This is a genomic window from Streptomyces sp. NPDC059850 (assembly GCF_042731515.1).
Taxonomy (GTDB): Bacteria; Actinomycetota; Actinomycetes; order Streptomycetales; family Streptomycetaceae; genus Streptomyces.
The window spans coordinates 1-55,690 of the sequence record NZ_JBHWJI010000017.1 but is presented as its reverse complement, the minus strand read 5'-3'; the positions used below and the strand labels follow the sequence as shown (position 1 = coordinate 55,690).

At 69.1% G+C, this 55,690-nt stretch carries 57 protein-coding genes, 4 tRNA genes and 1 pseudogene (1 of these 62 cut by a window edge); 48 read left to right on the top strand and 14 right to left on the bottom strand.

The annotated features are described in order from the left end of the window. Positions 1-1,013: the 5' portion of a multiprotein-bridging factor 1 family protein gene (locus ACFV9T_RS16425; protein ID WP_385440635.1), read on the bottom strand. Its footprint begins 130 nt before the window's first position; only the first 1,013 of its 1,143 coding nucleotides appear in the window; the start codon lies at positions 1,011-1,013; its stop codon lies off the left edge, out of view. Between the two features lie 130 nt (positions 1,014-1,143). Beyond that, positions 1,144-1,632 (bottom strand): YajQ family cyclic di-GMP-binding protein, encoded by a 489-nt coding sequence (locus tag ACFV9T_RS16420; protein ID WP_385440632.1) that lies wholly within the window; start codon positions 1,630-1,632, stop codon positions 1,144-1,146. Between the two features lie 189 nt (positions 1,633-1,821). Between ACFV9T_RS16420 and ACFV9T_RS16415 the strand changes: the two genes are divergently transcribed. From ACFV9T_RS16415 to ACFV9T_RS16405, 3 genes and pseudogenes are all read left to right on the top strand, one after another. Then, positions 1,822-1,903, top strand: a tRNA-Tyr gene (locus ACFV9T_RS16415). Positions 1,904-2,023: 120 nt separating this feature from the next. After that, positions 2,024-2,614 (top strand): annotated as a pseudogene (locus ACFV9T_RS16410) (UTRA domain-containing protein); the annotation flags it as partial. A gap of 2 nt (positions 2,615-2,616) precedes the next feature. Further along, on the top strand, positions 2,617-3,375 hold the full coding sequence (locus ACFV9T_RS16405) for a glycosyltransferase family 2 protein (RefSeq protein WP_385440630.1): 759 nt from the start codon (positions 2,617-2,619) through the stop codon (positions 3,373-3,375). 9 nt (positions 3,376-3,384) lie between these two features. Here ACFV9T_RS16405 and ACFV9T_RS16400 read toward each other — a convergent pair whose 3' ends face one another. The 5 genes from ACFV9T_RS16400 to ACFV9T_RS16380 form a co-directional block, all read right to left on the bottom strand. Then, on the bottom strand, positions 3,385-4,305 hold the full coding sequence (locus ACFV9T_RS16400) for an FkbM family methyltransferase (protein WP_385440874.1): 921 nt from the start codon (positions 4,303-4,305) through the stop codon (positions 3,385-3,387). Between the two features lie 225 nt (positions 4,306-4,530). Further along, positions 4,531-8,562, bottom strand: a complete 4,032-nt coding sequence (locus ACFV9T_RS16395) for an AAA family ATPase (RefSeq protein WP_385440627.1) — start codon at positions 8,560-8,562, stop codon at positions 4,531-4,533. Between the two features lie 365 nt (positions 8,563-8,927). Further along, positions 8,928-10,181: an amidohydrolase family protein gene (locus ACFV9T_RS16390; RefSeq protein ID WP_385440624.1), complete on the bottom strand. Its 1,254-nt coding sequence runs from the start codon at positions 10,179-10,181 to the stop codon at positions 8,928-8,930. Positions 10,182-10,327: 146 nt separating this feature from the next. Beyond that, positions 10,328-10,993: an SDR family oxidoreductase gene (locus tag ACFV9T_RS16385; protein ID WP_385440621.1), complete on the bottom strand. Its 666-nt coding sequence runs from the start codon at positions 10,991-10,993 to the stop codon at positions 10,328-10,330. A gap of 24 nt (positions 10,994-11,017) precedes the next feature. Continuing rightward, a complete protein-coding gene (locus ACFV9T_RS16380; RefSeq protein ID WP_385440619.1) occupies positions 11,018-12,319 on the bottom strand; it encodes a hydrolase in 1,302 nt (433 codons plus the stop codon). Positions 12,320-12,506: 187 nt separating this feature from the next. Between ACFV9T_RS16380 and ACFV9T_RS16375 the strand changes: the two genes are divergently transcribed. The 6 genes from ACFV9T_RS16375 to ACFV9T_RS16350 all read left to right on the top strand — a co-directional run bounded on the left by ACFV9T_RS16375 (position 12,507) and on the right by ACFV9T_RS16350 (position 15,059). Further along, positions 12,507-12,579, top strand: a tRNA-Thr gene (locus ACFV9T_RS16375). 56 nt (positions 12,580-12,635) lie between these two features. After that, a tRNA-Met gene (locus tag ACFV9T_RS16370) sits at positions 12,636-12,708 on the top strand. Between the two features lie 90 nt (positions 12,709-12,798). Then, a complete protein-coding gene (gene rpmG / locus ACFV9T_RS16365) occupies positions 12,799-12,963 on the top strand; it encodes a 50S ribosomal protein L33 (protein WP_009715907.1) in 165 nt (54 codons plus the stop codon). Positions 12,964-13,046: 83 nt separating this feature from the next. Then, positions 13,047-13,511 (top strand): MaoC family dehydratase N-terminal domain-containing protein, encoded by a 465-nt coding sequence (locus ACFV9T_RS16360; protein WP_009715906.1) that lies wholly within the window; start codon positions 13,047-13,049, stop codon positions 13,509-13,511. After that, positions 13,508-13,942, top strand: a complete 435-nt coding sequence (locus ACFV9T_RS16355; RefSeq protein WP_385440616.1) for a MaoC family dehydratase — start codon at positions 13,508-13,510, stop codon at positions 13,940-13,942. The genes ACFV9T_RS16360 and ACFV9T_RS16355 overlap by 4 nt, the downstream gene beginning before the upstream one ends. Positions 13,943-14,003: 61 nt before the next feature. Further along, positions 14,004-15,059 (top strand): UDP-N-acetylmuramate dehydrogenase, encoded by a 1,056-nt coding sequence (locus ACFV9T_RS16350; RefSeq protein ID WP_385440614.1) that lies wholly within the window; start codon positions 14,004-14,006, stop codon positions 15,057-15,059. 21 nt (positions 15,060-15,080) lie between these two features. On the opposite strand, the gene ACFV9T_RS16345 is transcribed toward ACFV9T_RS16350, so the two are convergent. Both ACFV9T_RS16345 and ACFV9T_RS16340 read right to left on the bottom strand, forming a co-directional pair. Next, entirely contained in the window at positions 15,081-16,094 is a 1,014-nt protein-coding gene (locus ACFV9T_RS16345; RefSeq protein WP_385440613.1) for an adenosine deaminase, read from the bottom strand. A 150-nt stretch (positions 16,095-16,244) separates the two neighbouring features. Beyond that, positions 16,245-17,483 (bottom strand): pyridoxal phosphate-dependent aminotransferase, encoded by a 1,239-nt coding sequence (locus ACFV9T_RS16340; RefSeq protein ID WP_385440610.1) that lies wholly within the window; start codon positions 17,481-17,483, stop codon positions 16,245-16,247. Positions 17,484-17,713: 230 nt separating this feature from the next. Here ACFV9T_RS16340 and ACFV9T_RS16335 point away from each other — a divergent pair. From ACFV9T_RS16335 to ACFV9T_RS16260, 16 genes are all read left to right on the top strand, one after another. Next, positions 17,714-17,786: transfer RNA gene (locus ACFV9T_RS16335), tRNA-Trp, on the top strand. A gap of 109 nt (positions 17,787-17,895) precedes the next feature. Further along, on the top strand, positions 17,896-18,189 hold the full coding sequence (secE, locus tag ACFV9T_RS16330) for a preprotein translocase subunit SecE (RefSeq protein ID WP_009715901.1): 294 nt from the start codon (positions 17,896-17,898) through the stop codon (positions 18,187-18,189). 79 nt (positions 18,190-18,268) lie between these two features. Then, complete coding sequence (gene nusG / locus ACFV9T_RS16325; protein ID WP_385440608.1) at positions 18,269-19,099, top strand: transcription termination/antitermination protein NusG; 831 nt, start codon at positions 18,269-18,271, stop codon at positions 19,097-19,099. Positions 19,100-19,266: 167 nt separating this feature from the next. Continuing rightward, positions 19,267-19,701 (top strand): 50S ribosomal protein L11, encoded by a 435-nt coding sequence (gene rplK / locus ACFV9T_RS16320; RefSeq protein ID WP_385440605.1) that lies wholly within the window; start codon positions 19,267-19,269, stop codon positions 19,699-19,701. 80 nt (positions 19,702-19,781) lie between these two features. Continuing rightward, positions 19,782-20,501: a 50S ribosomal protein L1 gene (gene rplA, locus ACFV9T_RS16315; protein WP_385440604.1), complete on the top strand. Its 720-nt coding sequence runs from the start codon at positions 19,782-19,784 to the stop codon at positions 20,499-20,501. A gap of 186 nt (positions 20,502-20,687) precedes the next feature. Then, positions 20,688-21,524, top strand: a complete 837-nt coding sequence (locus ACFV9T_RS16310) for a hypothetical protein (protein ID WP_385440602.1) — start codon at positions 20,688-20,690, stop codon at positions 21,522-21,524. 274 nt (positions 21,525-21,798) lie between these two features. Next, positions 21,799-22,362: a 50S ribosomal protein L10 gene (rplJ, locus tag ACFV9T_RS16305; protein WP_385440599.1), complete on the top strand. Its 564-nt coding sequence runs from the start codon at positions 21,799-21,801 to the stop codon at positions 22,360-22,362. Positions 22,363-22,446: 84 nt separating this feature from the next. Next, positions 22,447-22,836, top strand: a complete 390-nt coding sequence (gene rplL / locus ACFV9T_RS16300; protein WP_385440598.1) for a 50S ribosomal protein L7/L12 — start codon at positions 22,447-22,449, stop codon at positions 22,834-22,836. A gap of 562 nt (positions 22,837-23,398) precedes the next feature. Further along, a complete protein-coding gene (rpoB, locus tag ACFV9T_RS16295) occupies positions 23,399-26,881 on the top strand; it encodes a DNA-directed RNA polymerase subunit beta (protein WP_385440596.1) in 3,483 nt (1,160 codons plus the stop codon). A gap of 99 nt (positions 26,882-26,980) precedes the next feature. Beyond that, positions 26,981-30,880, top strand: a complete 3,900-nt coding sequence (locus ACFV9T_RS16290) for a DNA-directed RNA polymerase subunit beta' (protein WP_385440595.1) — start codon at positions 26,981-26,983, stop codon at positions 30,878-30,880. Between the two features lie 319 nt (positions 30,881-31,199). Next, the gene (gene rpsL, locus ACFV9T_RS16285; protein ID WP_014054153.1) at positions 31,200-31,571 is read left to right on the top strand and encodes a 30S ribosomal protein S12; all 372 of its coding nucleotides are present in this window, start codon (positions 31,200-31,202) and stop codon (positions 31,569-31,571) included. A gap of 2 nt (positions 31,572-31,573) precedes the next feature. Further along, positions 31,574-32,044, top strand: a complete 471-nt coding sequence (gene rpsG, locus ACFV9T_RS16280; RefSeq protein WP_014178748.1) for a 30S ribosomal protein S7 — start codon at positions 31,574-31,576, stop codon at positions 32,042-32,044. 39 nt (positions 32,045-32,083) lie between these two features. Then, on the top strand, positions 32,084-34,204 hold the full coding sequence (gene fusA / locus ACFV9T_RS16275) for an elongation factor G (protein WP_385440594.1): 2,121 nt from the start codon (positions 32,084-32,086) through the stop codon (positions 34,202-34,204). A 227-nt stretch (positions 34,205-34,431) separates the two neighbouring features. After that, positions 34,432-35,625, top strand: a complete 1,194-nt coding sequence (gene tuf, locus ACFV9T_RS16270; protein WP_385440591.1) for an elongation factor Tu — start codon at positions 34,432-34,434, stop codon at positions 35,623-35,625. Between the two features lie 128 nt (positions 35,626-35,753). Continuing rightward, positions 35,754-36,245 carry a hypothetical protein gene (locus ACFV9T_RS16265; protein WP_385440589.1) on the top strand — a complete coding sequence of 164 codons (492 nt, stop codon included), beginning with the start codon at positions 35,754-35,756 and terminating at the stop codon, positions 36,243-36,245. After that, on the top strand, positions 36,238-37,353 hold the full coding sequence (locus ACFV9T_RS16260; RefSeq protein ID WP_385440588.1) for an SRPBCC family protein: 1,116 nt from the start codon (positions 36,238-36,240) through the stop codon (positions 37,351-37,353). Before ACFV9T_RS16265 ends, ACFV9T_RS16260 begins: the two co-directional genes overlap by 8 nt. Before the next feature lie 60 nt (positions 37,354-37,413). Here the strand turns inward: ACFV9T_RS16260 and ACFV9T_RS16255 are convergent, their stop codons facing one another. The 5 genes from ACFV9T_RS16255 to ACFV9T_RS16235 form a co-directional block, all read right to left on the bottom strand. Further along, positions 37,414-39,570, bottom strand: coding sequence for a PIG-L family deacetylase (locus tag ACFV9T_RS16255; protein WP_385440585.1), 2,157 nt, complete (start codon positions 39,568-39,570; stop codon positions 37,414-37,416). 125 nt (positions 39,571-39,695) lie between these two features. After that, complete coding sequence (locus ACFV9T_RS16250; RefSeq protein WP_385440582.1) at positions 39,696-40,574, bottom strand: DUF3152 domain-containing protein; 879 nt, start codon at positions 40,572-40,574, stop codon at positions 39,696-39,698. 68 nt (positions 40,575-40,642) lie between these two features. After that, the gene (locus tag ACFV9T_RS16245; RefSeq protein ID WP_385440580.1) at positions 40,643-41,548 is read right to left on the bottom strand and encodes a hypothetical protein; all 906 of its coding nucleotides are present in this window, start codon (positions 41,546-41,548) and stop codon (positions 40,643-40,645) included. A 10-nt stretch (positions 41,549-41,558) separates the two neighbouring features. Next, positions 41,559-42,119, bottom strand: a complete 561-nt coding sequence (locus ACFV9T_RS16240; protein ID WP_385440871.1) for a SigE family RNA polymerase sigma factor — start codon at positions 42,117-42,119, stop codon at positions 41,559-41,561. 130 nt (positions 42,120-42,249) lie between these two features. Further along, a complete protein-coding gene (locus tag ACFV9T_RS16235) occupies positions 42,250-43,236 on the bottom strand; it encodes a GNAT family N-acetyltransferase (RefSeq protein ID WP_385440578.1) in 987 nt (328 codons plus the stop codon). A gap of 455 nt (positions 43,237-43,691) precedes the next feature. Between ACFV9T_RS16235 and rpsJ the strand changes: the two genes are divergently transcribed. The 23 genes from rpsJ to ACFV9T_RS16120 all read left to right on the top strand — a co-directional run bounded on the left by rpsJ (position 43,692) and on the right by ACFV9T_RS16120 (position 55,564). After that, positions 43,692-44,000: a 30S ribosomal protein S10 gene (rpsJ, locus tag ACFV9T_RS16230; protein ID WP_014054162.1), complete on the top strand. Its 309-nt coding sequence runs from the start codon at positions 43,692-43,694 to the stop codon at positions 43,998-44,000. Positions 44,001-44,013: 13 nt separating this feature from the next. Continuing rightward, complete coding sequence (rplC, locus tag ACFV9T_RS16225) at positions 44,014-44,658, top strand: 50S ribosomal protein L3 (protein WP_009715882.1); 645 nt, start codon at positions 44,014-44,016, stop codon at positions 44,656-44,658. 8 nt (positions 44,659-44,666) lie between these two features. Beyond that, on the top strand, positions 44,667-45,320 hold the full coding sequence (rplD, locus tag ACFV9T_RS16220) for a 50S ribosomal protein L4 (protein WP_385440576.1): 654 nt from the start codon (positions 44,667-44,669) through the stop codon (positions 45,318-45,320). Further along, on the top strand, positions 45,320-45,646 hold the full coding sequence (rplW, locus tag ACFV9T_RS16215; RefSeq protein ID WP_009715880.1) for a 50S ribosomal protein L23: 327 nt from the start codon (positions 45,320-45,322) through the stop codon (positions 45,644-45,646). Before rplD ends, rplW begins: the two co-directional genes overlap by 1 nt. Before the next feature lie 48 nt (positions 45,647-45,694). Then, a complete protein-coding gene (rplB, locus tag ACFV9T_RS16210) occupies positions 45,695-46,531 on the top strand; it encodes a 50S ribosomal protein L2 (RefSeq protein WP_385440573.1) in 837 nt (278 codons plus the stop codon). A gap of 12 nt (positions 46,532-46,543) precedes the next feature. Next, the gene (gene rpsS, locus ACFV9T_RS16205) at positions 46,544-46,825 is read left to right on the top strand and encodes a 30S ribosomal protein S19 (protein ID WP_385440571.1); all 282 of its coding nucleotides are present in this window, start codon (positions 46,544-46,546) and stop codon (positions 46,823-46,825) included. Positions 46,826-46,865: 40 nt separating this feature from the next. Further along, positions 46,866-47,213 (top strand): 50S ribosomal protein L22, encoded by a 348-nt coding sequence (rplV, locus tag ACFV9T_RS16200; RefSeq protein WP_039938067.1) that lies wholly within the window; start codon positions 46,866-46,868, stop codon positions 47,211-47,213. Continuing rightward, complete coding sequence (gene rpsC / locus ACFV9T_RS16195) at positions 47,213-48,055, top strand: 30S ribosomal protein S3 (RefSeq protein WP_385440568.1); 843 nt, start codon at positions 47,213-47,215, stop codon at positions 48,053-48,055. Before rplV ends, rpsC begins: the two co-directional genes overlap by 1 nt. A 5-nt stretch (positions 48,056-48,060) precedes the next feature. Beyond that, complete coding sequence (gene rplP / locus ACFV9T_RS16190) at positions 48,061-48,480, top strand: 50S ribosomal protein L16 (protein ID WP_009715875.1); 420 nt, start codon at positions 48,061-48,063, stop codon at positions 48,478-48,480. Beyond that, positions 48,480-48,704, top strand: coding sequence for a 50S ribosomal protein L29 (gene rpmC, locus ACFV9T_RS16185; protein ID WP_009715874.1), 225 nt, complete (start codon positions 48,480-48,482; stop codon positions 48,702-48,704). The genes rplP and rpmC overlap by 1 nt, the downstream gene beginning before the upstream one ends. Continuing rightward, a complete protein-coding gene (gene rpsQ, locus ACFV9T_RS16180; protein ID WP_009715873.1) occupies positions 48,704-48,991 on the top strand; it encodes a 30S ribosomal protein S17 in 288 nt (95 codons plus the stop codon). Before rpmC ends, rpsQ begins: the two co-directional genes overlap by 1 nt. A gap of 101 nt (positions 48,992-49,092) precedes the next feature. After that, positions 49,093-49,461 (top strand): 50S ribosomal protein L14, encoded by a 369-nt coding sequence (gene rplN / locus ACFV9T_RS16175; protein WP_003992364.1) that lies wholly within the window; start codon positions 49,093-49,095, stop codon positions 49,459-49,461. A gap of 3 nt (positions 49,462-49,464) precedes the next feature. Next, positions 49,465-49,788: a 50S ribosomal protein L24 gene (rplX, locus tag ACFV9T_RS16170; protein WP_009715872.1), complete on the top strand. Its 324-nt coding sequence runs from the start codon at positions 49,465-49,467 to the stop codon at positions 49,786-49,788. Continuing rightward, positions 49,788-50,348, top strand: a complete 561-nt coding sequence (gene rplE, locus ACFV9T_RS16165; RefSeq protein ID WP_385440563.1) for a 50S ribosomal protein L5 — start codon at positions 49,788-49,790, stop codon at positions 50,346-50,348. The genes rplX and rplE overlap by 1 nt, the downstream gene beginning before the upstream one ends. 3 nt (positions 50,349-50,351) lie before the next feature. Beyond that, entirely contained in the window at positions 50,352-50,537 is a 186-nt protein-coding gene (locus ACFV9T_RS16160) for a type Z 30S ribosomal protein S14 (protein WP_003948630.1), read from the top strand. Between the two features lie 212 nt (positions 50,538-50,749). Continuing rightward, positions 50,750-51,148 (top strand): 30S ribosomal protein S8, encoded by a 399-nt coding sequence (rpsH, locus tag ACFV9T_RS16155; RefSeq protein WP_385440561.1) that lies wholly within the window; start codon positions 50,750-50,752, stop codon positions 51,146-51,148. Positions 51,149-51,168: 20 nt separating this feature from the next. Next, the gene (rplF, locus tag ACFV9T_RS16150; protein ID WP_385440558.1) at positions 51,169-51,708 is read left to right on the top strand and encodes a 50S ribosomal protein L6; all 540 of its coding nucleotides are present in this window, start codon (positions 51,169-51,171) and stop codon (positions 51,706-51,708) included. 3 nt (positions 51,709-51,711) lie between these two features. Further along, positions 51,712-52,095, top strand: coding sequence for a 50S ribosomal protein L18 (gene rplR, locus ACFV9T_RS16145; protein ID WP_385440556.1), 384 nt, complete (start codon positions 51,712-51,714; stop codon positions 52,093-52,095). A gap of 46 nt (positions 52,096-52,141) precedes the next feature. Further along, complete coding sequence (gene rpsE / locus ACFV9T_RS16140) at positions 52,142-52,747, top strand: 30S ribosomal protein S5 (RefSeq protein WP_009715867.1); 606 nt, start codon at positions 52,142-52,144, stop codon at positions 52,745-52,747. 2 nt (positions 52,748-52,749) lie between these two features. Next, positions 52,750-52,932, top strand: a complete 183-nt coding sequence (gene rpmD, locus ACFV9T_RS16135; RefSeq protein WP_009715866.1) for a 50S ribosomal protein L30 — start codon at positions 52,750-52,752, stop codon at positions 52,930-52,932. Position 52,933: 1 nt separating this feature from the next. Continuing rightward, a complete protein-coding gene (rplO, locus tag ACFV9T_RS16130) occupies positions 52,934-53,389 on the top strand; it encodes a 50S ribosomal protein L15 (RefSeq protein ID WP_009715865.1) in 456 nt (151 codons plus the stop codon). Between the two features lie 205 nt (positions 53,390-53,594). Then, on the top strand, positions 53,595-54,908 hold the full coding sequence (gene secY / locus ACFV9T_RS16125) for a preprotein translocase subunit SecY (protein ID WP_385440553.1): 1,314 nt from the start codon (positions 53,595-53,597) through the stop codon (positions 54,906-54,908). Further along, positions 54,908-55,564 (top strand): adenylate kinase, encoded by a 657-nt coding sequence (locus ACFV9T_RS16120; RefSeq protein WP_385440551.1) that lies wholly within the window; start codon positions 54,908-54,910, stop codon positions 55,562-55,564. The genes secY and ACFV9T_RS16120 overlap by 1 nt, the downstream gene beginning before the upstream one ends. Positions 55,565-55,690: the final 126 nt, after the last annotated feature.

Sequence of the window (55,690 nt, the reverse complement as noted above, 5' to 3'; positions counted from 1 at the left end):
AGCAGGGCGTTGATCGAGAGCAGCACCGGCTCGCACTCACGCCAGGCGTGGGCGGCCGTGTACGCCGACAGCAGCGCGATGCTGTAGAAGAGCGTCCCCCGGCCGTCCGGATAGGCCTCCCGGGCCAGATCGAGCGCGCGCTGCAACCTGGGTACCGCGGCCTTGGCCTCGCCGAGAGCGAGCAGGACCTCCCCTTGGTGGCCGGTGATCTCGCCCTCGTTCACCCACCACGCCCAGGCCGGATCCCGGGGGCTGATCGACTCGTCCAGCCGCGCCTTGGCGCCCGCCAGCTCGTCCAGCGCCCGCCGGTGGTCCCCCAGGTGGGCGAGCGCCCTGCCGCGCCGTACGCGCGCCATCAGCGCCACGCGCGGCGGGATGCGCGGCCTCGTCAGCAGCTCGTCCGCGATGCTCAACGCCTCCCCGGGCCGCCCGTGGTGGACGTCCTGCATCGCGAGCATGTCCAGGGCGAACCACTCCATGGGACGCTCCCCGGACAGCCGGGCCAGCACATGGGACTCCAGGAACGCCGTCCGGGAGGCGTCCCATTGCCCGGCGTCGAACAGCAGCCAGCCCGCGATCTCGGCGAGTTCGGCGACAGCCGACTGATAGCCGCGCCGCGCCCGGTCGGGAACCTCTCCGCGTTCCAGCTTCCGCTGCTCCGCCCGCCAGACCTGTACGGCCGCGGGCGCCACCGTCGTACCGCCGTACCGGCTGTCGTGCTCCAGCAGCTGGGCGACGGACGCCCGCATGTGCGCGATGTCTCCGTCGATGCCGCTGCCCTGTCCGGCACCCGGCGCCGCTGGGCGCTCGGCGGGCGCCGCGAGCGCGACCAGCGCACCGTCCGCCTCCAGGAGACCGTCCAGCGCCGTCACCAGCGCCTCCGAGGGCCGCTGCCTGCCGTTGATCACGCGCGAGAGGTAGGCGGGGTCGTAGGTGAGCGCACGGGCCGTCGCCCGCAGCGATATGCCGCGCTCGGTGAGCAGAGTACGTACGCGCGACCCGAAATCGTCCATGCCGGAACCCCTTGCGTGGACCGTTGACTCCTCAGCGTAGTCAACGCCCGGCAACTCCCGCAGCTGCCCGCCCACACACACGGACGCCGGGGCCCGCGGCCCCGGCGTGACGTGAACGCGGCGCGGTCGCCTACCGGTAGTTGACGAACTGGATCGCGAAGTCCAGGTCCTTCCCCTTCAGCAGGGCGATCACGGACTGGAGGTCGTCGCGGCTCTTCGAGGTGACCCGCAGCTCCTCGCCCTGCACCTGCGCCTTGATGCCCTTCGGGCCCTCGTCGCGGATGATCTTGGCGACCTTCTTCGCGTTGTCCTGCGAGATGCCTTCCTGCAGGGAGGCGAAGATCTTGTACTCCTTGCCGGAGGCCTGCGGCTCACCCGTGTCCAGCGCCTTGAGCGAGATCCCGCGCTTGACCAGCTTGGACTGGAAGACGTCGAGGATCGCCTTCACTCGCTCCTCGGAGTTCGCGCGCATCTCGATCCGCTCGCCCGACCAGTCGATCGAGGCCCCGACGTTCTTGAAGTCGTAGCGCTGGGAGATCTCGCGGCTCGCCTGGTTGAGCGCGTTGTCGACCTCCTGCCGCTCGACCTTCGAGACGATGTCGAAACTGGAGTCGGCCATCTTGAGTTGGCTCCTCGTACGTAGATCCGTCAGTGGCACGGCCCAGCGGGCCGTAAGCGCCAGCCTAGCCATCCCGGCCATGATCCAGAGGCGATCAACCGGGTGGCGGACCACCCCCGGGGATCAGGTATTGTTTACGTCGTTGCCAGGGAGCAGCGCCGCGGAAGCGGGGCACCTGGCCACATCCCAGGCGGTGTGCCCGAGTGGCCAATGGGAGCGGACTGTAAATCCGTCGGCTTAGCCTACCCAGGTTCGAATCCTGGCGCCGCCACGCTGGGAAGAACGGCCCCCGAGCTGCGATGACGCAGCCGGGGGCCGTTGTCGTTCCCAGGACTTACGCTGAAACTGTCCGGACATCGAGGGCGGTGATCCCGGTATGGCCAGGTACGACCTCCGCACACCCCGCCACCGCATCAGGCGGAGTAACGACCGGCATCAGTGGGAGAAGGACCGGGCGCGGCGGTCCCGGGCGGAGCGGCTGCGGACGGGGGCCACGGAGCGCGACACCGGGCTGGATGTGACCGATCTCGCCTTCCGTACCGAGTACCGCGAGGCGAGGGCCGACGAGGATCTGGCGGCGGTCTTCGGGGTGCCGGTGGGTACGCGGCTGCTGGAGCGGAGGTACCGCACCAACTGCCGCGCGGAGGAGGCCCCGTTCGCGCTGGTGCACTCGTATCTCGTCCATGACGTGGTGGCCGCCGCCCCGGATCTGCTCGACGCCGCCAACGAGCCCTGGCCCGGCGGCACGCAGCACCAGCTCTACACGATCGGCGTGGAGCTGGACCGCGTGGAGGAGAGGATCACGGCCCGCCCGCCGACGGCGGAGGAGGCCGGGGCGCTCGGCCTCACGAGGGGCGTCCCGCTGCTCCTCATCCGGAAGATCTGCGTCGACACCGGCGGCCGGGTGGTCGAGGTCTCGGATGTTCGGCTGCCAGGAGACCGAACGGAACTCGTCTTCACCACGCCCCTGACAAGGTGGTGACCATGCCAAACGTCATCACGGTCATCACCGCGGTCCACGCCCCCGGCGCCGGGCATCTCCCGGACGCCTACACGTCGTTGTGCCAGCAGGAGCTGCCGGACGGCTGGGAGTGGCGGTGGGTCGTCCAGGAGGACGGCGAGACCGACGCCGTACGCCCGTACGTGCCCCACGACGACCGGATCAGCTTCGGCCGGGGCCGGGCCGGGCGGGCGGCCATGGCCCGCACGGTGGGGCTCTCCCGGGCCGAGGGCGCGTACGTGAAGGTGCTGGACGCCGACGACATGCTCACCCCCGGCGCCCTCGCCCGCGACCTGCGCGCCCTCAACGACAACCCGGACATCGGCTGGGCCACCTCACGCGCCCTGGACCTGCTGCCCGACGGCTCCACCGCAGGGTTCGACGGCGACCCGCCACAGGGCCCGCTCGCGCGCGGCGCCGTCCTCGACCACTGGAAGGCCCACGACTACCGTGCCCAGGTCCACCCGGCGACCCTGTTCGTCCGCCGGGACCTGCTGCTGGCCCTCGGCGGCTGGATGGCGCTGCCCGCCTCCGAGGACACCGGGCTGCTGCTGGCCCTGAGCGCGGTCAGCCGTGGCTGGTTCACCGCCGAGACCGGCCTCCTCTACCGCAAGTGGCCCGGCCAGGTCACCAGCCAGCCCGCCCACACCGACGCGACCGAACGCCAGGCCCGCTTCAGGGTCATAGAGACCCGCGCCCGCGCCCTGGCGGCCATGGACGGCTGGCGGTACGAGGCCGACTGACAGCGGTCATCAGGGCAGCGTGGCGGCATCAACGCGGGAGAAGATCAGGTCGCTCTCGGCCGTGACCGGGCCGTGCCAGCGGCGCGGGACCCGCGCGGGGCCGTGGAGGGCGGCTGGGTAGGTGGCCGCCGCGTAGTCGTTCGGCAGGTGGTAGGGGTGGAAGCCGTGGGAGGCCAGGACTTCCAGCAGCTCGTCCACGGATTCGCCCAGGTCGGCCATCCGCTGCGGGGTGACCTCGATGGTCAGCTCCGCGTCGGGGCGCAGTTTGGGGAGGAGGGGGGCCAGGCCTCGGACCACGCCGCCTTCCGCGCCCTCTACGTCGATCTTGATGATGCGGGCGCGCGCGATCTCGTCCTCGGTGAGGAGGTCGGGCAGCGGCCGGGCCGTGATGTCGAAGGTGGACTCGGCGGGGCCGTCGTAGGGGACGATGCTGTTCGCGCCCATGTTGCGGGAGCTGGCGAGGATGAAGGTCAGCAACTGTTCGCGATCGGAAACCGCGGTGTTGAGCGCGCGGATGTTGGCGCACGCGTTGCGCCGGGCGTGCCGCAGCAGGAGCTGGTGGAACGTCGGCGAGGCCTCGATCGCCACGACCTTGCCGCCGGGGCCGACCAGGCGGGACGCGAGGACGCTGTAGTAGCCGATGTTGGCGCCGACGTCCACGAACGCGTCGCCGGGCCGCAGCCTGCGCTGGAGCCAGCGCGTCATATGCGGTTCCCAGACGCCGAAGAGGTACAGGTACCGCTGGATGAGGTCCTGGGTGTCGACGGCGAGGGTGGCGCCGAAGCGGGTGCGGGCCAGGCGGTGCAGGGGGCGGTCCCGCAGGGCGGCGTTGAGGTACCGCTCGACCAGGGCCCGCTTCCCGGCGCTCCAGGGCGCGTGGCGGACGTAGGCGCGGGTGAGGTCCAGGGCGGCCTCGTCGAGCCAGGGCATCAGTCGGGCCTCGGCGTCAGGGGACCTCGGCATCAGGGGGACCTCCGGCTTCGGGCCAGGTGGGGCGGGCCGTCGAAGCATAGGCAAACGCCCGATCGCTGGCGACGGGGGATGCACCAGCGATCGGGCTGTTCCCAAGCGTAACGCGACTCCCCGGCTAAGGGTGCCGACTGGTCGGAATGAACACCGAGTTGTGATCGTGATCACGCCCGGCGGGCCCCGCCGTCAGCGGTCGCACGGAGATTCGTACGAGAGCCGGGGCAGATACTCGTGCCATTTGTCGGGCGTCAGGACGCCCCGGGTCATCGAGCAGATGCGCCGGATCGCCTTGTCGACGTCCAGATCCCACAGCCGGACGGTGTCCGCGCCGCTCGACACCCCGAACATGCGGCTCTGCGGGCTGAAGGACAGGAAGTTGCCGACCTTGGCGTTGGGGCTCATCGACTGGCCGATGGGATCGGCCCGGGAGGGGACGGTGACGTTCCAGAGCCGGACCGCGTTGTCGTTGCCGCCGCTCGCCAGGGAGTTGCCGTCCCGGCTGAACGACAGCGAGACGATCGCGTCGGTGTGCCCGGTGAGCGGGCGGCCCAGCCGGGTCACCTTGCCCGGATCGGCGATGTTCCACAGCCGGACCGTGTTGTCGTCGCTGCCGCTGGCCAGCGTGTCGCCGTCCGGGCTGAAGGCGAGCGCGTTGACCGGCCCCAGATGCCCTGTGAGCGGCGCGCCCCGCAGCACGGCGTGACGCCGGGCGGTCAGCTTCCACAGCCGGATGGTGTTGTCCGCGCTGCCGCTGACGAGGGTGCGGCCGTCCGGGCTGAAGTCGAGGGCGTTGACGTAGCCCTTGTGGCCGGTCAGCGGCGCGCCGAGGGGGCGGACGTGCGCCGGGTCATGGACGTCCCACAGCCGGATCGTGCGGTCGTCGTACACGGTGGCCAGCGTCCGCCCGTCCGGGCTGAAGGCCAGCGCGCCCGCGAACCGGGACCGCAGCTCGATGGGCGGCCCGGCGGCGACGGGCCGGGCCGGGTCGGTGACGTTCCACAGCCGCACCGTGTGGCCTCCGGCCATCGCCGCGAAGATGCGGCCGTCGGGGGAGAAGACCGGCTCCCGCACCGCACCGGCGCCGGGCTTGAACGGCTTGCCCAGCAGAACCGGACGGGCGGGTTCCGACACGTTCCACATCCGGATCTTCTCGTCGCGCGCCGCCGTGGCGAGCACCCGCCCGTCCGGCCGGAACGCCCCGACCCGGCCGATCATGTCCGACGTCGGGATCGACCACAGGCGGACCATGTTGTCGCCGGTCCCCGTCGCCAGGGTCCGCCCGTCGGGGCTGAAGCCCAGGGCGTACATCTCACCGCTGCTCCCCGCCAGCGGCTCGCCGACCTGCGACGGGTACGCCGGGTCCTGGACGTTCCACAGGCTCGCCGTGGAGTCCTGGCTGGCGGCGGCGAGCATGTTGCCGTCCGGGCTGAAGGCCACGGACCAGATGGGGCCGGTGTGGCCGGTGAGCGGTGAGCCCAGCGGCTCCACGCGGCGCGGATCGCCGATGTCCCACAGCCGGACGGTGTTGTCCGCCGCGCCGCTGGCCAGCGTGCGGCCGTCCGGGCTGAACGCCACGGAGTGGATCAGGTCGGTGTGGCCGGTCAGCGCCTTGCCGATCCGCTTCGGACGCCGCGGATCGGTCATGTCCCACAGCCGGATCGTGCCGTCGTCGCCACCGCCCGCGAGCGTCCGCCCGTCGGGGCTGAACGCCACGGAGCGCACGGCGGCGGTGTGGCCGGTGAGCGTGCCGAGCGGCTTCGGCCGCCGCCGGTCGTCCATGTCCCACAGCCGGACCTCGCGGTCCTCGGTGGCGGCGGCCAGGGTCTGCCCGTCCGGGCTGAAGGCGAGCAGATAGATCGTGCCGTCATGGCCGGACAGGGGCGCGCCCAGCGCGCGCGGGTGGGCCGGGTCGGAGACGTCCCACAGCCGGACCGTGCCGTCGTCGCCCGCGCTGGCGAGGGTGCGGCCGTCCGGGCTGAAGACCGCGCTGCTCACCCAGCTGGTGTGGCCGGTGAGCGGCTTGCCGAGCGGTTTCGGGTGGGTCGGGTCGCTGGTGTCCCAGAGCCGGACGGTCCGGTCGTAGGCGGCGGTGGCCAAGGTCCGGCCGTCCGGGCTGAACGAGGTGAGGTAGACGGCGCCGGTGTGGCCGAGCAGCGGGGTGGCCAGGGGCGCGTTCACGATCGAGATCAGCCGGTTCCGCGTATCGTCGTCGTCCGGCCGCAAGCGGTGTGCCACCAGGGCCAGCTGGGCGGAGAGCGACGGATCCCGGTACTCGAAGCGGTCGGCCTCGGTGACCACCTGCTCGAACACCGCGTCGTCCCGCTGCTGCCACGCGACCACCGCCGCGCCGACGGCCACCATCGCCAGGACGATCAGCGTCGCCACCGCGCCCCGGCTGAGCCAGATGATGCGCTTGCGCAGCCGCACCGAGGCGGCCAGGAACTCCACCGCGCTGCGCGTCAGCAGGGTGTCCCCGGCGGACTTCGCCCAGGTGTGGGCCTGCTCCAGCCGGGAGCCCCGGTAGAGCAGCGACGGGTCGCGGTTCATGCCCTCCCAGGCCCGGCCGTCCTCCTCCAGGCGCTGGCGCAGCAGATGGTCGTTGCGGCCCTCGTCGATCCAGTCGCGCAGCCGTGGCCAGGCGTGCAGCAGCGCCTCGTGGGTGATCTCCACGGTCTCCGCGTCGAGGGTCACCAGCCGGGCGCGGACCAGCGCTTCGAGCGATTCCTCCGTCTTCCCGGGCTCCGTCGACTCCTCCGACAGCTGGCGCCGCGTCCCCCGCCTGCGGGTGGCCTGGGTGTCCTCGCCCAGCCGCACCAGCCGCAGCAGGAGCAGCCGCGCGGCCGTGCGCGCCGCGGGGTCGAGGCCGGACCAGGCCCGCTCGGCCGTCGCGGCCACCGCGCCCTGGATGCCGCCCGCCGCGCGGTAGCCCGCCAGGGTCAGCCGTCCCGCCTTGCGGCGCTGCCAGGTGGCGAGCAGGGCGTGCGAGAGGAGCGGCAGCGCGCCCGCGTCATGGGTGCCCCGGGGGCCGTCGGCGCTCACCTCCCGGACGATCAGCTCGGCGAGCCCCGGTTCGAGTTCCAGGCCCACGGCCTTGGCCGGGCCGGTCACCGCCTCGCGCAGCTCGGCGGCGGTCAGCGGGCCGAGCACCATGTGGCGGTGCTGGAGCGCGTCGGCCAGTTCGGGGTAGGCCAGGCACTGTTCGTAGAAGTCGGCGCGGATGCCGAGGACGACGAGGACGGGCGCCGGGCCACCGGGCTCGCCAGGCTCCCCGGGCTCGGCGGGCTCGGCGGGCTCGGCGGGCGAGCACGCGGCGTGCAGCAGCTGGATGAACGTACGCCGGTCCGCCTCGTCGGTGGCGAGGGTGAACGCCTCCTCGAACTGGTCCACGATGACGACCGGACGGGCCGCGCCGGACGTCTCGCGCTCCGCCCACGCCGTGACGGCCTCCCGCACCGCGCGCGCGAACCGTGGCGTATCGGCCTCTTCCCCGGTGCGGACGAGGCCCGCGAGCTGGGGGATGCGGCGGGTCAGCTCCGCGAGCGGGTCGCCGCCCGGCGCCAGCTGGAGGACCTCCCGCGCCCGGCCGTCCCCGCCGCCCAGCGCGCCGCTCTCCAGCGCGGGCACCAGTCCGGCGTTCAGCAGCGAGGACTTCCCCGCTCCCGAGGCGCCCACGAGCATGACCAGGCCGCCCGTCCGCTCCGCCGCGCCCAGCTGGGTGACGAGCGCCTCCGTGCTGCGCTCCCGGCCGAAGAACCACCGGGCGTCCTGCTGCCGGTACGCGGCCAGCCCCCGGTAGGGGCACACCGCGCCGGGGACGGACGGGGCGTCGGCCGGGGGCCGTTCGTCCTCGTCCGCCGCCGCCGGGGAGCGCATCCCGACCGGGTCGGCCACCGCGCGCTCCCACAGGCGCTGCCACTGGCCCATGTCGTACAGGCCGGTGGACACCGGCGCGGGCCGCAGCCGCCGTGCGTCGGGTATGAGTACGTGCAACACCGCCGCGAGCGCGGCGAACTGAGCGGGTACGTTCTTGGCACGCCGCCAGTCGCTGATCCGCTGAGCGGACACCCGTACGGGCCGCCCCCGCTCATCGGTCCGCTGGAGCCGTACGACCGCCTCGGACACGCTCTTGAGGGGAGGGTTGCCGGCCTCCCGGTACAGCAGCGCGAGACGTTCCGCGAAGGCCGTGCGTACCCCTGAGTCGGAACTCAAGGTCTCCACTCCTCTCCTTCCCCCACGCCTGGATATCCGGACCGGAAAACTCACTTTATACGGATGACCTGCGACGAAGGCCGTGCTCCCGAACCGGTATCTCCTCGGCGGAAGGCGTAGCTGGCAGGATCACAGCCAAGCAGCCCTCCCGAGATCCGCACCCGAACACGGGGGGTGCGGATCGGCACCGCCCCACCGTTCGGCACCGGTCCCCGCGTGGGGAGGGACCGGCGCCGGACGCTGTGGGGCACGCGGGGCGGGGGGGGCGGTGCGCGGAGAGCTGACGATCGGACATGCGTCGATCCCAGGGCCGCCGCCGCCGAAAGGCAAGGGGGTCGGCCGGAATTCCGGCCAGGATGACCGGAATCGCGGCCTCAGACCGTCCGGTCCTTGCCGTCTCGGTCGGCCTTGTCGGCCTTATCAAAGTTCAGCTCCAGCATCCGGATCGCGTTGCCGCGCAGCAGCTTGTACGTGGTCTCCGGCGGCAGCCCCGCGACATGCTCGGCCGCGACCCGCTTGGTGTGCGGCCAGGTGGAGTCCACGTGCGGGTAGTCGGTCTCGAAGGTGGCGTTGTCCACCCCGACCGTGTCGAGCGAGGCGACGCCGTGCCGGTCGCGGAAGAAGCAGCAGTAGATCTGCCGGTAGTAGTACGTGGACGGCGGCTCCGGGATGAGGTCCCGCACGCCGCCCCACGCCCGGTGCTCCTCCCAGACGTCGTCCGCGCGCTCCAGGGCGTAGGGGATCCAGCCCATCTGGCCCTCGGCGTAGGCGAGCTTCAGCCGAGGGAACCTCACCAGGACGCCGCTGAAGAGGAAGTCCATCATCGAGGCCATGGCGTTGTTGAAGCTCAGCGAGGCCTGGACGGCGGGCGGGGCGTCGGGGGAGGCGGCGGGCATCTGCGAGGACGAGCCGATGTGCATGCACACGGCCGTCCCCGTCGCCTCGCACTCGGCGAAGAACGGGTCCCAGTAGCCGCTGTGGATGCTGGGCAGGCCGAGGTAGGTGGGGATCTCGCTGAACGTCACCGCGCGCACGCCCCGCGCCGCGTTCCGGCGGATCTCCCGTACGGCCAGCTCGACGTCCCACAGCGGGATCAGGCACAGCGGGATCAGCCGCCCGCCGCTGTCACCGCACCACTCCTCCACCATCCAGTCGTTGTACGCCCGCACACAGGCCAGCCCGACCTCCTTGTCGTCCGCCTCGGCGAACGTCTGGCCGCAGAAGCGGGGGAAGGTCGGGAAGCACAGCGAGGCCTCGACGTGGTTCATCTCCATGTCCGCGATCCGGGCCTTGGGGTCCCAGCACCCGCGGCGCATCTGCTCCCGGGTGATGCCCTCCAGGGTCATCTCGTCGCGCGAGAAGCCGACGGCCGCGATGATCCGCTTGTACGGGAACAGCCCGCCCTCGTACTCCCACCAGTCCGTGAGCGGGCCGTCCGGGTCGGTCGTGATGCGGTACTTGCCGCCGACGTACGCCAGTTCCCCGATCCCGGCCGTCAGCGGCTTCGGCCCCCGGTCCCGGTATTTGGCCGGGAGCCAGGTCTCGAAGAGATGGGCGGGCTCGATCACATGGTCGTCCACGCTGATGACCATGGGCAGCTCGGTCGCGCCGGTCGTCTCGCCCGTCATGGCGTCATCTCCCCGATGTCTCCCCGATAATCTGACGGTCCGTCAGATTGCAGAGTAGAGGCGACCGACTCAGGCAACAAGAGGCATCAGGCGCGCGTAGGGGCGCGGGCTCGATCCGCCCGCGCCCCTCGCCGCACTCCGTCCCGTCAGCCCCCGTTCGCGGCCGCGCGCACCGCCTCCGCCACCGGCGTGGAGCCGCCCAGCAGCTCCAGGGTGCGGCCCGCCGTGCGGGGTTCGTCGAGGAGGGCGGCCAGGACGGCGGCCACGTCGTCGCGGGTCACCTCGTCCCGGCCGGTGTGCTCGGCCAGCCGCACCAGCCCCGTACCCGGGTCATCGGTGAGGCGGCCCGGGCGCAGCACGGTCCAGTCGAGGGCGCCGCGCGCCCGGACGTCGTCGTCCGCGGCCCCCTTCGCGCGCAGGTAGGCGGCGAAGACCGGGTCCGTACCGGGCGGGGGCTCGTTCCCCGCCCCCATCGCGGACACGGTGAGGAACCGCCGTACGCCCGCCCGCTCGGCCGCGTCCGCGAACAGCACGGAGGCCCCTCGGTCGACGGTCTCTTTACGGGCCGCCCCGCTGCCGGGACCCGCGCCGGCGGCGAAGACCGCCGCGTCCGCGCCCTCCAGATGCTTGGCCACGTCGTCCACGGAGGCCGATTCGAGGTCGCAGACGACGGGCTCGGCACCCGCCGCCAGCAGGTCGCCCGCCTGTTCCGGCTTGCGGACGATGCCCGCCACTTCGTCTCCGCGCGCGGAGAGCAGCCGCTCCAGCCGCAGCGCGATCTGTCCATGTCCACCAGCGATGACAATGCGCATGATCCCGACCGTACGCCCCCCGGACTACGGCTGCGCGTCGCCGTCCGGGGGGCGGGACTGGGGGCGGGACTGGCGGGGGAGGTCGAGGGCGACCGCGGCGGCCGAGTCGCAGTACTCCCGTACCGCGCTGGTACGGGCGACCACCCGCCCGTCGTGCACCACGACCCGGCTGTACGCGAGCGACAGCACCCCCGCGAGCCCGTCGCCGCGCACCGCCAGCAGCTCCGCGGGGAACCCGGCCTCCACCCGCACCTCGGGCAGCCCCAGCGCGGCCCGCGCCCGGGCGCAGACCGCGTCGTAGGCCTCCGCGGGCCCCAGTTCGCCCCGGGAGGCCAGCAGATAGGCGGCCTCCAGGGGATCGCCGCGCCCCACCGGGTTCACGGTGTCGCGCAGGGCGCCGCTCCCGGCGGCCACCCGGACGCCCGCGGCCCGCAGCAGCCGCACCGGCGCGCATCCGGCCACGCGCGCCCCCTGCTCGCCCCGGTCCTCCAGTCCGACGCAGTCGCCCTGCGGCAGGCAGACCACGGTGACGCCCGCGGCCGCGAACCGGTCGGCGATCCGCCCCGCGACGTCCCGGGGCAGCCGGGCCAGCCCGCCGCAGGGGCCGATGGTGACGCCGGGCCGCAGGCCCCCGGCCATCGCCGCGAGCCGGGCCAGCCGGGCCGGGTCGTCACCGTCCGTGTGGAGGTCGACGGCGCAGCCGGTGCGGGCGGCGAGGTCGAGGAGGGCCTCGGCGTGACCGGTCGGGTCCGGGTCGAGGTCGGGGCAGCCGCCGATGACGGAGGCGCCCATCCGTACGGCGTCCCGCAGCATCGCGAGCCCGTCCGCCCCGGCCGCCCCGGTCAGCACCCGCGCCACCGCGACCGCGCCGAGGTCGATGAGCCCGCGCAGGCTGTGCCGGGCCTCCAGGACCGCCTCCAGGGAGCGCAGACCGTGCACCCCGCCGATGCGCACATGGGTGCGCACGGCGGTCGCCCCGTGGCCGAGGTGCAGCAGGGCGGCCTCGGTGGTGCGGCGCTGGACGTCCTCGGCGGCGTACGGGACGGGGCCCGCGATGTCGGCCGTCAGGGCGGTGTCGCAGTGCGCGTGCGGTTCGGCGGGGGCCGGGAGCAGCAGATAGCCGCCGAGGTCGAGCCGTGGCCCGGGGACCAGGCTCCCGGTCGTGCCGACCGCCTCGATCCGCCCGCCGCACAGCCGTACGTCGACCGTGCGGCCGTCGGCGAGCCGGGCGCCGCCGAGGACCAGCGCGGTGGGCCCGCCGGCCGCTCCGCCGCCGTTGCCGGAGGGCTGCTGCTGATGGCTCTCGGGCGGCTGGCTCTCGGGCATCGCACTCCTGGGGCGGCGCAAGATCACGCGGGGGCGAACCGAGCCTAGGACCAGGGGGCTACGGCTTCGCGGAGGAGCCGAATAGTCGTACCGGTGTGGTGCGTGAGCACGCTGTGTCGCACGCGGTCGCCCTGGGCCGATACGGATTTCACCTTCGGCGGCCGAGCGTGTAATGTCTTCATCGCTCGCCCCAATAGCTCAGTCGGCAGAGCGTCTCCATGGTAAGGAGAAGGTCTACGGTTCGATTCCGTATTGGGGCTCTGATGTGTGAGGCATCCCGTTCGACTCCGGTCGGACGGGGTCCTGATCGCATCGAAGCGGTGTAGCTCAGTCGGTAGAGCAAGCGGCTCATAATCGCTGTGTCACCGGTTCAAGTCCGGTCACCGCTACACACAGTAGCCGATTGTGGGGTCGGTCCTCCGGTCGGCTACTCTTTACTGCGTTCTTCAGTCCTATCCGTTCGTCAAGGAGCACTCAACGTGGCTGCCACCGACGTCCGCCCGAAGATCACGCTGGCCTGCGTGGAGTGCAAGGAGCGGAACTACATCACCAAGAAGAACCGGCGTAACGACCCGGATCGTCTTGAGATCAAGAAGCACTGCCCGCGTTGCAACGCGCACACCGCGCACCGCGAGACGCGATAGCAATAAGCTCTCATTCGAGGCCGCCCCCACTAGCGGGGGTGGCCTCGTTTCGTTAGTCATCAACCGCAGGAGGTGCCGAGGCGATGGCGCTTGATCCGTCTTTCGTCGGGCGGACCTACCCGCCCACCGACCCGTATGAGGTCGGCAGGGAGAAGATCCGCGAATTCGCCGAATCGATCGGCGAGACCAACCCGGTCTACACCGATCCGGAGGCGGCCAAAGCGCTCGGCTACTCCGATGTGATCGCACCGCCCACGTTCGTCTTCGCGATCACCTTCAAGGCCGCACGGCACCTGGTCGTCGGCGACCCGCAGCTCGGCCTGGACTTCAACCGGGTGGTGCACGGCGACCAGAAGTTCACGTACACCCGGCCCATCGAGGCGGCCGACCGGCTCACCGTCATCACCAGGATCGACGACATCAAGTCCCTCGCGGGCAACGATGTGATCCTGATCAGCGGTGAGGTGCGCGACGCCGCGGGCGAGCACGTGGTCACCGCGATGACGAAACTGGTGGCGCGCGCCGCCGAAGCGGAGGAGAGCAGATGAGCGCCAAGATCTCGTACGACGCCGTCGAGGTCGGCACCGAACTTCCCGCGCAGACCTTCCCGGTGAACCGAGCCGACCTCATCGCGTACGCCGGTGCCTCGGGCGACTTCAACCCGATCCACTGGAACGAGAAGTTCGCCAGGGAGGTCGGCCTCCCCGACGTCATCGCCCACGGCATGTTCACCATGGCCTCGGCGATCCGCGTGGTGACCGACTGGACCGGCGACCCCGGGACCGTCGCCGACTACGGCGTGCGCTTCACCAAGCCGGTCGTCGTCCCGAACGACGACAAGGGCGCGCTCATCGAGGTCGCCGCCAAGGTGGCCGCCAAGCTGGACGACGAAGCCCGCACCGTCCGGGTGGACATCACGGCGACCAGCGAGGGCCAGAAGGTGCTGGGCATGGCCCGCGCCGTCGTCCGGCTCGCGTAATTCCCCGGGGCCCCCACCGCCCCCGGCGCCGCGCCGGGGGCGCCCCCGTACTCTGGAGCGCGTGCAGGAACTCCATGACGCCCCCCTCGCCCCCCTCACCACCTTCCGCCTCGGCGGCCCGGCCACCCGGCTGATCACGGCCACCACGGACGACGAGGTGATCGCCGCGGTCCGCGAGGCCGACGCGACCGGCACCCCGCTGCTGCTGATCGGCGGCGGCAGCAACCTGGTCATCGCGGACAAGGGCTTCGACGGCACCGCCCTGCACATCGCGACCACCGGCTTCACCCTCGACGGCACCCGGCTGGAGCTGGCCGCGGGCGAGAACTGGTCCGACGCCGTGGCCCGTACGGTCGAGGCGGGCCTCGCCGGGATCGAGTGCCTGGCCGGAATCCCCGGCTCCGCGGGCGCGACGCCGATCCAGAACGTCGGCGCGTACGGCCAGGAGGTCTCCGCCACCCTCACCGAGGTGGTCGCCTACGACCGCCGCGCCGACGCCGTCGTGACGATCCCCGCCGCCGACTGCGACTTCTCCTACCGCCACAGCCGCTTCAAGGCCGAGCCGGACCGCCACGTGGTGCTGCGGGTCCGCTTCGAGCTGGAGGACGCGGGCGGGGCGTCCGCGCCCATCAAGTACGCCGAGACCGCCCGGGTGCTCGGCGTCGAGGTGGGCGACCGGGTGCCCGCCGACACCGCCCGCCGGACCGTGCTGTCGCTGCGCGCGGGCAAGGGCATGGTGCTCGACCCCGAGGACCACGACACCTGGTCCGCGGGATCGTTCTTCACCAACCCGGTGCTGACCGAGAGCGCCTACGAGGCCTTCCTGGCCCGCGTCGCCGACCGCCTCGGCCCGGACACCGCGCCGCCCGCCTTCCCGGCGGGGGAGGGGCGGATCAAGACCTCCGCGGCCTGGCTGATCGACAAGGCGGGCTTCACCAAGGGCTACGGCACCGGCCCGGCCCGCATCTCCACCAAGCACACCCTCGCGCTCACCAACCGCGGCGAGGCCACCACCGAGGACCTGCTGGCGTTGGCCCGCGAGGTGGTGGCCGGGGTCGAGGAGGCGTTCGGCGTGACGCTGGTCAACGAGCCGGTGACGGTGGGCGTGAGCCTCTGACAGTGCCACGTGGCACTGTGCTCAATCCGCCAGCCACCCGTCGATCCCGGCCAGCAGCCGCGCCCGGACATCCTCCGGCGCCGCCGACCCCCGCACCGACTGCCGCGCCAGCTCGGCCAGTTCCTCGTCGCCGAACCCGTGGTGCTCGCGCGCCAGCTGGTACTGGGCCGCCAGCCGCGACCCGAACAGCAGCGGGTCGTCGGCGCCCAGCGCCATCGGCACCCCGGCCTCGAACAGGGTGCGCAGCGGTACGTCCTCGGGCTTCTCGTAGACCCCGAGCGCGACGTTGGAGGACGGGCACACCTCGCAGGTCACCCCTCGGTCGGCCAGCCGGGCGAGCAGCCGCGGGTCCTCGGCCGCGCGCACGCCGTGGCCCACCCGGGCCGCGAGGAGGTCGTCCAGGCAGTCGCGGACGCTGCCGGGCCCCGACAGCTCCCCGCCGTGCGGGGCGGCCAGCAGCCCGCCGTCCCGGGCGATGGCGAAGGCGCGGTCGAAGTCGCGGGCGAAACCGCGCCGCTCGTCGTTGGAGAGCCCGAAGCCGACCACCCCGCGGTCCGCGAAGCGCACCGCGAGCCGGGCCAGCGTGCGGGCCTCCAGGGGGTGCTTCATGCGGTTCGCGGCGACCAGGACCCGCATCCCGAGCCCGGTGTCCCGGGAGGCGCTGTCGACCGCGTCCAGGATGATCTCCAGGGCCGGGATCAGCCCGCCCAGGCGCGGGGCGTACGAGGTGGGGTCGACCTGGATCTCCAGCCAGCCGGAGCCGTCCGCGACGTCCTCCTCGGCGGCCTCGCGCACCAGCCGCCGGATGTCGTCGGGCTCCCGCAGACACGACCGCGCGATGTCGTACAGCCGCTGGAAGCGGAACCAGCCGCGCTCATCGGTGGCCCGCAGTCTCGGCGGTTCGCCGCCGCTCAGCGCCTCGGGCAGATGGACGCCGTATTTGTCGGCGAGTTCGAGGAGCGTGCCGGGGCGCATGGAGCCGGTGAAGTGGAGATGCAGATGCGCCTTGGGGAGCAGATGTACATCGCGTGCCATCTGGAGATTTTGCCGCACGTCCGGACCCGCCGGTACCGCTTTCGCCGAACGTGGGCTTGCCCGTACATGAATCCGAGTCAGGGCGGGGCGCGTACGAAAGCGGGCGCCCAGCCGTGGCCGGGCGCCCGCTCTCGTAGGGGGAAGCGCTGCTCAGGCGCGCGCCTCCGCCAGCAGCTTCTGGACCCGCGAGATGCCCTCGACGAGGTCCTCGTCGCCCAGCGCGTACGACAGCCGCAGGTAGCCCGGTGTGCCGAACGCCTCACCCGGCACCACGGCGACCTCGGCCTCTTCCAGGATCAGCGCGGCCAGCTCGACGGTGGTCTGCGGCCGCTTGCCGCGGATCTCCTTGCCGAGCAGCCCCTTGGCCGACGGGTAGGCGTAGAACGCGCCCTCCGGCTCCGGGCACTCGATGCCGTCGATCTCGTTGAGCATGCGCACGATGGTGCGGCGACGGCGGTCGAACGCCTCGCGCATCGTGGCGACGGCGTCGAGGTCACCGGAGACGGCGGCCAGGGCGGCGGCCTGGGCGACGTTGCTCACGTTGGACGTGGCGTGCGACTGCAGGTTGGTCGCGGCCTTCACCACGTCCTTCGGGCCGATGATCCAGCCGACCCGCCAGCCGGTCATCGCGTACGTCTTCGCGACACCGTTGACCACGACGCACTTGTCGCGCAGCTCGGGCACCACCACGGGCAGCGAGTGGAAGGTCGCGTCGCCGTAGACCAGGTGCTCGTAGATCTCGTCGGTGAGCACCCACAGCCCGTGCTCGGCGGCCCAGCGGCCGATCTCCTCGATCTGCTCGCGGCTGTAGACCGCGCCGGTCGGGTTGGACGGCGAGACGAAGACCAGCACCTTGGTGTGCTCGGTGCGGGCGGCCTCCAGCTGCTCGACGGAGACGCGGTAGCCGGTCGTCTCGTCCGCGACGACGTCCACCGGGACACCGCCGGCCAGCCGGATCGACTCCGGGTAGGTGGTCCAGTACGGCGCGGGGACGATGACCTCGTCGCCCGGGTCGAGGATCGCGGCGAACGCCTCGTAGATCGCCTGCTTGCCCCCGTTGGTCACCAGGATCTGGGACGCCTCGACCTCGTAGCCGCTGTCGCGCAGCGTCTTCGCGGCGATGGCGGCCTTCAGCTCGGGAAGCCCGCCGGCCGGGGTGTACCGGTGGAACTTGGGGTCACGGCAAGCCGCCACCGCCGCCTCGACGACATAGTCGGGCGTCGGGAAGTCCGGCTCGCCCGCGCCGAAGCCGATCACCGGGCGCCCGGCGGCCTTGAGGGCCTTGGCCTTGGCGTCGACGGCGAGGGTGGCGGACTCGGAGATGGAACCGATCCGGGCCGACACCCGTCGGTCGGTCGGGGACTGTACGGGGGGAGTAGCAGCGGTCATGGAAGCATCGTCGCAGACGGGCGAAAAGGGCGGTACACGGGTTTAACGAGACTCACACAAGTCTCCTGTCGGAACCCGGGCGGAAACCTGTCCGAAGGGCGTGGGCGCTTCTCGTTCGACGCCTGGCCGTCAAGCACGTACACTCAACCGTCGTTGGCCGCTCAACTGACGTATCCGACCCGCACACTCCGTGCAGCGGGATGGATGCGGTAGGTTGGGGGTTGCCGCAAAGGGTCGTAGCTCAATTGGTAGAGCACTGGTCTCCAAAACCAGCGGTTGGGGGTTCAAGTCCCTCCGGCCCTGCTACACGCACTTGATCGTCAGGGTGCGTGCATGCGTACGCAAGGACAAGCACCGCTGTGCGGCCGGGCCGGACGCGGCACGGCCACGACCCGGATTCAGGTGAGGACGAGTGACGGAAGCCCTTGGCTCCACCGCGACGCCTGAGAGCGGTCGTCCCGACGAGGACGAGGTGGCGACCAAGAAGGGCCGCCGTGGTGGCAAGCGCGCGAAGAAGGGGCCGTTCGGCCGCCTCGCGCTGTTCTACCGCCAGATCATCGCCGAGCTGCGCAAGGTCGTCTGGCCCACGCGCAGCCAGCTGTCGACGTACACCAGCGTGGTGATCGTCTTCGTGCTGATCATGATTGGCATCGTGACCGTGATTGACTATGGGTTCAACAACGCCATCAAGTACGTCTTTGGCTGAGATCCCGCGGAGGGCGGCCGTGTCCCGGCAGCGCCCTTTCGCACGTTCCACCCCTTGAAGCCAGGAAGAAGCAGCCACCGTGTCTGACCCGAACCTGAACGACGCCGCCGAGCCCGTCGAGTCCCGTGAGGACGAGCTCGACATCGTCGAGGCGGCGGACTCCGACCAGGCTGAGGCCGCTGACGCCGCGGCGGGCGAGCCCGCCGAGGAGGCCGCGCTGCACGTCGAGGACGAGGCCGAGGCCGTCGCAGAGGTCGCCGAGGACGAGGAGGCCGAAGAGGCCGCCGTCGAGGTCGACCCGGTCGAGGCGCTCCGCGAGGAGCTGCGCGGGCTGCCCGGCGAGTGGTACGTGATCCACACCTACGCGGGCTACGAGAAGCGCGTGAAGGCGAACCTGGAGCAGCGTGCCGTCTCGCTGAACGTCGAGGACTTCATCTACCAGGCCGAGGTCCCCGAAGAAGAGATCGTCCAGATCAAGAACGGCGAGCGCAAGAACGTCCGCCAGAACAAGCTCCCGGGCTATGTGCTGGTGCGCATGGACCTGACGAACGAGTCCTGGGGCGTCGTGCGGAACACCCCCGGTGTCACCGGCTTCGTGGGCAACGCCTACGACCCGTACCCGCTGACCCTGGACGAGATCGTCAAGATGCTCGCCCCGGAGGCCGAGGAGAAGGCCGCCAAGGCCACCGCCGAAGAGGGCGGTGCCCCGGCGCCCAGCCGCAAGGTCGAGGTCCAGGTGCTGGACTTCGAGGTCGGCGACTCCGTCACGGTCACCGACGGCCCGTTCGCCACGCTGCAGGCCACGATCAACGAGATCAACGCCGACTCGAAGAAGGTCAAGGGCCTGGTCGAGATCTTCGGCCGGGAGACCCCGGTCGAGCTGAGCTTCGACCAGATCCAGAAGAACTGACGCTTCTTCCCCCACCCTTCCGACAGGTCAGGCGGGCCCTTCCGGGGCCCGTCTGACCTGCTCGGTTTTAAGCCGCGCATCCATACCCGTTATCGTTGTGCGGTATGCCTCCATCCGGATGACCGGATTAGGAGGCGGACCACCTCTCACTAGGACCCGGAGAGAGCATGCCTCCCAAGAAGAAGAAGGTCACGGGGCTGATCAAGCTCCAGATCCAGGCCGGCGCCGCGAACCCGGCACCGCCGGTCGGCCCCGCGCTGGGTCAGCACGGCGTCAACATCATGGAGTTCTGCAAGGCCTACAACGCCGCGACCGAGTCGCAGCGTGGCATGGTCATCCCGGTGGAGATCACGGTCTACGAGGACCGTTCCTTCACCTTCATCACCAAGACTCCGCCGGCCGCGAAGCTGATCCTCAAGGCCGCGGGCGTGGAGAAGGGCTCCGGCGAGCCGCACAAGACCAAGGTCGCCAAGATCACCCGCGACCAGGTCCGCGACATCGCCACCACCAAGATGCCCGACCTGAACGCCAACGACCTGGACGCCGCCGAGAAGATCATCGCCGGCACCGCCCGATCCATGGGCATCACGGTCGAGGGCTGACAGCCACCCCGTAGCACCACCGTGGCAGGACCAATGCGCGGTCCGGACCACGACTCCGAACTCAATCTTCAGGAGCAGAGTTGAGCAAGCGCAGCAAGTCCCTCCGCGCTGCGGACGCCAAGATCGACCGGGAGCGCGTGTACGCCCCGCTCGAGGCCGTCCGTCTCGCCAAGGACACCTCCCCGAGCAAGTTCGACGCGACCGTCGAGGTCGCCATGCGCCTGGGCGTCGACCCGCGCAAGGCCGACCAGATGGTCCGCGGCACCGTGAACCTGCCGCACGGCACCGGTAAGACCGCCCGGGTCCTGGTCTTCGCGACCGGTGACCGTGCTGCGGCCGCGGAAGCCGCTGGCGCCGACATCGTCGGCTCCGACGAGCTGATCGACGAGGTGTCCAAGGGCCGCCTGGACTTCGACGCCGTCGTCGCCACCCCGGACCTCATGGGCAAGGTCGGCCGCCTCGGCCGGGTGCTCGGTCCGCGTGGTCTGATGCCGAACCCGAAGACCGGCACCGTCACCCCGGACGTGGCCAAGGCCGTCACGGACATCAAGGGCGGCAAGATCGAGTTCCGCGTCGACAAGCACTCCAACCTGCACTTCATCATCGGCAAGGTGTCGTTCGGTGAGGCGCAGCTGGTGGAGAACTACGCCGCGGCGCTCGAGGAGATCAACCGTCTCAAGCCGTCCGCCGCGAAGGGCCGCTACATCAAGAAGGCGAGCCTGAGCACGACGATGGGCCCCGGCATCCCGCTGGACGCCAACCGCACGCGCAACCTGCTGGTCGAGGAAGAGGCCGTCTGAGCCTCCCCCTGACCGGAACCGCCGGGCCCCCGCACCTCGTGAAGAGGTGCGGGGGCCCGGCGCGTTGCTGTCGGCGGCCCTCGGTAGGGTCATGAACCGACAGTCGTAAAAGGCAAATAAGGGGGAACCGTGCGCGGTACTCATGTGGGCGTGCGTTGCGTGATCGCTGCCTGTGGTGTTGTTCTGATGGCCGGGCTCACCGCGTGCGGGAGCGACGGCAAGTCCAGCGACGACAAGGCGGGCGACAAGGGCGGCAACGGCGGGCAGTCGGTGGGCAGCCCGCTGGCCGCGCTGAAGCTCGCCTCGCAGCGTACGGACCAGCAGCACTCGGCCAAGGTCGAGGGCTCCACCCAGAACGGTCCCATGAACATGGACATGACCGGCTCGATGGACTGGTCCGACGGCATGCGCGCCGACATGGTCCTCACGCAGAAGGGCGGCGCCAGCTCCTCCACGCCCGGCGGCGGCGCGCCCATGAAGGCCCGCTACACGCCGGACGCGATGTTCGTGAACCTGGGCCAGAGCGTTCCGTCGCAGGCCACCGGCGGCAAGAGCTGGATCAAGTACGACTACGACGCCTTCGCGAAGCAGACGGGCGCCTCCGGGGCCTTCCTCAAGGACCAGATGCAGAACAACAACCCGTCGCGCTCGGTGCAGCTGCTGATGGCCTCGGGCAAGGTGAAGAAGGTCGGCTCGGAGACCGTCAAGGGCGCCGAGGCCACCCACTACACCGGCACGGTCGAGGTCTCCGAGCTGGCCAAGATGCAGTCCAAGGACCTGAGCAAGTCGGACCTGGACGCCCTGCAGCAGCAGATGGAGCAGTCCGGCATGAAGACCGAGACCATCGATCTGTGGATCGACAGCAAGAACCTGCTGGTCAAGAAGCGTGAGCAGGCCAAGAGCAAGAGCGGCGTCTACGACTCGACGGTCTTCTACTCGGACTACGGCACCAAGGTCACGGTCGAGGAGCCGGCGGCCACGGAGACCGTGGACTTCCAGGAGCTGCAGGGTTCGCAGCAGTAGCTGATTTGCCCGGCCGAGGCCCGTTCGCGTAATCTGCTGCAGAAGCCAAAGACCGCTGGTTGTCGCTGTGTCTCCGCAAGGGGAGACGGCGGCTGAAGGATCCGCTAGCTGCGGACGACCCGCGCAGGTGAATGTGGTGAGAACTCCCGAACGGGCCCTTGGGCCGTTCGGTCGAGTCACGCCCCGTGCGCCTGCGCCGGGGCGTTTTCGTGTTGTTCAGCCTCCTTCCTTCAGGCCGTAGCGGTCCTCATCACCCGGAAGGAGGCCGAGGCTCATGGCGAGTCCCGACAAGGTCGACGCCGTCGACGAGATGCGGGAGAAGTTCAGCACCTCGAACGGCGCCGTTGTGACCGCGTACACCGGTCTCACCGTCGCGCAGCTCAAGGAGCTGCGCCGTTCGCTCGGTGAGAACGCCCAGTACCGTGTGGTGAAGAACACGCTGACCAAGATCGCGGCCAACGAGGCCGGGATCAACCAGATCGACGACCTGTTCACAGGTTCGTCGGCCGTCGCCTTCGTGACCGGTGACCCGGTCGAGGCGGCGAAGGGTCTCCGTGACTTCGCCAAGGACAACCCCGCTCTCGTCATCAAGGGCGGTGTCCTTGACGGCAAGGCGCTGTCCGCCGACGAGATCAAGAAGCTCGCGGACCTCGAGTCCCGCGAGGTGCTGCTCTCCAAGCTGGCGGGCGCCATGAAGGCCAAGCAGTCTCAGGCTGCCGCGCTCTTCCAGGCCCCGCTCTCGAAGTTCATCCGCACCGCGGAGGCGCTTCGGGCCAAGGCTGCCGAGCAGGGCGGTGCCGGCGAGCCGGCTCCCGCCGAGGCCGAGGCCGCCGAGTAACTCGGCCCCGGTCACAGCGGGCCCGGAAGAAGCCCGCCACCATTTTCATCCGGCACCTGCCGAACTAGTGGAAGGACCGCCATCATGGCGAAGCTCACCCAGGACGACCTGCTCGCGCAGTTCGAGGAGATGACCCTCATCGAGCTCTCCGAGTTCGTGAAGGCCTTCGAGGAGAAGTTCGACGTCACCGCCGCCGCCCCGGCCGCCGTCGTCGCCGCCGGTGCCCCGGGTGCCCCGGCCGCCGCTGAGGCCGAGGAGGAGCAGGACGAGTTCGACGTCGTGCTCACCGGCGCCGGCGACAAGAAGATCCAGGTCATTAAGGTCGTGCGTGAGCTGACCTCCCTGGGCCTGAAGGAGGCCAAGGACCTCGTCGACGGCACCCCGAAGCCGGTCCTCGAGAAGGTCTCCAAGGAGGCCGCGGAGAAGGCCGCCGAGTCCCTCAAGGGCGCCGGCGCCTCCGTCGAGGTCAAGTGATCTCACGGGTCGGATGACCCACTGTGCCGTGAGGGCGATCACCCGTTGGGGTGGTCGCCCTTCGGTGTTCTTGTGACGGCTACGCTGACTTTCCGGTTCCGGCAGGTATGGTGATCTTCGTTGCCCGTCGCCACGCCCTGTGACGATCTCGCCGGAGTGGGGGGCCTTGACGAACGGCACGCAGCGCGCAATTCTCGGGACGCGACGTCACACCGATCCGTAAGTCCGAGGCATGGATCGTCGGCGAAGCGGGCAGTATCGATATGCGCTGGCGAAGCGCGGGACTGCCGATCAGGCGGGTGAAGGACAACGAGGGGCGAGGCCTCTCACCGGAGGGAGAGATTGGCGCTGCCGGTCTCAGAAACTCGGCGCTGGACATCAGTGTGCCAAGTGGCTACACTGACCCTTTGCGCTGCCTGTTAGCTGCTCCCTGCCCGTCACCAGGGGCATGCCCACCTTCGAGCACTGCCGATGAAACCGCCCTGACCAGGGATTTCATCCATGGGCTCATGGTGGGACCGGTACGCGCGTAGTGAGTCCGAGCCCTCGGAAGGACCCCCTCTTGGCCGCCTCGCGCAACGCCTCGACTGCCAATACGAACAACGGCGCCAGCACCGCCCCGCTGCGCATCTCCTTTGCGAAGATCAAGGAACCTCTCGAGGTTCCGAACCTCCTTGCACTGCAGACCGAGAGCTTCGATTGGCTGCTCGGCAATGCCGCCTGGAAGGCTCGTGTCGAGGCTGCGCTGGACAGTGGTCAGGACGTCCCCACCAAGTCCGGTCTGGAGGAGATCTTCGAGGAGATCTCCCCGATCGAGGACTTCTCCGGGTCGATGTCCCTGACCTTCCGCGATCACCGCTTCGAGCCGCCGAAGAACTCGATCGACGAGTGCAAGGAGCGCGACTTCACGTACGCGGCTCCGCTCTTCGTCACCGCCGAGTTCACCAACAACGAGACCGGTGAGATCAAGTCCCAGACGGTCTTCATGGGCGACTTCCCGCTCATGACCGACAAGGGCACCTTCTGCATCAACGGCACCGAGCGTGTCGTCGTCTCGCAGCTGGTCCGCTCGCCGGGCGTCTACTTCGACACCTCCATCGACAAGACGTCCGACAAGGATGTCTTCTCGGTCAAGGTCATCCCTTCCCGGGGCGCCTGGCTGGAGATGGAGATCGACAAGCGCGACATGGTCGGTGTGCGCATCGACCGCAAGCGCAAGCAGTCCGTCACCGTCCTCCTGAAGGCGCTCGGCTGGACCACCGAGCAGATCCTCGAGGAGTTCGGCGAGTACGAGTCCATGCGCGCCACCCTGGAGAAGGACCACACCCAGGGGCAGGACGACGCGCTGCTCGACATCTACCGCAAGCTGCGCCCGGGCGAGCCCCCGACGCGTGAGGCCGCGCAGACGCTGCTGGAGAACCTGTACTTCAACCCGAAGCGCTACGACCTCGCGAAGGTCGGCCGCTACAAGGTCAACAAGAAGCTGGGTGCGGCCGCTCCGCTGGACGCGGGCGTCCTGACGGTCGAGGACATCATCGCCTCGATCAAGTACCTGGTGAAGCTGCACGCCGGCGAGGTCGAAGCGGTCGGCGAGAGCGGTGACATGATCGTCGTCGAGACCGACGACATCGACCACTTCGGCAACCGCCGGATCCGTAACGTCGGCGAGCTGATCCAGAACCAGGTCCGCACGGGTCTGGCCCGTATGGAGCGCGTCGTCCGCGAGCGGATGACCACCCAGGACGTCGAGGCGATCACGCCGCAGACGCTGATCAACATCCGGCCGGTCGTCGCCTCCATCAAGGAGTTCTTCGGCACCAGCCAGCTGTCGCAGTTCATGGACCAGACGAACCCGCTCTCCGGGCTCACCCACAAGCGCCGTCTCAACTCTCTCGGCCCGGGTGGTCTGAGCCGTGAGCGGGCGGGCTTCGAGGTCCGTGACGTGCACCCCTCGCACTACGGCCGGATGTGCCCGATCGAGACGCCCGAAGGACCGAACATCGGTCTGATCGGTTCGCTCGCCTCGTACGGCCGCCTGAACGCCTTCGGCTTCATCGAGACCCCGTACCGCAAGGTCGTCGACGGTGTCGTCACCGACGACGTCGACTACCTGACGGCCGACGAAGAGGACCGCTTCGTCATCGCGCAGGCCAACGCCCCGCTCACGGACGACCTGCACTTCGCCGAGAACCGGGTCCTGGTCCGCCGCCGTGGCGGCGAGGTCGACTACATCCCGGGCGACGACGTCGACTACATGGACGTCTCGCCGCGTCAGATGGTGTCGGTCGCGACCGCCATGATCCCGTTCCTCGAGCACGACGACGCCAACCGCGCGCTCATGGGATCGAACATGATGCGCCAGGCCGTGCCGCTGCTCAAGGCGGAGTCCCCGCTGGTCGGCACCGGCATGGAGTACCGCTGCGCGGTCGACGCCGGCGACGTCATCAAGGCCGCGAAGGACGGTGTCGTCCAGGAGGTCTCCGCCGACTACGTGACGGTGGCCAACGACGACGGCACCTACACCACGTACCGGATCGCCAAGTTCTCCCGCTCCAACCAGGGCACGTCCTTCAACCAGAAGGTCGTCGTGGACGAGGGCGCCCGCGTCATCACCGGCCAGGTCCTGGCCGACGGTCCGTCCACCGAGGACGGCGAGATGGCGCTCGGCAAGAACCTCCTCGTCGCGTTCATGCCGTGGGAGGGCCACAACTACGAAGACGCGATCATCCTCAGCCAGCGGCTGGTGCAGGACGACGTCCTCTCCTCGATCCACATCGAGGAGCACGAGGTCGACGCCCGGGACACCAAGCTCGGCCCCGAGGAGATCACCCGGGACATCCCGAACGTCTCCGAGGAGGTCCTGGCCGACCTCGACGAGCGCGGCATCATCCGCATCGGCGCCGAGGTCGTGGCCGGGGACATCCTGGTCGGCAAGGTCACCCCGAAGGGTGAGACCGAGCTGACCCCGGAGGAGCGCCTGCTGCGCGCGATCTTCGGTGAGAAGGCCCGTGAGGTCCGCGACACCTCGCTGAAGGTGCCGCACGGCGAGATCGGCAAGGTCATCGGCGTCCGCGTCTTCGACCGCGAAGAGGGCGACGAGCTGCCCCCGGGCGTGAACCAGCTGGTCCGCGTCTACGTGGCGCAGAAGCGCAAGATCACCGACGGTGACAAGCTCGCCGGCCGCCACGGCAACAAGGGCGTCATCTCGAAGATCCTGCCGGTCGAGGACATGCCGTTCCTGGAGGACGGCACCCCGGTCGACATCATCCTCAACCCGCTGGGTGTCCCGTCCCGAATGAACCCGGGACAGGTCCTGGAGATCCACCTCGGCTGGCTGGCCTCCCGGGGCTGGAAGGTCGAGGGCTCTGAGGAGTGGATGCAGCGGCTGCAGGCGATCGGCGCCGACGAGGTCCAGCCCGGCACCAACGTCGCGACCCCGGTCTTCGACGGCGCCCGTGAGGACGAGATCGCCGGTCTCTTCGAGTCCACGATCCCGAACCGCGACGGCGACCGTCTGGTCCAGCCCTCCGGCAAGGCCCGGCTCTTCGACGGCCGCTCCGGCGAGCCGTTCCCGGACCCGATCTCGGTCGGCTTCATGTACATCCTCAAGCTGCACCACCTGGTGGACGACAAGCTGCACGCCCGGTCCACCGGCCCGTACTCGATGATCACCCAGCAGCCGCTGGGCGGTAAGGCTCAGTTCGGTGGCCAGCGCTTCGGAGAGATGGAGGTGTGGGCGCTGGAGGCTTATGGCGCCGCGTACGCCCTCCAGGAGCTGCTGACCATCAAGTCCGACGACGTCACCGGCCGCGTGAAGGTCTACGAGGCCATCGTCAAGGGCGAGAACATCCCCGAGCCCGGCATCCCCGAGTCCTTCAAGGTGCTCATCAAGGAGATGCAGTCCCTGTGCCTCAACGTGGAGGTGCTGTCCAGCGACGGCATGTCCATCGAGATGCGCGACACCGACGAGGACGTCTTCCGCGCTGCGGAGGAGCTCGGCATCGACCTGTCGCGGCGCGAGCCGAGCAGCGTCGAAGAGGTCTGACGGGTCTGGCCGGGGCGGTTCGTACGCACCCGCCCCGGCCTCTCCCCGGACCCCCAGTCAGACCCGAAGACACGACCCTGAAAGAGGGATTGACGACAAGTGCTCGACGTCAACTTCTTCGACGAGCTGCGGATCGGCCTCGCCACTGCTGACGACATCCGTCAGTGGTCCCACGGTGAGGTCAAGAAGCCGGAGACCATCAACTACCGCACCCTGAAGCCCGAAAAGGACGGACTCTTCTGCGAGAAGATCTTCGGTCCGACCCGGGACTGGGAGTGCTACTGCGGCAAGTACAAGCGCGTCCGCTTCAAGGGCATCATCTGTGAGCGCTGTGGCGTCGAGGTCACCCGCGCCAAGGTGCGCCGTGAGCGGATGGGCCACATCGAGCTGGCCGCTCCCGTCACCCACATCTGGTACTTCAAGGGCGTCCCGAGCCGTCTGGGTTACCTGCTCGACCTCGCCCCGAAGGACCTCGAAAAGGTCATCTACTTCGCCGCCTACATGATCACGTGGGTCGACGAGGAGCGCCGCACGCGCGACCTGCCCTCGCTGGAGGCCCACGTCTCCGTCGAGCGCCAGCAGATCGAGCAGCGCCGCGACGCCGACCTGGAGGCCCGCGCCAAGAAGCTCGAGGCGGACCTCGCCGACCTGGAGGCCGAGGGCGCCAAGGCCGATGTGCGCCGCAAGGTGCGCGAGGGCGCCGAGCGCGAGATGAAGCAGCTGCGCGACCGCGCCCAGCGCGAGATCGACCGTCTCGACGAGGTGTGGAACCGCTTCAAGAGCCTCAAGGTCCAGGACCTGGAGGGCGACGAGCTGCTCTACCGCGAGCTGCGCGACCGCTTCGGCACGTACTTCATGGGCGGCATGGGCGCCGCTGCCCTGCAAAAGCGCCTGGAGTCCTTCGACCTCGACGAAGAGGCCGAGAAGCTCCGCGAGATCATCCGGACCGGCAAGGGCCAGAAGAAGACCCGTGCGCTCAAGCGCCTCAAGGTCGTCTCCGCCTTCCTGCAGACCCGCAACAGCCCCAACGGCATGGTGCTGGACTGCATCCCGGTGATCCCGCCGGACCTGCGTCCGATGGTGCAGCTGGACGGTGGCCGCTTCGCGACCTCCGACCTGAACGACCTGTACCGCCGTGTGATCAACCGGAACAACCGCCTCAAGCGTCTCCTCGACCTCGGTGCCCCCGAGATCATCGTGAACAACGAGAAGCGGATGCTGCAGGAGGCCGTCGACGCGCTGTTCGACAACGGCCGCCGCGGCCGCCCGGTGACCGGTCCCGGTAACCGTCCGCTGAAGTCCCTCAGCGACATGCTGAAGGGTAAGCAGGGCCGGTTCCGTCAGAACCTGCTCGGTAAGCGCGTCGACTACTCGGCCCGTTCCGTCATCGTCGTCGGCCCGCAGCTCAAGCTGCACCAGTGCGGTCTGCCCAAGGCCATGGCGCTGGAGCTCTTCAAGCCGTTCGTGATGAAGCGCCTGGTGGACCTGAACCACGCGCAGAACATCAAGTCGGCCAAGCGCATGGTCGAGCGCGGCCGCACGGTCGTGTACGACGTGCTCGAAGAGGTCATCGCCGAGCACCCGGTGCTGCTGAACCGTGCGCCGACCCTGCACCGCCTCGGTATCCAGGCCTTCGAGCCGCAGCTGGTCGAGGGCAAGGCCATTCAGATTCACCCGCTCGTCTGCACCGCGTTCAACGCGGACTTCGACGGTGACCAGATGGCCGTGCACCTGCCGCTGTCCGCGGAGGCGCAGGCCGAGGCCCGCATCCTGATGCTGTCCTCGAACAACATCCTCAAGCCGGCCGACGGCCGTCCGGTGACCATGCCGACCCAGGACATGGTGCTGGGGCTGTTCTTCCTCACCACCGACGAGGAGGAGCGCGAGGTCATCGGCGAGGGCCGGTCCTTCGGCTCCAGCGCCGAGGCGATCATGGCGTTCGACGCCCAGGAGCTGTCGCTCCAGGCGAAGATCGACATCCGCTTCCCGATCGGCACCGTCCCGCCCCGCGGCTGGACCCCGCCGGCTCCGGAAGAGGGCGAGCCCGCCTGGCAGCAGGGCGACAGCTTCCGGCTGCGCACCACGCTGGGCCGCGCGCTCTTCAACGAGCTGCTGCCCGAGGACTACCCGTTCGTCGACTACTCGGTGGGCAAGAAGCAGCTCTCCGAGATCGTCAACGACCTCGCCGAGCGCTACCCCAAGGTGATCGTCGCGGCGACCCTGGACAACCTGAAGGCGGCCGGTTTCCACTGGGCCACCCGCTCCGGTGTCACCGTCGCCATCTCCGACATCGTCGTGCCCGAGGCCAAGAAGGCCATCATCACGGGCTACGAGGCGCAGGACGAGAAGGTCCAGAAGCAGTACGAGCGCGGTCTGATCACCAAGGACGAGCGCACCCAGGAACTCATCGCGATCTGGACCAAGGCGACCAACGAGGTCTCCGAGGCGATGAACGCGAACTTCCCGAAGACCAACCCGATCTTCATGATGGTCGACTCGGGCGCGCGCGGAAACATGATGCAGATGCGTCAGATCGCCGGTATGCGTGGTCTGGTGTCCAACGCGAAGAACGAGACCATCCCGCGGCCCATTAAGGCGTCGTTCCGTGAGGGTCTCTCCGTGCTGGAGTACTTCATCTCCACCCACGGTGCCCGTAAGGGTCTCGCGGACACCGCCCTGCGTACCGCCGACTCGGGTTACCTGACCCGTCGTCTGGTGGACGTCTCGCAGGACGTGATCATCCGCGAGGAGGACTGCGGCACCGAGCGCGGCCTCAAGCTGGCGATCGCGACCACGGGCGCGGACGGTGTGCTGCGCAAGACCGAGGACGTCGAGACCAGCGTGTACGCGCGCAGCCTCGCCGAGGACATCGTCGTGGACGGGAAGGTCCTGGCCCCGGCCGGCACCGACCTGGGCGACGTGCTCATCGACGAGCTGGTCCGGCACGGTGTGGCGACGGTCAAGACCCGCTCGGTGCTCACCTGTGAGTCCGCCGTCGGCACCTGCGCCATGTGCTACGGCCGCTCGCTGGCGACCGGCAAGCTGGTGGACATCGGCGAGGCGGTCGGCATTATCGCCGCCCAGTCCATCGGTGAGCCCGGCACCCAGCTGACGATGCGTACCTTCCACACCGGTGGTGTGGCCGGTGACGACATCACCCAGGGTCTGCCGCGTGTCGTCGAGCTCTTCGAGGCCCGTACGCCCAAGGGCGTCGCGCCGATCTCGGAGGCGGCCGGCCGCGTCCGGATCGAGGAGACCGAGAAGACCAAGAAGCTCGTCGTCACCCCGGACGACGGTTCCGACGAGACCGCCTACGGCGTCTCCAAGCGGGCCCGTCTGCTGGTGGGCGAGGGCGACCACGTCGAGGTCGGCCAGGCGCTGACCGTGGGTGCCACCAACCCGCACGACGTGCTGCGCATCCTCGGCCAGCGCGCCGTCCAGGTGCACCTGGTCGGCGAGGTCCAGAAGGTCTACAACTCGCAGGGTGTGTCGATCCACGACAAGCACATCGAGATCATCATCCGGCAGATGCTGCGCCGGGTCACGATCATCGAGTCCGGCGACGCGGAGCTGCTGCCGGGCGAGCTGGTGGAGCGTACGCGCTTCGAGGGTGAGAACCGTCGTGTGGTGCAGGAAGGCGGCCACCCGGCCTCCGGCCGTCCGCAGCTGATGGGTATCACCAAGGCCTCGCTGGCGACCGAGTCCTGGCTGTCGGCGGCGTCCTTCCAGGAGACGACCCGGGTGCTCACCGACGCGGCGATCAACGCCAAGTCGGACTCCCTGATCGGCCTCAAGGAGAACGTCATCATCGGTAAGCTCATCCCGGCCGGTACGGGCCTGTCCCGCTACCGCAACATCCGGGTCGAGCCGACCGAGGAGGCGAAGGCCGCGATGTACTCGGCCGTCGGCTACGACGACATCGACTACTCGCCGTTCGGCACCGGCTCCGGCCAGGCCGTCCCGCTGGAGGACTACGACTACGGTCCGTACAACCAGTAAGAGCGTCGATCTGTTCACAGGGCGGTCATCCCATGGCGGGGTGGCCGCCCTGCGGCTATGCTCCGGGTTGGTGTGTCCAGCGCGTGTGCATTTGTTTTGACCGGAGCCGATGCGGTAGGTACGCTCTGACCTTGTGCCTGGGGTGTCCCTGGGCTCCCGTATGCGCTAAGCGCTGCCGGGGGGCCGAGGTGTCGACACCAACAATTCGCACTCTCCTGACATTCGCAGGGGACTGCGGTGCGCGACACACCCGACCGCGTGGGTCGGAGAAACCCCAGGTTAGCTTTATCGAGATCGGCACACAGAAACCGGAGAAACGGTGCCTACGATCCAGCAGCTGGTCCGCAAGGGCCGCCAGGACAAGGTCGAGAAGAACAAGACTCCCGCACTGGCGGGGTCGCCGCAGCGTCGTGGCACGTGCACTCGCGTGTTCACCACGACGCCGAAGAAGCCGAACTCGGCGCTCCGTAAGGTCGCGCGTGTCCGGCTGAGCAGTGGGATCGAGGTCACCGCCTACGTCCCGGGTGAGGGTCACAACCTGCAGGAGCACTCCATCGTGCTCGTGCGCGGCGGTCGAGTGAAGGACCTGCCGGGTGTTCGCTACAAGATCATCCGCGGCTCCCTCGACACGCAGGGCGTCAAGAACCGCAAGCAGGCTCGCAGCCGCTACGGCGCCAAGAAGGAGAAGTAAACATGCCTCGTAAGGGTCCCGCCCCGAAGCGCCCGGTCATCATCGACCCGGTTTACAACTCTCCTCTGGTGACTTCGCTCATCAACAAGGTCCTGCTGAACGGCAAGCGCTCCACCGCCGAGCGCATTGTCTACGGCGCCATGGAGGGCCTGCGTGAGAAGTCCGGCAACGACCCGGTCATCACGCTCAAGCGCGCGCTGGAGAACGTGAAGCCGACCCTCGAGGTCCGCTCCCGTCGTGTCGGTGGCGCCACCTACCAGGTGCCGGTCGAGGTTCGTCCCGGCCGCTCCTCCACCCTCGCGCTGCGCTGGCTCGTGGGCTACTCCCGCGCCCGTCGCGAGAAGACCATGACCGAGCGCCTGATGAACGAGCTGCTGGACGCCAGCAACGGTCTCGGCGCCTCCGTCAAGCGTCGCGAGGACACCCACAAGATGGCCGAGTCCAACAAGGCCTTCGCGCACTACCGCTGGTAGTCGCTACCCCCATCGAGACCGAGAGAAGACTGAAGCCTTATGGCTACCACTTCACTTGACCTGGCCAAGGTCCGCAATATCGGGATCATGGCCCACATCGACGCGGGCAAGACGACGACCACCGAGCGGATCCTGTTCTACACCGGTGTGAGCTACAAGATCGGTGAGGTCCACGACGGCGCTGCCACGATGGACTGGATGGAGCAGGAGCAGGAGCGCGGCATCACGATCACGTCCGCCGCGACGACCTGTCACTGGCCGCTCGAGAACATCGATCACACGATCAACATCATTGACACCCCGGGGCACGTCGACTTCACCGTCGAGGTGGAGCGTTCGCTGCGCGTCCTCGACGGTGCCGTGACGGTGTTCGACGGTGTGGCCGGCGTTGAGCCGCAGTCCGAGACCGTTTGGCGTCAGGCGGACCGCTACGGCGTGCCGCGTATCTGCTTCGTCAACAAGCTCGACCGCACCGGTGCGGAGTTCCACCGCTGCGTCGACATGATCACGGACCGCCTGGGCGCGGTGCCGCTGGTCATGCAGCTGCCGATCGGCACCGAGGCCGACTTCAAGGGTGTTATCGACCTCGTCACCATGAAGGCGCTGGTCTGGAACATCGAGGCCTCCAAGGGCGAGATGTACGACACCGTCGACATCCCGGACACCCACACCGAGGCCGCCGACGAGTGGCGCGGCAAGCTGCTCGAGACCGTCGCCGAGAACGACGAAGAGATGATGGAGCTGTACCTGGAGGGCGAGGAGCCCTCCGTGGAGCAGCTGTACGCGGCGATCCGCCGCATCACCATCGCCTCCGGCGTGGGCGGCGGCACGACCGTCACCCCCGTGTTCTGCGGCACCGCGTTCAAGAACAAGGGCGTGCAGCCCCTGCTCGACGCGGTCGTCCGGTACCTGCCGTCGCCGATCGACGTCGAGGCGGTCGAGGGCCACTCGGTCAAGGACCCCGAAGAGATCATCAAGCGGCGTCCGACCGAGGAAGAGCCGCTGTCGGCTCTGGCGTTCAAGATCGCGAGCGACCCGCACCTCGGCAAGCTCACCTTCATCCGGGTTTACTCGGGCCGTCTCGTGGCCGGCACTCAGGTGCTGAACTCCGTGAAGGGCAAGAAGGAGCGCATCGGCAAGATCTACCGGATGCACGCGAACAAGCGTGAGGAGATCGAGTCGGTGGGTGCCGGTGACATCGTCGCCGTCATGGGTCTGAAGCAGACCACCACCGGTGAGACCCTCTGCGACGCGTCGAGCCCGGTGATCCTCGAGTCCATGGACTTCCCGGCCCCGGTCATCGAGGTGGCCATCGAGCCGAAGTCCAAGGGCGACCAGGAGAAGCTGGCCGTCGCGATTCAGCGGCTGGCCGAGGAGGACCCGTCCTTCCGCGTCAAGACTGACGAGGAGACCGGCCAGACCATCATCGCCGGTATGGGTGAGCTTCACCTCGACGTGCTGGTCGACCGCATGAAGCGCGAGTTCAAGGTCGAGGCCAACGTCGGCAAGCCGCAGGTGGCCTACCGCGAGACCCTGAACAAGGCGGTCGAGCGGTACGACTACACGCACAAGAAGCAGACTGGTGGTTCCGGCCAGTTCGCCAAGGTGCAGATCGCGCTGGAGCCGCTCGAGGGCGACGGCTACGAGTTCGAGAACAAGGTCACCGGTGGCCGTATCCCGCGGGAGTACATCCCGTCCGTGGACGCGGGCTGCCAGGAGGCCATGGAGTTCGGCGTGCTCGCCGGATACCCGCTGACCGGCGTCAAGGTCGTGCTTCTCGACGGTGGCTACCACGAGGTCGACTCCTCCGAGATGGCCTTCAAGATCGCCGGTTCGATGGCCTTCAAGGAGGCCGCCCGCAAGGCCAGCCCGGCCCTGCTCGAGCCGATGATGAAGGTCGAGGTCACGACGCCCGAGGACTACATGGGTGACGTGATCGGCGACATCAACTCCCGCCGTGGTCAGATCCAGTCCATGGAGGACCGTAGCGGCGCCAAGCTGGTGATCGGTCTGGTCCCGCTGTCGGAGATGTTCGGCTACGTGGGCGACCTGCGCAGCAAGACCTCTGGCCGCGCCAGCTACTCCATGCAGTTCGACTCCTACGCCGAGGTTCCCAAGAACGTCGCTGAGGAGATCATCGCGAAGGCCAAGGGCGAGTAACGCGGGTTCATCCGCATTCCTCACCGTTTAGGCTGGAGCAAGAGGCATCGGGTGTTCCGTCATAGATCGTCCACCGTGGCGGTCCATGACGGGGCCCCGGCCGCCGGCCCCCATAACGAATACGGCGAAGGGCATCCCCCTCGGGGTCCTGGCCGGTTCGGTAAGACCACCTGAACCCGTCCGCAAGGCGCGGATGCGTTACAGAACCACTCCGTAGGAGGACCCCAGTGGCGAAGGCGAAGTTCGAGCGGACTAAGCCGCACGTCAACATCGGCACCATCGGTCACATCGACCACGGTAAGACCACTCTTACCGCGGCGATCACCAAGGTGCTGCACGACGCGTTCCCGGACCTGAACGAGGCCTCGGCCTTCGACATGATCGACAAGGCGCCGGAAGAGCGCCAGCGCGGTATTACGATCTCCATCGCGCACGTCGAGTACCAGACGGACTCGCGTCACTACGCGCACGTTGACTGCCCCGGTCACGCGGACTACATCAAGAACATGATCACCGGTGCGGCGCAGATGGACGGCGCCATCCTCGTGGTCGCCGCCACCGACGGCCCGATGCCGCAGACCAAGGAGCACGTCCTCCTGGCCCGCCAGGTCGGCGTTCCGTACATCGTCGTCGCCCTGAACAAGGCCGACATGGTGGACGACGAGGAGATCCTGGAGCTCGTCGAGCTCGAGGTCCGCGAGCTGCTCTCCGAGTACGAGTTCCCGGGCGACGACGTCCCGGTCGTCAAGGTCTCGGCGCTCAAGGCGCTCGAGGGCGACGCCGAGTGGGGCAAGTCCGTCCTCGACCTCATGAAGGCCGTCGACGACGCGATCCCGCAGCCGGAGCGTGACGTCGACAAGCCGTTCCTCATGCCGATCGAGGACGTCTTCACCATCACCGGTCGCGGTACGGTCGTCACCGGCCGTATCGAGCGCGGTGTGCTGAAGGTCAACGAGAACGTCGACATCATCGGCATCAAGAACGACAAGACCTCGACCACCGTCACCGGTATCGAGATGTTCCGCAAGCTGCTCGACGAGGGCCAGGCCGGTGAGAACGTCGGTCTGCTGCTCCGTGGCATCAAGCGCGAGGACGTCGAGCGCGGCCAGGTCATCATCAAGCCGGGCTCGGTCACCCCGCACACCGAGTTCGAGGCGCAGGCGTACATCCTGTCCAAGGACGAGGGTGGCCGCCACACGCCGTTCTTCAACAACTACCGTCCGCAGTTCTACTTCCGTACCACGGACGTGACGGGCGTTGTGACCCTCCCCGAGGGCACCGAGATGGTCATGCCGGGCGACAACACCGAGATGTCCGTCCAGCTGATCCAGCCGGTCGCCATGGAGGAGGGCCTGAAGTTCGCCATCCGTGAGGGTGGCCGGACCGTCGGCGCCGGTCAGGTCACCAAGATCACCAAGTGATCTGACGCTCTTCGGAGCACGCTCCCCGGAGCACCGAGCCCCACTCGCCTTCACCGGCGGGTGGGGCTTTTCCGTATCTGGGTACCCGGCCATCCGCATCGAAGCTGAGTTCGACTTCGGGAGTACGGATGATGACCAACGGCAAGATCGCGGTCGCGATCGCGGGAGGCTACCTCCTCGGGCGCACCAAGAAGGTCAAACTCGCCATCGGCCTGGGCATGTTGCTCGCCGGGAAGAAGATCACCCTGGATCCGCAGCAGCTGGCGCGGGCGGTCGCCGACTCACCGCTGCTGAGCGGTCTGAACGCGCAGGCGCGCAAGGAGCTGAGCGGCGCCGCCAGGACGGCCGCGACCCGCGCCCTGTCCACCCGCATGAACGGCCTCGCCGACTCGCTGCAGGACCGCACGGCGGCCCTGCGGGGCGAGGAAGCGGACGAGGAGCGCGCGGCGGACGAGCACGAGCCCGCCGACGAGGAGAGCGAACGCAAACCCCCGGCGCGACGCCGCAAGGCGCCGCAGGCCAAGGCGGCCAAGGCCCCTGCCGGGCGGGCGCGCACGGCGGCGAAGAAGACCGCGAAGACCGCGAAGGTCGCGAAGACCGCCGGGGGCCGCAATGGCTGACACGTTGGGCAAGCTGAAGGACGACATCGTGCGCAGCCCGGCCGCCGACCGCCTCAAGGACGAGCTGCAGTCCTACGTACAGGCCCGGGCGACCCACACGCTCTCCGGGCTCGGCACCGGTCTCGCCAAGGGCACCCAGGCACTCGCCGAGGGGAAGTCGCCGGGCCAGGCCGTGTTCAAGGCCGGAGCCTCCCAGCTGAAGGAAACGCTGAAGGACAAGATCAAGGGCGCGTTCGGCAAGGGCAAGGGCGGCAAGAGCGGCGGCGGCAAGTCCAAGAGCGTCACGGTGGTCGAGGACATCGACGTCGGGGTGCCGGTCCGCGAGGCGTACGACCAGTGGACCCAGTTCCAGGAGTTCAGCACCTTCGCCAAGGGCGTCGTCAGCGTCGAGAAGGCCGACGACACCAGCAGCAACTGGAAGGTGAAGGTCGCCAAGTCCACGCGCAGCTGGAAGGCCAACGTCACCGAGCAGGTGCCCGACGAGCGGATCAGCTGGACGACCGAGGGTGCCAAGGGCACCGTCAAGGGCGTCGTCACCTTCCACGCGCTCGGCGACAGCCTCACCCGGGTGCTGCTGGTGCTGGAGTACTTCCCCAAGGGCCTGTTCGAGAAGACCGGCAACATCTGGCGCGCCCAGGGCCGCCGGGCGCGGCTCGATCTGAAGCTCTACCGCAAGTTCATCATGATGCGCGGCGAGGCCACGGACGGCTGGCGCGGGGAGATCCGGGACGGCGAGGTCGTGGTCGACCACGAGACGGCCGTGGCGGAGGAAGAGGAAGAGCGCGACGAAGAGGCCGGGGCCGAGGCCGGGGGAGAGGCCGATGAGCCGCGGGCCGAACAGGACGACGAGGACGCGGCGTACGAGGACGAGCCGGAGGACGAGCCCGAGGACGAGGCCGAATCCGAGGGCGAGGGCGACGAGGCGGAGTTCGCCGACGAGGACGAGGAGGCGGCGTACGAGGAGGACGCCGACGCCGAGCCCGAGGAGGAGCCCGAGGACGAGTACGAGGAGGAGCCCGACGAGGCCGACGAGGCCGACGAGCCCGCCGAGGACGCCGAGCCCGAGCGTCCGCGGCGGCGTCGTAAGGCGGCGGCCGCTCGCGGCTGACGTCCCCGCCGCGCCACCGCTGGGGCGCCCCCGGCCCATACGACGGGCCGGGGGCGCCCGTTACGCCCTCGACGTGGGGCGCGGGCGCCAGATCCAGGGCGTGGCGTTCGGCGCGATGCCCACCACACACGCCCCCTGGTCGGGGTCGGCCAGCAGCGCGGGGATGCCCACTGGCGTGAGGTGGCCGGGGGAGCGCAGCGGGCGGTCGTCAGGGCCGGTGCCCCACTGGACCTGGACGTCGCCGTCGAGGCTGCGGCCGAGCAGGAGCAGGGCGGTGGCCTTGCCGTCCTCGCCGTCCCCGCCCTCCTTGCCGGGCTCGGGCACGGTGTGCGCGGCGATGGCCCCGTACCCCTCGAAGTGCCGCACCGTGCGGTTCTCCGCGCCCCCTTCCGTGCCGTGGAGGGCGGGCACGGTGGCCGCGGGGGTGCGGTAGACCAGCGAGAGCGAGCCATCGGGGGCGATCGCGGCGCCGATCTGGTTGCCGCCGGGGCGGGGCAGTCCGGCGGCGGGGCGCAGGGTGACGGGGCCGCCCGGCTTCTCCTGCGACCAGTGGTGCACGGTGTCGCGGCCCGGGGCGACGACATGGGCGCGGCCCTCGCGGTCGACCAGGGCGGTCAGCCCGTCCTGGATCTCCGCGCCGCCGAGCCGCTGCCACGGGCCCCAGCGGCCGTCGGCGTCCCGTACCCGGGTGGCGAGGGCCTTCTCGGCGGTCCGTACGAAGAGGTGGACCTTGCCGTCCGGGGTGGCGACGGCGGTGGGGCAGCCGACGCGGCGGCCGTGCTCGGGGTCGGCCTCGGGGGTGCCGAGCCCGGTCCAGGCGCGGAACGGCCCTCCCGGGCGGCGCTGTTCCAGGGCCACGATCTCGCGCAGATTGGCGCCGCCCTGCCCGTCCAGCGCCGCGAACCGCAGCGCCAGCAGCACCTGGCGTCCCGCGCTGTCGGTCACGGCGCTCAAGCCGGGGGCCAGCGGCCCGCCGCCGAGCCCGAGCGGCGCCCCGAACCGCCCGCTGCCACGGGCGGTTTCGCGCCACCGGACGGCCTGGGCGCCGAGGATGCCGTACGCGACGAGACGGCCCTCGCGGTCGGTGGTGGGGGTGGGCAGGGCGCTGGGGTAGCGGTAGTGGGTGGAACGTATCCAGCCCTTGCGGTTCTTGAGCGGCCGCACGCCGCCCTGGCTGTAGTCGCCGCAGCCCGCGCTCTCACCGCACTTCCACTCGGGTGAGCCGCCGTACGCCTTGATCACGCGGGCCTTCTGGGCCAGCACGGCGGGCGGCAGGTTGTGCGGCCAGCGCTGGTTGTAATAGCCGCGGAAGGACGTGGTGGTGAAGCGCGGCGCCTGGTGGTCCCGGCGGGTGGACTCGGCGGCCCACTGCGCGATCGCCTTCCAGGTGAACAGCGCGACGGGGGTGTGGTCCCGGTGGTCCGAGCAGCCCGGCTGGTCGTTGTCCTTGGGGCGCAGCGCGTCGTGGACCTGGAAGTCGGGGTCGGGGTCGAGGGTGTGGATCAGGGTGGGCCGGTAGCGGTCCATGATCTCGGCGAGCACGTCGACCAGCGTCTGGTGGACGTACGAGCTGGGGTGCGCCACCGGGGAGCCCTCGGCGAGCAGCGTCCGCATGACCGTGCCGGGGGTGTCCCACAGGTCGGGCATGCGCAGCTGGCCCTCGGACAGCATGGCGATGTTGAGGAAGATCAGCCGCACTCTGCGGGCGCCGTTGGCGAGCACGTTCGACTCCGCCTTGACGCCGCCGGGCAGGTTCAGCACCGACCGCTGCCACGGCGTGAACTGGTTCAGCCCGAGCATCTGCGCGTACGCCTGGCGCAGCCCCTGGTGGCGGGCGGCGGAGTACGCGGCCTTGTCCGGCGGCGGCAGCGGCCGCCCGGCCACCTTGTTGAGGCCCAGCGCCTCGCCCGCCGTGACGTACACGCTCACCACGGGGACCCCGGAGCGCAGCACGTGCTCGTTGTCGGGGTTCATGAAGTACAGGTCGTCATCGGGGTGCGCCATGACCTGGAGCAGGGTGCCCCGCTTGTCCCCGACCGCCGGGGTGAACGGCTCGGCGGCCCCCGGGCTGCTGGTCGTCCGGGCCGGGGCGGCGGGGGCGGCGGAAGCCCCGGGACGGCTGCTGCACCCGGTGGCAGCGGCGGCGGTGAGGGCCGCCACCGCGGCCAGTGCCTGCCTGCGTGTCGCGCGCGCGGGCAGAGTCCATCGACTGTTCAATTTGGTGACCCTGTCACTTGTGCAGCGCGAAATATCCGGGCTGCTTCCACGTGATAGGGGACGGCTGATGATCTTGGATGGTTGTCCGATGACCGGGAGGTGTCGGTCACACTCCGGACGCGCCCCTAGGTCACCGAGGGACCGCCGAGGTATCGCCCGGCCTTGGTGTAGGGCCAGGCGTTGGCGACGCAGCCCTTCAGCCCGTCTATCTGCTGCATCATCGCCGGGGCGGGCTTGCCCTTGCCGGGGCAGGTCTCATGGCCGTGGCCGATGCGGTGGCCCACCTCGTGGTTGATGATCAGCGCCCGGTATTCGCCGATCGGGCCGTCGAACTCGGGGGAACCGGTGTTCCAGCGCGTGAGGTTGACCATGACCTGCGTTCCGGCGGCGCAGTTGACCTTGCCGCGGGTCTTCAGCCCGGCCTGCCCGCAGATGTCGTCGACCGTGTCCGGGGTGGCGATCTTCACCTCGAAGTCGTAGGTGCCGTCGGCGACCAGCTGGAAGGAGTGCTTCTGGTCCCGGGTCCAGCCGCGCTGGTCCGCGAGGACCGCGGATATCTCGGCCGCGGCCTTCTTCGGGTCGACGCCCGTGCCCTCCTCCACCTGGACCTTGAACCGCCGTACGTCGGCGCCGTCGCCGATGACCTCGCCGGACGCCTTCGCGGTGATGAAGGTGCCGGTCCCGGCCGTGGGCGCGGCGGGGCGTGTGGGCGCGGCGTCGCGGGAGGACCGGGAGGGCGGCGCCGACGGGGCCGACGGCGCCGTGGTGGGGGACTGGCTCGCCACCGGGGAATCGGCGGCGGAGTCCGAGGGGGTCGACCGCGCGCCGCCGCCGTCCGCCGGTAACAGGACGTACGCCGCCAGCAGGGCTCCGGCCGTCACCGCCGCGCCGGTCAGCAGCGGCACCACCGGCGACCGGCGGCGCCTCCGGCGCCGGGAGCGGCGGTGCGAGGGCCGGGCGGACGGTGCGGCGGACTGCTCGGCGGACGGTTCGGTGACGGTCATGGGTGGGGGTGCTCCAGGGGGTGGGGGCGGTACGGAGTGTCGGTCGCGGCTCGGGAGAGGCGCGCGGCTCAGGAGAAGCGGGCCGAGGAGAGCGCGGCCTTGACGCGCGCGACGAGGGCGGAGTCCGGGGAGGCGAGGCAGGCGTACGCGGCGATCGTGCTGTCGGGGTGGCCGGGCAGCGGCTGCCGGCGCTTGAGGAACGCCGTGCCGCCCAGCTCCCGGCAGACCGGGCTGGGGAGCGACCGCTCGACGGGCCGGTCCCGCTCGGGCCGGTCGTAGGACTCCCGGCGCCACAGCAGCAGGGCGCTGTTCTCCGGGAGCCGGGTCACCGGAAGGCACAGCTCAGGGCCGTAGCGGGCGTCCTGGAGGGGTTCGCCGCACGAGCCGTCCGTGGTGCTCGGGGGAGCGATCGACGCGGTGCTCTGCGGCGCCCTCGACGCCATGCCCGGGGTCGAGCCCGGGGTTTGGCCCGCCGCCGTACTCGACGTCTCGTGCGCCGCCGGGCCCGCCAGGACGTACGTCTCGCTCGCGGGCGCGTCCGTGCCTTCCGCGCCGTCAGCTCCGTCAGCGCCGTCAACGCGGTGCGGCACCGCCACCCGCCAGTCGTCGGGTACGGACACCCGCAGGCCCAGGTCGCCCGAGACGTCCGGCAGCTTCAGCACCTTCCGGGGCGTCGCGGTCCGGTCCGGTCCCGGCGTCGTGGCCGGGGTGGTGGAGCCGGGCTCGGCGGAGCGGCCGTCGCGCAGGGCGGTGGCCAGCGACACCGCCCCCGCGATCAGCGCGACCACCATGGGGGCGGCCACGACGGCGGTACGCCGCCTGCGGGCCCGCGCCACCCGGTGCCGTACCCGCTCCATGCGGTCCTCCGGCGCCGTCAGCGGCGGGGTACCGGCGTCCGCGAGCCGCCGCAGCCCGGCCGCGGTACGGGCCAGCTCCTCGGTGCCGTACCCGCCGGGGATGTCCTTCGTCGCCATGGTCCTCACCTCACTTCGGCGCGGCGCGGCCGCGGACCGGCTCCGGGGCGGGCACGAGCCCGGGATCGAGCCCGGGTAATCGGGCGCGCAGTGTGTTCAGGGCCTTCGACGCCTGGCTCTTGACCGTGCCGGTGGAGCAGCCCAGCACCGTGGCGGTCTGCTCCACGCTCAGATCCTCCAGATAGCGCAGGACGACGACCTCGCGCTGGCGCCGGGGCAGCAGCCGCAGCAGCCCGATCAGCGTCCGCGCCTGGTCGACCTCGCCGACCTGGCCGTACGGACCCGCCGGGCCGCCCCGCGAGGACGGCTCGGGCAGCTCGGAGTGGGGCACCTCGCGCCGCCAGTGCCGCCGCCACCAGGACGCGTGCAGATGGACCAGGGTGCGGCGGACGTACGCCTCGGGGTTCTCCTCGGCGATGCGTCCCCACTTCGGCCAGACCCGGGCCAGGGCGCTCTGCAGCAGATCCTCGGCCAGGTGCCGGTCGCCGGTCAGGAACCAGGCGGAACGCAGCAGCCGTGGCCCGCAGGCGGCGACGAACTCCTCGAACTCGGTCCAGTCGCCGCCCGCCATGCCGCCCTCGCGTGATTCGAAGCCGATCCTTCGTGTGATCCACGCACGCCGGAACGCGTTGGGGGCGAGGGCTGGTTGCCCACTGTGCGTCACATCACAAGAGGCGACGGGGTCGAGACGTTTGGCGGCCTCAGTGGGCGAGCAGCGCCCCGAGCACCGCGAGCCAGCAGAAGGACACCAGTACCGGCAGCAGCACCATGATCGCTCCGGTGGGTGACACCTTCAGATAGGCCGATCCGGGGTCGCTGGTGCGGCGGTTCACGATCCGCTCGCCGCCGTGCCAGGCCATGTACTCCTCGAGCTCTATCACCGCTTCCTTACGCGCCAGCAGGTACTGACGGCCGAAGCGCAGCATCTGCGAGAAGCCCAGCGACACCCCGAAGCCGATGACCGAGATGATCGCCGCCAGTACCGTGCCCAGGCTGCCGCCCGCGCCCTCCTTACTGAGGAAGAAGGCGGTGGCGGCCGCGAGGCCCGCGGTGATGTAGAAGAAGTTGTTGAGCTTCTGCCAGTTCAGGTTGTCCTCGTGCTTGTAGAGGTCCACCGCGATCTGGTATTGCGCGTGCAGGATCGCCTCGCGCGGTTTGCGCCAGACCCACACCACCCGCGGCAGCCCGTCCGGCGGGGTCATCCGGGTCAGCTCCTGGAAGCCGAGCTTGTGGTGGAAGTGCGCGGACGGGTCGTTGGGCGGATCGTTGACCACCGCGGCGATCACAGGGCTTTCGTGCCACTGGTCGAGCACGTGGTAGTAGAGCATCGAGGCGACCCCGGACCGCGCCGCCTCGCGGGCCACGCAGATCTGCTTGATCACCAGGAAGCTGCCCAGCGCCGTCTTGATCCGGCGGTTCAGCCATTCGTCCGGCTCGACCTGGTCGGAGCTGTATGCCATCAGGAATGCCAGCACCTGGCCGCCCTTGACCGCCACATAGAAGTGCTCGGCGGTCGCCAGCCGGGAGCGGTAGTCCGCCTCGGTGTACGCCGAGACCAGGAAGCCGCCCTCCGTCGACCCCCGGATACCGCCCGGCCCGTTCAGGCTCCGTGACTCGGCGAGGCGGGCGATCTGCTCCGCGTGCTCCTCGCCCGCCCGTAAGATCTCGACCCGTAACGGCACAGCCATTCCGATACCCCCCCTTCCCGGCGCGCCGAAGGTACCGTGACCACGGTCCGTCGCACCACCGTGCGAGCGAGGATTCGCCGATGTGGGTGTGGGGTACGCTCCAGGGCCGATTCGCGGTGGCTGGGTTCCGTATGGCAGACTGTCCGGGTTGCTCGGTTGAGTGCCAATGCTGCGCGCCTCCCGCCGGGAGGACTGGAAGCGAGTCCCGCAGTACTCGTCGCCCCTGATCAGGGGCGGAAGTACGGGAATCTTCCGGGAAGTGTCAGCGGGGCCCCAGCCAGGCGCCCGGTGGGTGACTCTCTCCCCCAGCCAACCCCCTTCACCAGGGATCTCTTCTGTGGAGATTTACGAGAAGGGGCGCGACACGCCCGACCGCGTGGGTCGGGGTGGGGTGGGAGGGCCGCGAACGCCACCGGGTCCCAGAGCGTTACGAGAGACAGGACTACGAAGTAGCCATGGCGGGACAGAAGATCCGCATCCGGCTCAAGGCCTACGACCACGAGGTCATCGACTCCTCGGCGAAGAAGATCGTCGAGACGGTGACCCGCACTGGTGCGTCGGTCGCGGGCCCGGTGCCGCTGCCCACAGAGAAGAACGTGTACTGCGTCATCAAGTCGCCGCACAAGTACAAGGACGCGCGCGAGCACTTCGAGATGCGTACGCACAAGCGCCTCATCGACATCCTCGACCCCACGCCGAAGACCGTCGACTCGCTCATGCGTCTCGACCTGCCGGCGGGCGTCGACATCGAGATCAAGCTCTGAGGTGACGCGCGAGATGGCTAAGCAGATCAAGGGCGTCCTGGGCGAGAAGCTCGGCATGACGCAGGTGTGGGACGAGAACAACCGTGTTGTTCCGGTCACCGTCGTCAAGGCCGGCCCCTGCGTCGTGACCCAGGTCCGTACCGATGACGCGGACGGCTACGACGCCGTCCAGATCGCCTTCGGCGAGATCGACCCGCGCAAGGTGAACAAGCCCCTCAAGGGCCACTTCGCCAAGGCCGACGTCACCCCGCGCCGCCACCTGGTGGAGCTGCGTACCGCTGACGCCAGCGAGTACACGCTCGGCCAGGAGGTCACCGCCGAGGCGTTCGAGTCCGGTGTCAAGGTCGACGTGACCGGCACCAGCAAGGGCAAGGGCACCGCCGGTGTCATGAAGCGCCACGGCTTCGGTGGCCTCGGCGCCGGCCACGGCACCCAGCGCAAGCACCGCTCGCCGGGCTCGATCGGTGGCTGCGCCACCCCGGGCCGCGTGTTCAAGGGCCTGCGCATGGCCGGCCGCATGGGCAACGAGCGGGTCACCACCCAGAACCTGACCGTCCATGCCGTTGACGCGGAGAAGGGCCTGCTCCTGATCAAGGGAGCGGTTCCTGGTCCGAACGGCGGCCTCGTCCTGGTCCGTACCGCGGCCAAGGGGGCCTGAGGTAACCGATGAGCACCATTGACATCCTTTCGCCGGCAGGCGACAAGGCCGGGAACGTCGAACTCCCCACGGAGATCTTCGACGCGCAGGTCAGCGTTCCGCTGATCCACCAGGTCGTCGTCGCACAGCTGGCCGCTGCCCGTCAGGGCACGCACAAGACCAAGACGCGCGGCGAGGTCCGCGGCGGTGGCAAGAAGCCGTACCGCCAGAAGGGCACCGGTCGTGCCCGTCAGGGCTCGACCCGCGCGCCGCAGTTCGCCGGCGGTGGCGTCGTGCACGGTCCCGTGCCGCGTGACTACAGCCAGCGCACCCCGAAGAAGATGAAGGCCGCCGCCCTGCGCGGTGCCCTCTCGGACCGGGCGCGCCACAACCGCGTTCACGTCGTGACCGGCGTGGTCGAGGGCGACGTCTCCACCAAGGCCGCCAAGGCCCTGCTGGGCAAGATCAGCGAGCGCAAGCACGTGCTCCTGGTCGCCGAGCGGAGCGACGAGGCCGCGTGGCTGTCCGCCCGCAACCTGCCCCAGGTGCACATCCTGGAGCCGGGCCAGCTGAACACGTACGACGTGCTCGTCTCCGATGACGTGGTCTTCACCAAGGCCGCCTTCGAGTCCTTCGTGGCTGGTCCCAAGGCCGCTGAGAAGACCGAAGGGAGCGCCGCCTGATGAGTGAGGCGACCGCTGTCACCAGCAAGACCTTCACCGACCCCCGCGACGTTCTCGTCAAGCCGGTGGTGTCGGAGAAGAGCTACGCGCTGCTGGACGAGAACAAGTACACGTTCATCGTCGACCCGCGCGCGAACAAGACCCAGATCAAGCAGGCCGTCGAGGCGGTCTTCTCGGTCAAGGTCACCGGGGTCAACACGATCAACCGGCAGGGCAAGCGCAAGCGCACCCGCACCGGTTACGGCAAGCGCAAGGACACCAAGCGCGCCATCGTGACCCTTGCCGAGGGCGACCGTATCGACATCTTCGGCGGCCCGACCTCCTGACGGAGGTCGGAATCGTCCAGAAGTCCGGAATATTCCGAGGACTGAGAAATGGGTATCCGCAAGTACAAGCCGACGACCCCGGGCCGTCGTGGCTCCAGCGTCGCCGACTTCGTCGAGATCACGCGGTCCACGCCGGAGAAGTCGCTGGTCCGCCCGCTGCACAGCAAGGGTGGTCGTAACAACGCCGGCCGCATCACGGTCCGCCACCAGGGTGGCGGTCACAAGCGTGCGTACCGCGTGATCGACTTCCGCCGTCACGACAAGGACGGCGTCCCGGCGAAGGTCGCGCACATCGAGTACGACCCCAACCGCACCGCGCGCATCGCGCTGCTGCACTACGCGGACGGCGAGAAGCGCTACATCCTCGCGCCGCGTGGCCTGAAGCAGGGCGACCGGATTGAGAACGGCCCCGGCGCCGACATCAAGCCCGGCAACAACCTGTCGCTGCGCAACATCCCGGTCGGTACCACGCTCCACGCGATCGAGCTGCGGCCCGGTGGCGGCGCGAAGTTCGCCCGCTCCGCCGGTGCCTCCGTGCAGCTGCTGGCGAAGGAGGGCTCGATGGCCCACCTTCGTATGCCGTCCGGTGAGATCCGCCTGGTCGACGTCCGCTGCCGCGCCACCGTTGGCGAGGTCGGCAACGCCGAGCAGTCGAACATCAACTGGGGCAAGGCCGGCCGCATGCGCTGGAAGGGCGTCCGCCCGACCGTTCGTGGTGTGGTCATGAACCCCGTCGACCACCCGCACGGTGGTGGTGAGGGCAAGACCTCCGGTGGTCGCCACCCGGTCTCGCCGTGGGGTCAGAAGGAGGGCCGTACACGCTCGCCGAAGAAGGCCAGCAACAAGTACATCGTCCGCCGCCGCAAGACGAACAAGAAGCGCTAGGAGCGGGTTTAGATGCCGCGTAGTCTCAAGAAGGGGCCCTTCGTCGACGGCCACCTCATCAAGAAGGTGGATGTTCAGAACGAAGCCGGCACCAAGAACGTCATCAAGACCTGGTCCCGCCGCTCGATGATCGTCCCGGCGATGCTCGGCCACACGATCGCGGTGCACGACGGCCGTAAGCACGTCCCGGTGTTCGTCTCCGAGTCGATGGTCGGCCACAAGCTCGGCGAGTTCGCGCCGACCCGCACCTTCCGCGGCCACGAGAAGGACGACCGCAAGTCGCGTCGTCGCTGATCGGCGGAAATGACTCATGACTGACACCGAAGGGACAACCATGGAAGCCAGGGCCCAGGCGCGGTACATCCGCGTCACGCCCATGAAGGCCCGCCGCGTGGTGGACCTCATTCGTGGCATGGGCGCCACGGAGGCTCAGGCGGTCCTGCGTTTCGCCCCGCAGGCCGCGAGCGTGCCCGTCGGCAAGGTGCTTGACAGCGCCATCGCCAACGCCGCGCACAACTACGACCACACCGACGCCGACAGCCTCGTCATCTCCGAGGCCTATGTCGACGAGGGCCCGACCCTGAAGCGTTTCCGTCCGCGCGCCCAGGGCCGCGCCTACCGGATCCGCAAGCGGACCAGCCACATCACCGTGGTCGTCAGCAGCAAGGAAGGAACCCGGTAATGGGCCAGAAGGTTAACCCGCACGGGTTCCGGCTCGGCATCACCACGGACTTCAAGTCCCGGTGGTACGCCGACAAGCTGTACAAGGACTACGTCAAGGAAGACGTCGCCATCCGCCGGATGATGACGAAGGGCATGGAGCGCGCCGGTATCTCCAAGGTGGAGATCGAGCGCACCCGTGACCGCGTCCGCGTCGACATCCACACCGCCCGGCCGGGCATCGTCATCGGCCGTCGCGGCGCGGAGGCCGACCGTATCCGCGGCGAGCTGGAGAAGCTCACCGGCAAGCAGGTGCAGCTCAACATCCTCGAGGTCAAGAACCCCGAGGTGGACGCTCAGCTGGTGGCCCAGGCCGTCGCCGAGCAGCTGTCCTCCCGCGTCTCCTTCCGTCGCGCCATGCGTAAGAGCATGCAGTCGACGATGAAGGCCGGTGCCAAGGGCATCAAGATCCAGTGTGGTGGCCGTCTCGGCGGCGCCGAGATGTCCCGCTCGGAGTTCTACCGCGAGGGCCGCGTGCCCCTGCACACGCTCCGCGCGAACGTCGACTACGGCTTCTTCGAGGCCAAGACCACCTTCGGCCGCATCGGCGTCAAGGTGTGGATCTACAAGGGCGACGTCAAGAACATCGCCGAGGTCCGCGCCGAGAACGCCGCCGCCCGCGCCGGCAACCGCCCGTCGCGTGGTGGCAGCGACCGCCCGCAGCGCCGTGGTGGCGAGCGCGGTGGCCGTGGCCGTAAGCCGCAGCAGCAGAACGCCGCCGCCGAGGCCCCCAAGGCCGAGGCCGCTGCCGCTGCTCCGGCTGCTGAGGCCGCGTCTTCTACAAGCAGCGGAACGGAGGCCTGACCGACATGCTGATCCCTCGCAGGGTCAAGCACCGCAAGCAGCACCACCCCAAGCGGTCCGGCATGGCCAAGGGTGGCACGGAGCTGGCGTTCGGCGAGTACGGCATCCAGGCCGTCACCCCGGCGTACGTCACGAACCGTCAGATCGAGGCCGCTCGTATCGCGATGACCCGCCACATCAAGCGTGGCGGCAAGGTCTGGATCAACATCTACCCGGACCGTCCGCTGACGAAGAAGCCCGCCGAGACCCGCATGGGTTCCGGTAAGGGTTCGCCGGAGTGGTGGGTCGCGAACGTCAAGCCCGGTCGGGTGATGTTCGAGCTGTCCTACCCGAACGAGAAGACTGCGCGTGAGGCGCTCACCCGCGCTGCTCACAAGCTCCCGATGAAGTGCCGGATCGTGCGGCGCGAGGCAGGTGAGTCGTGATGGCGGCCGGTACCAAGGCGTCCGAGCTGCGTGAGCTGAACAACGAGGACCTCGTTGGCAAGCTGCGTGAGGCCAAGGAAGAGCTGTTCAACCTCCGCTTCCAGGCGGCGACCGGACAGCTCGAGAACCACGGCCGGCTGAAGGCCGTCCGCAAGGACATCGCCCGGATCTACACCCTGATGCGTGAGCGCGAGCTCGGCATCGAGACGGTGGAGAGCGCCTGATGAGCGAGACGAATGTGACTGAGAACGCACCGCAGAGCCGTGGCTTCCGCAAGACCCGTGAGGGTCTGGTCGTCAGCGACAAGATGGACAAGACCGTCGTCGTCGCCGTTGAGGACCGCGTCAAGCACGCGCTGTACGGCAAGGTCATCCGCCGTACGAACAAGCTCAAGGCGCACGACGAGCAGAACGCCGCGGGTGTCGGCGACCGCGTTCTCCTGATGGAGACCCGGCCGCTGTCCGCGACCAAGCGCTGGCGCGTCGTCGAGATCCTCGAGAAGGCCAAGTAAATCCCTGAGGGCATTAGCTCTCAGGTCAGTTCCGCCAGGCTCGGCAGGGGCCCGATATATCGAGCCCCTGCCGGGAACCGGCAGACGATCAGGAGATAGACGTGATCCAGCAGGAGTCGCGACTGCGCGTCGCCGACAACACTGGTGCGAAGGAGATCCTTTGCATCCGTGTTCTCGGTGGCTCCGGTCGCCGCTACGCGGGCATCGGTGACGTCATCGTCGCCACCGTGAAGGACGCGATCCCCGGTGGCAACGTGAAGAAGGGTGACGTCATCAAGGCGGTCATCGTGCGCACCGTCAAGGAGCGCCGCCGCCCGGACGGTTCGTACATCCGCTTCGACGAGAACGCGGCCGTCATCCTCAAGAACGATGGCGACCCCCGCGGCACCCGTATCTTCGGCCCGGTGGGCCGTGAGCTGCGCGAGAAGAAGTTCATGAAGATCATCTCGCTCGCGCCGGAGGTGCTGTAACCGATGAAGATCAAGAAGGGCGACCTGGTCCAGGTCATCACCGGTAAGGACAGGGGCAAGCAGGGCAAGGTCATCGCGGCCTTCCCCCGTGAGGACCGCGTCCTGGTCGAGGGTGTCAACCGGGTCAAGAAGCACACCAAGGCCGGACAGACCGCTCGTGGTTCGAAGACCGGCGGCATTGTGACGACCGAGGCCCCGATCCACGTGAGCAACGTTCAGCTCGTGGTGGAGAAGGACGGCAACAAGGTCGTCACCCGCGTCGGGTTCCGCTTCGACGACGACGGCAACAAGATCCGCGTTGCCAAGCGGACCGGTGAGGACATCTGATGACTGCCACCACCACTGCACCGCGTCTCAAGACGCGCTACCGGGAAGAGATCCAGGGCAAGCTGCAGGAGCAGTTCTCCATCGAGAACGTCATGCAGATCCCCGGCCTCACCAAGGTCGTGGTCAACATGGGTGTGGGCGACGCCGCCCGCGACTCCAAGCTGATCGAGGGCGCCATCCGCGACCTCACCACGATCACCGGCCAGAAGCCGGCCGTCACGAAGGCCCGTAAGTCCATCGCGCAGTTCAAGCTGCGCGAGGGCCAGCCGATCGGTGCCCACGTCACCCTCCGGGGCGACCGCATGTGGGAGTTCCTGGACCGTCTGGTGTCGCTCGCGCTCCCGCGCATCCGCGACTTCCGTGGTCTGTCGCCGAAGCAGTTCGACGGCCGTGGGAACTACACCTTCGGTCTCACGGAGCAGGTCATGTTCCACGAGATCGACCAGGACAAGATCGACCGCGTCCGGGGTATGGACATCACCGTGGTGACCACGGCGACCACCGACGAAGAGGGCCGTGCCCTGCTGCGTCACCTCGGCTTCCCGTTCAAGGAGGCGTGAGCCGTGGCGAAGAAGGCTCTCATTGCCAAGGCCGCCCGCAAGCCCAAGTTCGGCGTGCGTGGCTACACGCGCTGCCAGCGCTGCGGTCGTCCGCACTCCGTGTACCGCAAGTTCGGCCTGTGCCGCGTGTGCCTTCGTGAGATGGCTCACCGTGGCGAGCTGCCGGGCGTGACCAAGAGCTCCTGGTAACCCGCCCACTCGGGCTGGTTCCGGAGGCTCTCGGTAAGCAATGGATGGCGAGGCCCGCCCGCTCACTCCCGTAGAGTGGAAGGGTTGGGCGCTCGCCGCCCAGAATTGTCTTACTACGCCGAAGGTCCCCGCGCCACACCCGTGCCCACCGAGAGTGGGTGAGAGGGATGGTGCACATAGGAAACCCCGGCGAGAGAGGCCGAAGGCCAAACATGACCATGACCGATCCGATCGCAGACATGCTGACCCGTCTGCGGAACGCGAACTCGGCTTATCACGACGACGTCGTGATGCCCCACAGCAAGATCAAGTCGCACATCGCGGAGATCCTCCAGCAGGAGGGCTACATCACCGGCTGGAAGGTCGAGGACGCCGAGGTCGGCAAGAACCTCACCCTCGAGCTGAAGTTCGGCCCGAACCGTGAGCGCTCGATCGCGGGCATCAAGCGGATCTCGAAGCCGGGCCTGCGGGTCTACGCAAAGTCCACCAACCTGCCGAAGGTGCTCGGCGGCCTGGGCGTGGCGATCATCTCCACGTCGCACGGGCTCCTCACCGACAAGCAGGCCGGCAAGAAGGGCGTGGGTGGGGAAGTCCTCGCCTACGTCTGGTAACCAGGGAACGGAGGAAGCACATGTCGCGTATTGGCAAGCTGCCCATCCAGGTTCCCGCTGGTGTGGACGTCACTATCGATGGCCGCACGGTCGCGGTGAAGGGCCCCAAGGGCTCCCTCTCGCACACCGTCGCCGCGCCCATCGAGGTCGCCAAGGGTGAGGACAACAACCTCGTTGTCACCCGCCCGAACGACGAGCGTCAGAACAAGGCCCTGCACGGCCTGTCCCGCACGCTGGTGGCGAACATGATCACCGGCGTGACCCAGGGCTACAGCAAGGCGCTCGAGATCAGCGGTGTTGGCTACCGCGTCCTGGCGAAGGGCTCCAACCTGGAGTTCTCGCTCGGCTACAGCCACCCGATCCTGGTCGAGGCCCCCGAGGGCATCACCTTCAAGGTGGAGTCCCCGACCAAGCTGAGCGTCGAGGGCATCGACAAGCAGCGGGTCGGCGAGGTCGCCGCGAACATTCGCAAGCTTCGCAAGCCCGACCCCTACAAGGCCAAGGGCGTGAAGTATGCGGGCGAGGTCATCCGCCGCAAGGTCGGAAAGGCTGGTAAGTAAGCCATGACATACGGTGTGAAGATCGCTAAGGGCAACGCCCGCAAGGCCGCTGCCATCAAGCGCCGTCACATCCGCGTCCGCAAGCGGATCTCCGGTACGCCGGAGCGTCCCCGTCTCGTGGTGACGCGGTCCAACCGCCACATGGTGGCCCAGGTCATCGACGACATCGCGGGCCACACGCTCGCCTCGGCGTCGACGCTGGACACCTCCATCCGTGGTGGCGAGAGTGACAAGAGCGACCAGGCCAAGCAGGTCGGCGCGCTGGTGGCCGAGCGGGCGAAGGCCGCGGGTGTCGAGGCCGTCGTGTTCGACCGCGGTGGCAACCAGTACGCCGGGCGCATCGCCGCTCTGGCGGACGCCGCCCGCGAAGCCGGGCTGAAGTTCTAAGCCCCGGTTCCGGAGCTAGCGGACGTAACAGAGAGAGGTAAATCCAATGGCTGGACCCCAGCGTCGCGGTGGCGGCGCCGGTGGCGGCGAGCGGCGGGACCGGAAGGACCGGCGGGACGGCGGCGCAGCTGCCGAGAAGACCGCCTATGTCGAGCGGGTTGTCGCGATCAACCGTGTCGCCAAGGTCGTGAAGGGTGGTCGTCGCTTCAGCTTCACCGCGCTGGTCGTGGTGGGCGATGGTGACGGCACCGTCGGTGTCGGTTACGGCAAGGCCAAGGAGGTGCCGGCCGCGATCGCCAAGGGCGTGGAGGAGGCCAAGAAGCACTTCTTCAAGGTCCCCCGGATCGCCGGCACCATCCCGCACCCGATCCAGGGTGAGGAGGCCGCGGGTGTCGTGCTGCTCAAGCCGGCGTCCCCCGGTACCGGTGTGATCGCCGGTGGCCCGGTGCGCGCCGTTCTGGAGTGCGCGGGCATCCACGACGTGCTGAGCAAGTCGCTCGGCTCGTCGAACCCGATCAACATCGTGCACGCCACGCGGGCCGCTCTGCAGGGCCTTCAGCGGCCCGAGGAGATCGCCGCCCGTCGTGGTCTGCCGCTCGAGGACGTCGCCCCCGCCGCTCTGCTGCGGGCGCGTGCCGGGGTGGGTGTGTGAGCATGGCCCGCCTCAAGATCACGCAGACGAAGTCGTACATCGGCAGCAAGCAGAACCACCGCGACACCCTGCGTTCGCTCGGGCTGAAGAAGCTCGGCGACGTGGTTGTCAAGGAGGACCGCCCCGAGTTCCGCGGCATGGCGACCACCGTGCGGCACCTCGTGACGGTCGAGGAGGTCGACTGACATGGCGGAGAACAACCCGCTGAAGGTCCACAACCTCCGGCCCGCCCCGGGCGCCAAGACCGCCAAGACCCGTGTCGGTCGTGGTGAGGCGTCCAAGGGCAAGACCGCTGGTCGTGGTACCAAGGGCACGAAGGCCCGTTACCAGGTTCCGGAGCGCTTCGAGGGTGGGCAGATGCCCCTCCACATGCGGCTCCCGAAGCTGAAGGGCTTCAAGAACCCCTTCCGCACCGAGTACCAGGTCGTGAACCTGGACAAGCTGACCGCGCTCTACCCGCAGGGTGGCGAGGTCACGGTGGCCGACCTGGTCGCCAAGGGTGCGGTGCGCAAGAACCAGCTCGTCAAGGTGCTGGGCTCCGGCGAGGTCTCCGTGGCGCTGCAGGTGACGGTCGACGCCGTCTCCGGCTCCGCCAAGGAGAAGATCACCGCCGCCGGCGGCACTGTCACCGAGCTCGTCTGAGCAACGTGCGAAACTGGCCGGGGATGCCCCAGATCTGGGGCATCCCCGGTTGGTCGTTCCTAGGGGGGCCCGGTCGCCGGTAAGGTGGCGTGCGCTGTTACCTTCCGTGCGGTACGTCTCCGTACGGGTCCTGGCTGATAAGTATTCGTCGATCCTCAAGACCGTCACCTCTCGCGCAATGAACGCGGGGGGCGCAGGAGGCACCGTGCTCACCGCGTTCGCCCGGGCGTTCAAGACGCCCGACCTGCGCAAGAAGCTGCTGTTCACGCTGGCCATCATCGTGCTCTTCCGGCTCGGGCAACATGTCCCGATCCCGGGCATCGACTATAAGAATGTCCAGACGTGCATGGACTTGGCCAAGGGTCAGCAGGGGCTGTTCGGCCTGGTCAACATGTTCAGTGGTGGCGCACTGCTCCAGATCACCATCTTCGCGCTCGGGATCATGCCGTACATCACGGCGAGCATCATCCTGCAGCTGCTGACCGTGGTGATTCCGCGTCTGGAGGCCCTCAAGAAGGAGGGCCAGACGGGGCAGGCGAAGATCACGCAGTACACCCGTTACCTGACTGTCGCGCTGGCGATCCTCCAGGGCACCGGCCTGGTCGCCACGGCGCGCAGCGGTTCTCTGTTCCAGAGCTGCCCGGTCGGCAATCAGATCGTCCGGGACGATTCGATCTTCACCACCGCCGTGATGGTCATCACGATGACCGCCGGCACCGCGCTGATCATGTGGCTCGGTGAGCTGGTCACCGACCGCGGCATCGGCAACGGCATGTCGATCCTGATGTTCGTCTCGATCGCCGCCGGTTTCCCCAGCGCCATGTGGAGCATCAAGCAGCAGGGCAAGATCATGGGCGGCTGGCTGGAGTTCGGCCTGGTGATCGCCTGTGGTCTGGCCATGGTCGGCCTGGTGGTCTTCGTCGAGCAGGCGCAGCGCCGTATCCCGGTGCAGTACGCCAAGCGGATGATCGGCCGCCGGTCGTACGGCGGCACGTCGACCTACATTCCGATGAAGGTCAACCAGGCGGGCGTGATCCCCGTGATCTTCGCCTCGTCCCTGCTCTACATTCCGGCGCTGATCGTTCAGTTCAGTCAGTCCAAGGCGGGCTGGGCGAACTGGATCTCGCAGAACCTGGTCAAGGGCGACCACCCGATCTACATCACCGCGTACTTCCTGCTGATCGTCTTCTTCGCGTTCTTCTACGTCGCCATCAGCTTCAACCCCGAAGAAGTTGCCGACAACATGAAGAAGTATGGTGGGTTCATCCCGGGTATTCGGGCTGGTCGTCCCACTGCTGAGTATCTGAGCTACGTGCTGAACCGCATCACGTGGCCCGGTGCGCTCTATCTGGGTCTGATCGCCCTGGTGCCCACGGTGGCGCTGGTAACGCTCAATGCCAATCAGAACTTCCCGTTCGGCGGCACGAGCATCCTGATCATCGTGGGTGTCGGCCTGGAGACCGTGAAGCAGATCGAGAGCCAGCTTCAGCAGCGACACTACGAAGGGTTCCTCCGCTGATGCGAATCGTCCTCGTCGGGCCTCCTGGAGCCGGTAAGGGTACGCAAGCGACGTACCTCGCCGCGAACCTGTCGATCCCGCACATCTCCACGGGCGACCTCTTCCGCGCGAACATCAGCCAGGGCACACCGCTCGGCAAGCAGGCGCAGGAGTATATGAGGGCCGGGCAGCTGGTACCGGACGAGGTCACGGTCGGCATGGCCGAGGACCGGATGAGCCAGGAGGACGCCGCGGGCGGCTTCCTGCTCGACGGCTTCCCGCGGAACGTGGCCCAGGCCCAGGCGCTGGACGCCTACCTACGGGACAACGACCTCACCCTGGACGCCGTGCTGGACCTGGAGGTCCCGGAGGACGAGGTGGTCAAGCGGATCGCCGGCCGCCGGACCTGCCGCAACGACAGCGCGCACACCTTCCACGTGGAGTACAAGAAGCCCGAGACCGAGGGCGTGTGCGACGTGTGCGGCGGCGAGCTGTACCAGCGCGAGGACGACAGCGAGGAAACCGTCCGCAAGCGCCTTGAGGTCTACCACCGCGAGACCGAGCCGATCATCGACTACTACAAGGCCAAGGGCCAGGTCGTGACGATCCCGGCGCTCGGCAAGGTATCCGAGGTCACGCAGCGCGCGATGGGCGCTCTGGCCGCCAAGGCGGCCTGACGGCCGCGAGGACCGGAATTCCGGCCGTGGGGGGGGGGGGGGGGGGGGGCCGCCGGCGCGCGGGGGCAGACACTGACAAATAAGAAAAAAAAAAGAGACAGCGCGGTCAGGGCGCGGATTTAGGGA

Excerpts from the sequence above, each read along its gene's own strand:
- rplV (WP_039938067.1), top strand. The coding sequence starts at position 46,866 with ATGGAAGCCAGGGCCCAGGCGCGGTACATCCGCGTCACGCCCATGAAG.
- rpmD (WP_009715866.1), top strand. The coding sequence starts at position 52,750 with ATGGCCCGCCTCAAGATCACGCAGACGAAGTCGTACATCGGCAGCAAG.
- rpsS (WP_385440571.1), top strand. The coding sequence starts at position 46,544 with ATGCCGCGTAGTCTCAAGAAGGGGCCCTTCGTCGACGGCCACCTCATC.
- rpsQ (WP_009715873.1), top strand. The coding sequence starts at position 48,704 with ATGAGCGAGACGAATGTGACTGAGAACGCACCGCAGAGCCGTGGCTTC.
- rplD (WP_385440576.1), top strand. The coding sequence starts at position 44,667 with ATGAGCACCATTGACATCCTTTCGCCGGCAGGCGACAAGGCCGGGAAC.
- rplR (WP_385440556.1), top strand. The coding sequence starts at position 51,712 with ATGACATACGGTGTGAAGATCGCTAAGGGCAACGCCCGCAAGGCCGCT.
- ACFV9T_RS16245 (WP_385440580.1), bottom strand. The coding sequence starts at position 41,548 with ATGGCGACGAAGGACATCCCCGGCGGGTACGGCACCGAGGAGCTGGCC.
- rplB (WP_385440573.1), top strand. The coding sequence starts at position 45,695 with ATGGGTATCCGCAAGTACAAGCCGACGACCCCGGGCCGTCGTGGCTCC.
- ACFV9T_RS16385 (WP_385440621.1), bottom strand. The coding sequence starts at position 10,993 with ATGCGCATTGTCATCGCTGGTGGACATGGACAGATCGCGCTGCGGCTG.
- rpsC (WP_385440568.1), top strand. The coding sequence starts at position 47,213 with ATGGGCCAGAAGGTTAACCCGCACGGGTTCCGGCTCGGCATCACCACG.
- ACFV9T_RS16390 (WP_385440624.1), bottom strand. The coding sequence starts at position 10,181 with ATGACGGGCGAGACGACCGGCGCGACCGAGCTGCCCATGGTCATCAGC.
- ACFV9T_RS16250 (WP_385440582.1), bottom strand. The coding sequence starts at position 40,574 with ATGACCGTCACCGAACCGTCCGCCGAGCAGTCCGCCGCACCGTCCGCC.
- rplW (WP_009715880.1), top strand. The coding sequence starts at position 45,320 with ATGAGTGAGGCGACCGCTGTCACCAGCAAGACCTTCACCGACCCCCGC.
- rpmC (WP_009715874.1), top strand. The coding sequence starts at position 48,480 with ATGGCGGCCGGTACCAAGGCGTCCGAGCTGCGTGAGCTGAACAACGAG.
- rplL (WP_385440598.1), top strand. The coding sequence starts at position 22,447 with ATGGCGAAGCTCACCCAGGACGACCTGCTCGCGCAGTTCGAGGAGATG.
- rplC (WP_009715882.1), top strand. The coding sequence starts at position 44,014 with ATGGCTAAGCAGATCAAGGGCGTCCTGGGCGAGAAGCTCGGCATGACG.
- ACFV9T_RS16240 (WP_385440871.1), bottom strand. The coding sequence starts at position 42,119 with ATGGCGGGCGGCGACTGGACCGAGTTCGAGGAGTTCGTCGCCGCCTGC.
- ACFV9T_RS16345 (WP_385440613.1), bottom strand. The coding sequence starts at position 16,094 with ATGGCACGCGATGTACATCTGCTCCCCAAGGCGCATCTGCATCTCCAC.
- rpsJ (WP_014054162.1), top strand. The coding sequence starts at position 43,692 with ATGGCGGGACAGAAGATCCGCATCCGGCTCAAGGCCTACGACCACGAG.
- rpsH (WP_385440561.1), top strand. The coding sequence starts at position 50,750 with ATGACCATGACCGATCCGATCGCAGACATGCTGACCCGTCTGCGGAAC.
- fusA (WP_385440594.1), top strand. The coding sequence starts at position 32,084 with ATGGCTACCACTTCACTTGACCTGGCCAAGGTCCGCAATATCGGGATC.
- ACFV9T_RS16355 (WP_385440616.1), top strand. The coding sequence starts at position 13,508 with ATGAGCGCCAAGATCTCGTACGACGCCGTCGAGGTCGGCACCGAACTT.
- rplE (WP_385440563.1), top strand. The coding sequence starts at position 49,788 with ATGACTGCCACCACCACTGCACCGCGTCTCAAGACGCGCTACCGGGAA.
- rpsG (WP_014178748.1), top strand. The coding sequence starts at position 31,574 with ATGCCTCGTAAGGGTCCCGCCCCGAAGCGCCCGGTCATCATCGACCCG.
- ACFV9T_RS16360 (WP_009715906.1), top strand. The coding sequence starts at position 13,047 with ATGGCGCTTGATCCGTCTTTCGTCGGGCGGACCTACCCGCCCACCGAC.
- ACFV9T_RS16380 (WP_385440619.1), bottom strand. The coding sequence starts at position 12,319 with ATGCCCGAGAGCCAGCCGCCCGAGAGCCATCAGCAGCAGCCCTCCGGC.
- rplF (WP_385440558.1), top strand. The coding sequence starts at position 51,169 with ATGTCGCGTATTGGCAAGCTGCCCATCCAGGTTCCCGCTGGTGTGGAC.
- ACFV9T_RS16340 (WP_385440610.1), bottom strand. The coding sequence starts at position 17,483 with ATGACCGCTGCTACTCCCCCCGTACAGTCCCCGACCGACCGACGGGTG.
- rpsE (WP_009715867.1), top strand. The coding sequence starts at position 52,142 with ATGGCTGGACCCCAGCGTCGCGGTGGCGGCGCCGGTGGCGGCGAGCGG.
- rplJ (WP_385440599.1), top strand. The coding sequence starts at position 21,799 with ATGGCGAGTCCCGACAAGGTCGACGCCGTCGACGAGATGCGGGAGAAG.
- rplP (WP_009715875.1), top strand. The coding sequence starts at position 48,061 with ATGCTGATCCCTCGCAGGGTCAAGCACCGCAAGCAGCACCACCCCAAG.
- rplK (WP_385440605.1), top strand. The coding sequence starts at position 19,267 with ATGCCTCCCAAGAAGAAGAAGGTCACGGGGCTGATCAAGCTCCAGATC.
- ACFV9T_RS16260 (WP_385440588.1), top strand. The coding sequence starts at position 36,238 with ATGGCTGACACGTTGGGCAAGCTGAAGGACGACATCGTGCGCAGCCCG.
- ACFV9T_RS16405 (WP_385440630.1), top strand. The coding sequence starts at position 2,617 with ATGCCAAACGTCATCACGGTCATCACCGCGGTCCACGCCCCCGGCGCC.
- ACFV9T_RS16420 (WP_385440632.1), bottom strand. The coding sequence starts at position 1,632 with ATGGCCGACTCCAGTTTCGACATCGTCTCGAAGGTCGAGCGGCAGGAG.
- rplO (WP_009715865.1), top strand. The coding sequence starts at position 52,934 with ATGGCGGAGAACAACCCGCTGAAGGTCCACAACCTCCGGCCCGCCCCG.
- ACFV9T_RS16310 (WP_385440602.1), top strand. The coding sequence starts at position 20,688 with ATGGCCGGGCTCACCGCGTGCGGGAGCGACGGCAAGTCCAGCGACGAC.
- rplX (WP_009715872.1), top strand. The coding sequence starts at position 49,465 with ATGAAGATCAAGAAGGGCGACCTGGTCCAGGTCATCACCGGTAAGGAC.
- ACFV9T_RS16265 (WP_385440589.1), top strand. The coding sequence starts at position 35,754 with ATGATGACCAACGGCAAGATCGCGGTCGCGATCGCGGGAGGCTACCTC.
- ACFV9T_RS16120 (WP_385440551.1), top strand. The coding sequence starts at position 54,908 with ATGCGAATCGTCCTCGTCGGGCCTCCTGGAGCCGGTAAGGGTACGCAA.
- ACFV9T_RS16235 (WP_385440578.1), bottom strand. The coding sequence starts at position 43,236 with ATGGCTGTGCCGTTACGGGTCGAGATCTTACGGGCGGGCGAGGAGCAC.
- ACFV9T_RS16400 (WP_385440874.1), bottom strand. The coding sequence starts at position 4,305 with ATGCCCTGGCTCGACGAGGCCGCCCTGGACCTCACCCGCGCCTACGTC.